This window comes from Paraburkholderia sacchari, assembly GCF_000785435.2.
GTDB classification, from domain to species: domain Bacteria; phylum Pseudomonadota; class Gammaproteobacteria; order Burkholderiales; family Burkholderiaceae; genus Paraburkholderia; species Paraburkholderia sacchari.
The window spans coordinates 169,753-227,267 of record NZ_JTDB02000009.1 but is presented as its reverse complement, the minus strand read 5'-3'; the positions used below and the strand labels follow the sequence as shown (position 1 = coordinate 227,267).

At 62.5% G+C, this 57,515-nt stretch carries 52 protein-coding genes, 1 tRNA gene and 6 pseudogenes (1 of these 59 running past the window's edge); 27 read left to right on the top strand and 32 right to left on the bottom strand.

Annotated features, from left to right (window positions below; translation table 11 throughout):
- Window positions 1–272: 272 nt before the first annotated feature.
- Window positions 273–512: pseudogene (locus tag NH14_RS34155) on the top strand (carboxymuconolactone decarboxylase family protein); the annotation flags it as partial.
- Here the strand turns inward: NH14_RS34155 and NH14_RS27010 are convergent.
- The 4 genes from NH14_RS27010 to NH14_RS26995 form a co-directional block, all read right to left on the bottom strand.
- The gene (locus NH14_RS27010) at window positions 451–3,123 is read right to left on the bottom strand and encodes a cation-translocating P-type ATPase (protein ID WP_237179771.1); all 2,673 of its coding nucleotides are present in this window, start codon (window positions 3,121–3,123) and stop codon (window positions 451–453) included. The pseudogene NH14_RS34155 and the gene NH14_RS27010 sit on opposite strands and share 62 nt — an antisense overlap.
- A gap of 705 nt (window positions 3,124–3,828) precedes the next feature.
- Window positions 3,829–4,293 carry a CBS domain-containing protein gene (locus NH14_RS27005; RefSeq protein WP_035534476.1) on the bottom strand — a complete coding sequence of 155 codons (465 nt, stop codon included), beginning with the start codon at window positions 4,291–4,293 and terminating at the stop codon, window positions 3,829–3,831.
- A 111-nt stretch (window positions 4,294–4,404) separates the two neighbouring features.
- Window positions 4,405–4,632: a hypothetical protein gene (locus NH14_RS27000; protein WP_035534474.1), complete on the bottom strand. Its 228-nt coding sequence runs from the start codon at window positions 4,630–4,632 to the stop codon at window positions 4,405–4,407.
- 309 nt (window positions 4,633–4,941) lie between these two features.
- Window positions 4,942–5,241: a GYD domain-containing protein gene (locus NH14_RS26995; RefSeq protein WP_035534473.1), complete on the bottom strand. Its 300-nt coding sequence runs from the start codon at window positions 5,239–5,241 to the stop codon at window positions 4,942–4,944.
- A 600-nt stretch (window positions 5,242–5,841) separates the two neighbouring features.
- Here NH14_RS26995 and NH14_RS26990 point away from each other — a divergent pair.
- The 6 genes from NH14_RS26990 (at window position 5,842) to NH14_RS26965 (ending at window position 11,492) form a co-directional block, all read left to right on the top strand.
- Window positions 5,842–6,198: a hypothetical protein gene (locus NH14_RS26990; RefSeq protein ID WP_152617357.1), complete on the top strand. Its 357-nt coding sequence runs from the start codon at window positions 5,842–5,844 to the stop codon at window positions 6,196–6,198.
- Between the two features lie 70 nt (window positions 6,199–6,268).
- On the top strand, window positions 6,269–8,035 hold the full coding sequence (gene acsA, locus NH14_RS26985) for an acetate--CoA ligase (protein WP_035534468.1): 1,767 nt from the start codon (window positions 6,269–6,271) through the stop codon (window positions 8,033–8,035).
- Entirely contained in the window at window positions 8,032–9,054 is a 1,023-nt protein-coding gene (gene pdhA / locus NH14_RS26980; RefSeq protein WP_035534466.1) for a pyruvate dehydrogenase (acetyl-transferring) E1 component subunit alpha, read from the top strand. The genes acsA and pdhA overlap by 4 nt, the downstream gene beginning before the upstream one ends.
- On the top strand, window positions 9,051–10,025 hold the full coding sequence (locus tag NH14_RS26975) for an alpha-ketoacid dehydrogenase subunit beta (RefSeq protein WP_035534465.1): 975 nt from the start codon (window positions 9,051–9,053) through the stop codon (window positions 10,023–10,025). Before pdhA ends, NH14_RS26975 begins: the two co-directional genes overlap by 4 nt.
- A 28-nt stretch (window positions 10,026–10,053) precedes the next feature.
- Window positions 10,054–11,244 (top strand): dihydrolipoamide acetyltransferase family protein, encoded by a 1,191-nt coding sequence (locus NH14_RS26970; protein WP_035534463.1) that lies wholly within the window; start codon window positions 10,054–10,056, stop codon window positions 11,242–11,244.
- Complete coding sequence (locus NH14_RS26965; protein ID WP_035534461.1) at window positions 11,241–11,492, top strand: acyl carrier protein; 252 nt, start codon at window positions 11,241–11,243, stop codon at window positions 11,490–11,492. The genes NH14_RS26970 and NH14_RS26965 overlap by 4 nt, the downstream gene beginning before the upstream one ends.
- 34 nt (window positions 11,493–11,526) lie before the next feature.
- On the opposite strand, the gene NH14_RS34150 is transcribed toward NH14_RS26965, so the two are convergent.
- The 14 genes from NH14_RS34150 to istA form a co-directional block, all read right to left on the bottom strand.
- Window positions 11,527–11,748: a DUF2964 family protein gene (locus NH14_RS34150; protein ID WP_161790902.1), complete on the bottom strand. Its 222-nt coding sequence runs from the start codon at window positions 11,746–11,748 to the stop codon at window positions 11,527–11,529.
- A 479-nt stretch (window positions 11,749–12,227) separates the two neighbouring features.
- On the bottom strand, window positions 12,228–13,283 hold the full coding sequence (gene hypE / locus NH14_RS26955; protein ID WP_035534460.1) for a hydrogenase expression/formation protein HypE: 1,056 nt from the start codon (window positions 13,281–13,283) through the stop codon (window positions 12,228–12,230).
- A 22-nt stretch (window positions 13,284–13,305) separates the two neighbouring features.
- Window positions 13,306–14,430: a hydrogenase formation protein HypD gene (gene hypD, locus NH14_RS26950; protein ID WP_035534459.1), complete on the bottom strand. Its 1,125-nt coding sequence runs from the start codon at window positions 14,428–14,430 to the stop codon at window positions 13,306–13,308.
- Window positions 14,427–14,675: a HypC/HybG/HupF family hydrogenase formation chaperone gene (locus NH14_RS26945; RefSeq protein ID WP_237179770.1), complete on the bottom strand. Its 249-nt coding sequence runs from the start codon at window positions 14,673–14,675 to the stop codon at window positions 14,427–14,429. Before NH14_RS26945 ends, hypD begins: the two co-directional genes overlap by 4 nt.
- Window positions 14,672–17,005 carry a carbamoyltransferase HypF gene (gene hypF, locus NH14_RS26940; protein WP_202031785.1) on the bottom strand — a complete coding sequence of 778 codons (2,334 nt, stop codon included), beginning with the start codon at window positions 17,003–17,005 and terminating at the stop codon, window positions 14,672–14,674. The genes NH14_RS26945 and hypF overlap by 4 nt, the downstream gene beginning before the upstream one ends.
- Entirely contained in the window at window positions 17,002–17,286 is a 285-nt protein-coding gene (locus NH14_RS26935; protein WP_035534457.1) for a hydrogenase/urease maturation nickel metallochaperone HypA, read from the bottom strand. The genes hypF and NH14_RS26935 overlap by 4 nt, the downstream gene beginning before the upstream one ends.
- Window positions 17,279–17,806, bottom strand: coding sequence for a hydrogenase maturation protease (locus NH14_RS26930; protein WP_052148598.1), 528 nt, complete (start codon window positions 17,804–17,806; stop codon window positions 17,279–17,281). The genes NH14_RS26935 and NH14_RS26930 overlap by 8 nt, the downstream gene beginning before the upstream one ends.
- Window positions 17,803–19,098, bottom strand: a complete 1,296-nt coding sequence (locus NH14_RS26925; RefSeq protein ID WP_035534456.1) for a Ni/Fe hydrogenase subunit alpha — start codon at window positions 19,096–19,098, stop codon at window positions 17,803–17,805. The genes NH14_RS26930 and NH14_RS26925 overlap by 4 nt, the downstream gene beginning before the upstream one ends.
- Window positions 19,088–19,864, bottom strand: coding sequence for an NADH-quinone oxidoreductase subunit B family protein (locus tag NH14_RS26920; RefSeq protein ID WP_035534454.1), 777 nt, complete (start codon window positions 19,862–19,864; stop codon window positions 19,088–19,090). The genes NH14_RS26925 and NH14_RS26920 overlap by 11 nt, the downstream gene beginning before the upstream one ends.
- Before the next feature lies 1 nt (window position 19,865).
- Entirely contained in the window at window positions 19,866–20,726 is an 861-nt protein-coding gene (locus tag NH14_RS26915; protein WP_084226004.1) for an FAD/NAD(P)-binding protein, read from the bottom strand.
- Window positions 20,707–21,165 (bottom strand): cyclic nucleotide-binding domain-containing protein, encoded by a 459-nt coding sequence (locus NH14_RS26910; RefSeq protein WP_035534452.1) that lies wholly within the window; start codon window positions 21,163–21,165, stop codon window positions 20,707–20,709. The genes NH14_RS26915 and NH14_RS26910 overlap by 20 nt, the downstream gene beginning before the upstream one ends.
- Window positions 21,152–22,372, bottom strand: a complete 1,221-nt coding sequence (locus tag NH14_RS26905; RefSeq protein ID WP_244143447.1) for a 4Fe-4S dicluster domain-containing protein — start codon at window positions 22,370–22,372, stop codon at window positions 21,152–21,154. The genes NH14_RS26910 and NH14_RS26905 overlap by 14 nt, the downstream gene beginning before the upstream one ends.
- Window positions 22,373–22,916: 544 nt before the next feature.
- Complete coding sequence (gene istB, locus NH14_RS26900) at window positions 22,917–23,750, bottom strand: IS21-like element helper ATPase IstB (protein WP_035535478.1); 834 nt, start codon at window positions 23,748–23,750, stop codon at window positions 22,917–22,919.
- Window positions 23,747–25,240 carry an IS21 family transposase gene (gene istA / locus NH14_RS26895; RefSeq protein ID WP_035535481.1) on the bottom strand — a complete coding sequence of 498 codons (1,494 nt, stop codon included), beginning with the start codon at window positions 25,238–25,240 and terminating at the stop codon, window positions 23,747–23,749. The genes istB and istA overlap by 4 nt, the downstream gene beginning before the upstream one ends.
- Window positions 25,241–25,834: 594 nt before the next feature.
- Here istA and NH14_RS26885 point away from each other — a divergent pair.
- Window positions 25,835–26,677 carry a CHAD domain-containing protein gene (locus NH14_RS26885; RefSeq protein ID WP_035529660.1) on the top strand — a complete coding sequence of 281 codons (843 nt, stop codon included), beginning with the start codon at window positions 25,835–25,837 and terminating at the stop codon, window positions 26,675–26,677.
- A gap of 114 nt (window positions 26,678–26,791) precedes the next feature.
- Here NH14_RS26885 and NH14_RS26880 read toward each other — a convergent pair whose 3' ends face one another.
- The 5 genes from NH14_RS26880 to NH14_RS26860 form a co-directional block, all read right to left on the bottom strand.
- Window positions 26,792–27,673 (bottom strand): ADP-polyphosphate phosphotransferase, encoded by an 882-nt coding sequence (locus NH14_RS26880; RefSeq protein WP_035529662.1) that lies wholly within the window; start codon window positions 27,671–27,673, stop codon window positions 26,792–26,794.
- A gap of 255 nt (window positions 27,674–27,928) precedes the next feature.
- Window positions 27,929–28,273 (bottom strand): hypothetical protein, encoded by a 345-nt coding sequence (locus tag NH14_RS26875; protein WP_035529664.1) that lies wholly within the window; start codon window positions 28,271–28,273, stop codon window positions 27,929–27,931.
- Complete coding sequence (locus NH14_RS26870) at window positions 28,270–29,076, bottom strand: alpha/beta hydrolase (RefSeq protein WP_052148223.1); 807 nt, start codon at window positions 29,074–29,076, stop codon at window positions 28,270–28,272. The genes NH14_RS26875 and NH14_RS26870 overlap by 4 nt, the downstream gene beginning before the upstream one ends.
- 356 nt (window positions 29,077–29,432) lie before the next feature.
- The gene (locus NH14_RS26865) at window positions 29,433–29,717 is read right to left on the bottom strand and encodes a DUF1488 family protein (protein ID WP_035529668.1); all 285 of its coding nucleotides are present in this window, start codon (window positions 29,715–29,717) and stop codon (window positions 29,433–29,435) included.
- Window positions 29,718–29,960: 243 nt separating this feature from the next.
- Window positions 29,961–31,310: a polyhydroxyalkanoate depolymerase gene (locus tag NH14_RS26860; protein ID WP_052148224.1), complete on the bottom strand. Its 1,350-nt coding sequence runs from the start codon at window positions 31,308–31,310 to the stop codon at window positions 29,961–29,963.
- A 393-nt stretch (window positions 31,311–31,703) separates the two neighbouring features.
- Between NH14_RS26860 and NH14_RS26855 the strand changes: the two genes are divergently transcribed.
- From NH14_RS26855 to NH14_RS26835, 5 genes and pseudogenes are all read left to right on the top strand, one after another.
- Complete coding sequence (locus NH14_RS26855; RefSeq protein ID WP_084225672.1) at window positions 31,704–33,236, top strand: sensor histidine kinase; 1,533 nt, start codon at window positions 31,704–31,706, stop codon at window positions 33,234–33,236.
- A 3-nt stretch (window positions 33,237–33,239) separates the two neighbouring features.
- Window positions 33,240–33,687 (top strand): annotated as a pseudogene (locus NH14_RS26850) (response regulator).
- Window positions 33,680–34,306: pseudogene (locus NH14_RS26845) on the top strand (sensor histidine kinase); the annotation flags it as partial. The pseudogenes NH14_RS26850 and NH14_RS26845, both read left to right, overlap by 8 nt.
- A gap of 111 nt (window positions 34,307–34,417) precedes the next feature.
- Window positions 34,418–35,353, top strand: a complete 936-nt coding sequence (locus NH14_RS26840) for a DnaJ C-terminal domain-containing protein (RefSeq protein ID WP_035529670.1) — start codon at window positions 34,418–34,420, stop codon at window positions 35,351–35,353.
- A 5-nt stretch (window positions 35,354–35,358) separates the two neighbouring features.
- Entirely contained in the window at window positions 35,359–35,676 is a 318-nt protein-coding gene (locus NH14_RS26835) for a chaperone modulator CbpM (protein ID WP_035529672.1), read from the top strand.
- Window positions 35,677–35,902: 226 nt separating this feature from the next.
- Here NH14_RS26835 and NH14_RS26830 read toward each other — a convergent pair whose 3' ends face one another.
- A complete protein-coding gene (locus tag NH14_RS26830; RefSeq protein ID WP_161790858.1) occupies window positions 35,903–36,064 on the bottom strand; it encodes a hypothetical protein in 162 nt (53 codons plus the stop codon).
- Between the two features lie 933 nt (window positions 36,065–36,997).
- On the opposite strand from NH14_RS26830, the gene NH14_RS26825 reads away from it, so the two are divergent.
- Entirely contained in the window at window positions 36,998–37,351 is a 354-nt protein-coding gene (locus NH14_RS26825; protein WP_052148226.1) for a Bax inhibitor-1 family protein, read from the top strand.
- Window positions 37,276–38,034 (top strand): P-loop nucleotide/nucleoside kinase family protein, encoded by a 759-nt coding sequence (locus tag NH14_RS26820; protein ID WP_244143492.1) that lies wholly within the window; start codon window positions 37,276–37,278, stop codon window positions 38,032–38,034. Before NH14_RS26825 ends, NH14_RS26820 begins: the two co-directional genes overlap by 76 nt.
- Before the next feature lie 45 nt (window positions 38,035–38,079).
- Here NH14_RS26820 and NH14_RS26815 read toward each other — a convergent pair whose 3' ends face one another.
- The gene (locus tag NH14_RS26815; RefSeq protein ID WP_176329292.1) at window positions 38,080–38,499 is read right to left on the bottom strand and encodes a hypothetical protein; all 420 of its coding nucleotides are present in this window, start codon (window positions 38,497–38,499) and stop codon (window positions 38,080–38,082) included.
- Between the two features lie 527 nt (window positions 38,500–39,026).
- Here NH14_RS26815 and polX point away from each other — a divergent pair.
- From polX to ald, 5 genes and pseudogenes are all read left to right on the top strand, one after another.
- Window positions 39,027–40,784: a DNA polymerase/3'-5' exonuclease PolX gene (polX, locus tag NH14_RS26810; protein WP_035529676.1), complete on the top strand. Its 1,758-nt coding sequence runs from the start codon at window positions 39,027–39,029 to the stop codon at window positions 40,782–40,784.
- A 289-nt stretch (window positions 40,785–41,073) separates the two neighbouring features.
- Window positions 41,074–41,202: pseudogene (locus NH14_RS33680) on the top strand (ATP-binding cassette domain-containing protein); the annotation flags it as partial.
- Between the two features lie 233 nt (window positions 41,203–41,435).
- Window positions 41,436–41,666, top strand: coding sequence for a ChaB family protein (locus NH14_RS26800; RefSeq protein ID WP_244143491.1), 231 nt, complete (start codon window positions 41,436–41,438; stop codon window positions 41,664–41,666).
- A gap of 37 nt (window positions 41,667–41,703) precedes the next feature.
- Window positions 41,704–42,189, top strand: a complete 486-nt coding sequence (locus NH14_RS26795; RefSeq protein ID WP_035529680.1) for an acyl carrier protein — start codon at window positions 41,704–41,706, stop codon at window positions 42,187–42,189.
- Window positions 42,190–42,741: 552 nt separating this feature from the next.
- The gene (ald, locus tag NH14_RS26785; protein ID WP_035529682.1) at window positions 42,742–43,857 is read left to right on the top strand and encodes an alanine dehydrogenase; all 1,116 of its coding nucleotides are present in this window, start codon (window positions 42,742–42,744) and stop codon (window positions 43,855–43,857) included.
- 75 nt (window positions 43,858–43,932) lie between these two features.
- On the opposite strand, the gene NH14_RS26780 is transcribed toward ald, so the two are convergent.
- Window positions 43,933–45,045, bottom strand: coding sequence for a Glu/Leu/Phe/Val family dehydrogenase (locus NH14_RS26780; protein ID WP_176329291.1), 1,113 nt, complete (start codon window positions 45,043–45,045; stop codon window positions 43,933–43,935).
- 889 nt (window positions 45,046–45,934) lie between these two features.
- On the opposite strand from NH14_RS26780, the pseudogene NH14_RS26775 reads away from it, so the two are divergent.
- The 7 genes and pseudogenes from NH14_RS26775 to NH14_RS26750 form a co-directional block, all read left to right on the top strand.
- Window positions 45,935–46,237 (top strand): annotated as a pseudogene (locus NH14_RS26775) (DUF932 domain-containing protein); the annotation flags it as partial.
- Window positions 46,238–47,062: 825 nt separating this feature from the next.
- On the top strand, window positions 47,063–47,194 hold the full coding sequence (locus NH14_RS33920; RefSeq protein ID WP_269151858.1) for a c-type cytochrome: 132 nt from the start codon (window positions 47,063–47,065) through the stop codon (window positions 47,192–47,194).
- A gap of 49 nt (window positions 47,195–47,243) precedes the next feature.
- The gene (locus NH14_RS26770) at window positions 47,244–47,822 is read left to right on the top strand and encodes a DJ-1/PfpI family protein (RefSeq protein ID WP_035529686.1); all 579 of its coding nucleotides are present in this window, start codon (window positions 47,244–47,246) and stop codon (window positions 47,820–47,822) included.
- A gap of 11 nt (window positions 47,823–47,833) precedes the next feature.
- Window positions 47,834–48,232 (top strand): VOC family protein, encoded by a 399-nt coding sequence (locus tag NH14_RS26765; protein WP_035529688.1) that lies wholly within the window; start codon window positions 47,834–47,836, stop codon window positions 48,230–48,232.
- Window positions 48,233–48,270: 38 nt separating this feature from the next.
- A complete protein-coding gene (locus tag NH14_RS26760) occupies window positions 48,271–48,609 on the top strand; it encodes a ribbon-helix-helix domain-containing protein (protein WP_035529690.1) in 339 nt (112 codons plus the stop codon).
- Between the two features lie 311 nt (window positions 48,610–48,920).
- Window positions 48,921–49,796 carry a tyrosine-type recombinase/integrase gene (locus NH14_RS26755; RefSeq protein WP_035529692.1) on the top strand — a complete coding sequence of 292 codons (876 nt, stop codon included), beginning with the start codon at window positions 48,921–48,923 and terminating at the stop codon, window positions 49,794–49,796.
- Between the two features lie 21 nt (window positions 49,797–49,817).
- Window positions 49,818–50,987 (top strand): IS91 family transposase, encoded by a 1,170-nt coding sequence (locus tag NH14_RS26750; protein WP_035529694.1) that lies wholly within the window; start codon window positions 49,818–49,820, stop codon window positions 50,985–50,987.
- 701 nt (window positions 50,988–51,688) lie between these two features.
- On the opposite strand, the pseudogene NH14_RS26745 reads toward NH14_RS26750, so the two are convergent.
- The 6 genes and pseudogenes from NH14_RS26745 to NH14_RS26720 form a co-directional block, all read right to left on the bottom strand.
- Window positions 51,689–52,645: pseudogene (locus NH14_RS26745) on the bottom strand (tyrosine-type recombinase/integrase); the annotation flags it as partial.
- 37 nt (window positions 52,646–52,682) lie between these two features.
- Window positions 52,683–52,778: transfer RNA gene (locus NH14_RS26740), tRNA-Sec, on the bottom strand.
- A 40-nt stretch (window positions 52,779–52,818) separates the two neighbouring features.
- Window positions 52,819–54,741, bottom strand: coding sequence for a selenocysteine-specific translation elongation factor (selB, locus tag NH14_RS26735; RefSeq protein WP_035529696.1), 1,923 nt, complete (start codon window positions 54,739–54,741; stop codon window positions 52,819–52,821).
- Entirely contained in the window at window positions 54,738–56,195 is a 1,458-nt protein-coding gene (selA, locus tag NH14_RS26730) for an L-seryl-tRNA(Sec) selenium transferase (RefSeq protein WP_152617197.1), read from the bottom strand. The genes selB and selA overlap by 4 nt, the downstream gene beginning before the upstream one ends.
- Window positions 56,192–57,133 (bottom strand): formate dehydrogenase accessory protein FdhE, encoded by a 942-nt coding sequence (fdhE, locus tag NH14_RS26725; protein WP_035529701.1) that lies wholly within the window; start codon window positions 57,131–57,133, stop codon window positions 56,192–56,194. Before fdhE ends, selA begins: the two co-directional genes overlap by 4 nt.
- A 73-nt stretch (window positions 57,134–57,206) precedes the next feature.
- Window positions 57,207–57,515 carry the 3' portion of a formate dehydrogenase subunit gamma gene (locus NH14_RS26720; RefSeq protein WP_035529703.1) on the bottom strand. It continues 318 nt past the right edge of the window, so only the last 309 of its 627 coding nucleotides appear in the window; its start codon lies beyond the right edge, outside the window — the gene reads right to left on this strand; it ends in the stop codon at window positions 57,207–57,209.

Sequence of the window (57,515 nt, the reverse complement as noted above, 5' to 3'; positions counted from 1 at the left end):
TGCCCAAACATGAATCACATCGAGATGATCGGTCGCGACGACATCGTCATCAATACCGTCAGGCGCTTTCTAATGTCGCCCTGACAAGACCGGCCCGTGTCGAGGACACAATCGGAGAAGCTGATCCGGGTCGGACTCTCATTGTGGGGCAATGTACGGTTACCCCCAAAACCACCCCGGCGAAATGGCGGAACACAACGGAACTGATGCGCAAAAAGCGCCAGGCCATCCATGAGCACTTCCGTAGAGTTACGTAAGCAGACGTCGCCCGAGCTTATGTCGGTGTTCGGCAAGCTCGCAATAGCGGGTGCCCACAATGTAGCCCCAGGAAAACACGCGAGCTGATTGCCTCGAGGATCGTGATCGCCAACTGCTGCGCCGTTTGCATCGGATTTCACGTCAATAAGTGCGTCGATCGAAAGACGAAGAGCCATCGCGCCGCTGGACGGTTTAAGCCTTCGCTCTTGCTCTGCGAACGATCACCTTGCGCGTCTCCTCCAGAACCAGCATGAAAGCGCCACACGGTGCGAGAAAGAGCCAAGTTTGCGTGTCGATTCCCCTCGTTCCAAGCAGTTCATTGACCCAAGGCGTGTAGTTGATCAACAGAAGCAGACCGATCTCAGTCACGACGCCCCATCCAAGCAGACGATTGCCGAACAATCCCGTCGTGAGCACGGACTTGGTCTCGCTCCTGCACAGGAAGACGTTGACGACCTGCATCGCGACGATTGCGCTCAGGCATGCGGTCGTGGCACGCAGATAAAGGGGAGAGGAGATTGGAAAGACGGCTCCGTGTGCCCAGCCCCCACGATGCAATACGAAAAAGAATGCAGCCATTGCGATGGCAGCTTCAATCAGGCCGAGAAACAGGTACGAGCGCAGCGCAAGCGCCCGGTTCATGAGCCGCTCGGTTTGAAGGCGAGGCGGCTGACGCATCACGCCAGGGTCTGGCCTCTCGACGCCAAGGCCAAGCGCCGTGAGCGCATCAGTGCTCATGTCGATTGACAGCGCCTGTATCGGCGTCAGCGCCAGCGGGACGCGCAGGAGTACGAACGCAATGTAAGGCACGAGTTCGGCGACATTGTGAACCAGCACGTAGGTCAAAAATTTGCGGATATTGGCGTATACCGCCCGTCCCTCCTCGACCGCGTCTACGATGGCCGCGAAGTTGTCGTCGAGCAGTACCATGTCCGCTGCACCTTTTGCGACGTCTGTGCCCGCTACGCCCATCGCGATACCGATGTGTGCGCACCTCAACGCCGGTCCATCGTTGACACCGTCGCCGGTGACCGCAACGATTTGCTTTTTGCGTTTGAGTGTTTCCACGATTTGCATCTTCTGGTCCGCCGCAGCGCGCGCAAAGATGATGTCTTCGGCATCCAGGGCAAGTTGCAACTGGCTCGGCGTGAGCGCCCTGAGCTCATCTCCGGTAATGAGCTTCGGACTATCCGATCGCGTCAGGCCAATTTCGCGGGCAATGGCCGCAGCCGTCAAGGGATGATCGCCCGTAATCATGATGACCCGAATACCGGCCTCGCGGCAGCGGCGTATCGCTGCCGGGACCTCGGGCCGGGGCGGATCTTCAAGGCCAACAAGGCCGGCAAATACCAGATGTTCCTCGATGTGCTCGCGCTCGCACGCTGCCGCTTCCTGCCGATACGCGAACGCGAGCACCCGCAGGCCCCTGTGCGCCATCCTCTCCTGCACCTCGGCGATCTGTTTCATGTTTCCAGCGTCGAGAGGCTCGACCTTGCCGTCCACCAACCTGCGATCGCAGCGCGTAACGACGGCTTCCGGCGCGCCCTTGACATAGATTGCAATGCCGCCGGAAGTCCGATGGACGGTTGACATGCGCATCCGGTCCGTATCGAACGGGACCTTGTCGAGCAAGGGGTCGAAAGCTGTGTCCGGCGCAACCGCCTGTGCCATTTCTACCAGCGCGATCTCCATCGGATCGCCCAGCCATTGTTGCACGCCTGCGATCTGTGTCTCTTTCAGATCGTGGCACATGAGGCCTATGCAAAAGAATGGTCGATAGAGATCTACGAGGCCCGGCGTCCTTGAGAGTTGTGCAACGTCAGCGAGTAGCCGCGCGCCAAGGAGCACTTCCCTTACCGCCATGCGATTCTGTGTGAGCGTGCCCGTCTTATCCGTGCAGATCACCGTGGTGGAGCCGAGTGCTTCGACCGCGGGCAGGTAGCGGATGAGCACATTGCGCTTTGCCATGCGCTGGGTCGCGAGTACGAGCGCCAGCGTGAGCGTGGGCAGCAGCCCTTCGGGCACCATCGCTACAATGATCCCGATGCCGAACATGACCGCCTGCCAGAACGCGATGCCTGTCACCCAGCCCAATGCACAGAAAATGGAGCCGATCAACACGGCGAGTATTGCCGTAAGGCGGCTTAGGTGAGCGATTTCCTTGCGTAGGGGTGAAACTTCACCGCCGGCCGTCTGGACCAGATGCGTGATCCTGCCGAACTCGGTACGCACGCCGGTAGCGAAAACGACGGCCCTCCCGTCGCCGGCCACTATGGATGTACCGGCGAACACGATGTTCGTGCTCTGGATAGGCTCGAGGGCCGTGCTCGGCCCGGCGTCGAGCGGCTTTGGCCGCGATTCGCCCGTGATGGCGGCGTTCTGTACACACAAGCCGAATGCCTCGACAAGCCTGCAGTCCGCGGGTACGTTGTCGCCCTGCCCGAGCAGGATGACGTCGCCCGGCACCAGTTGCTCTGCCGGCAGCCGGGCCACCCGGTTTTCCCGCAGCACGTTGGCTTGCTGCGGTAGCAGGGCTTGCAGTGCAGCGAGCGCTCGTTCGACACGATATTCTTGCCAGAATGAAAACAGGCCGCTCACCACAATCACAACGATGATAGCGACTGCGATCTTCAGCATGCCTTGCCCGGGCGCGCGCCATTGCGCGAAAAGCGCGAGAGCAGCGGCGAACCAGAGAATGAGAGAGAAGTTGCTGGTGAATTCCTTTGCGAAGCGCAAAGCCATGGGCTCCCCGGCAACGCTTCCCACCTTGTTTGGGCCATACTCCAGCAGCCTGAGTGCCGCATCCGCGGACGTGAGTCCCGATGGGTGGCTCCTGAGACTGGCAATGGCATCGGACACAGACATTTGATGGACACGCATCGAGCACCCCGGAACGACGGGCAAGGCAAACACCTCGCATGTCGATCCTCCGTTATGGCCACCACTCAACGCTTGAGTTATATCAAGACACAATAAATGGCCCGGCACCGTTGGTCAGTCAAGCGGCGCATGGCTCATGCATGACGTCGACGAAACAAGGCCGAAGGACGACGCTCGATGGCCAAGGATCTTCCCAACCCGTACGAGGCATGCTGCTTCATCGCACGGCGGGACCAGGTGCATCGCGAACCGTCCCACGGTGAGTCGAGTTACTGCTTCGAAGGTGCCGTGCGCTTCGGATAGGCGATATGCGCGATGAAATCGCTCTGAGACCGCTCTGTATTCATGCTGAGCGTGGCACCAACTCGCCCGCGCCCGACGTTCGCCATCCCGGTATTCGATCGAAAGCTCACCCTGATGCGCCCGCAGCATTGCTCCAGCCAACCTGCGCAGCATGTGCGGACCGGAAGGTCGGCGCCGCATTCCCGGCAGCCCGTACCACTCATTACACACAATGGCATTCAGCGATTCTCCTCAGTGTGCGATTGCAGGCTTCCATCGCGGTTCATGCCCGCTGCCACCCAGCCATTGCAAGTTGGTTTCAAGTCAGATGAATGCTGTGAGAGTGGACTCTCGATCAGTAAAGTCGCGGATGGAGCAGATACCTCGCATTCCTCTTCTATAGAAATGCTATGCGTGAAGCGGCGTCTGCACGCTGCCCGTGCGCTCGCGGTTTTGCTCGCTGCGCAAAATGGCGGTCAACATGCTCCAGTCGCGGCCCAGTGCGTCGATCACGTCGTCGAGCGATAGAACCCCGACGATTTCGCTGCCACCACGAAGCACGGCGAGCCGCCGTACCCCTTGCGACATCATGGTTTGCATTGCAGTGCTGACATCCGCTGCCTCGTCGACCGTCACAACGCCCTGAGTCATCAATTCGCCAACCATCGTCTCGCCCGGTGATCTTCCGGTCGCCACCGCGCCAAGCACGATGTCCCGATCTGTCACGATCCCGACGATGTGATTCTGCCGCCCCAAATCGGTCACGATTAGAGCGCCCACGTGTTGCGCGGCCATTTGCCTGGCGACCTCCTGCAGATTGCATGACATCGGAATGTGCACCGTGCCGTGGCTATGGCATTCCTCGACTTTCATGATCTCTCCCCCTTCGGTGGGCAAGCATGGGCAGGCTGCCGCCGGGCGTGGCCGGACGGCAAACCTTTGTCAAATGATCATGCGCTAGCGCAGGTGGGCCATTAACTTCGATCAAACACGTAACGACGGGCCACCCGTGGCGAGAAAGTGGGAGACGAGGTCGCGACCTGCCTCGCTGTGGTCGAAGTCGAGCAACACGATGGACGCAAGCCAGTAGCGGTCGGCATTACGACAGGGTTCGACGATGACAGCTATGCGGAAGTCGCGGGCGATGCGCTTCACGAGGGCGCTCTCGTGATCGTTGGAGAGCGGCGCGCGGGCGGCGACCGCGGGAGTCATGGGTCGCCGGTCACGCCGCAACTCCACCGATGAGCGCAGCCGCCATGGGCGACGCCGTTGTCGAGTTGAGGGAGGTAAGCAAGATCTATTCGTGAAACGTGGCGCCCCTTCTTTCCGCCCTATGCAGCGTGCGTGCCCAATCGCCGCTGCACGCATAAGTGCGGTGCGCCTAACGCACCGCTCGCTGGCGGGCGGAAACGACCATCCGATACCAAACCACAGTGGTTCAGTTCGTAAGCGTGACAATGCCCGAGTCGCGCCTGCATTCAGTCCAGCCATCAGACCGACGCAATCCCGCGTTCAGCAAGGTCAGGCAATTGACTCGATGATCGCGCGAAACTCTTTTCGGGGGATCGCCGGCCACACCTCGGAGTGGGACCGCCCCAATGTTCGCATCAATGCCGACACCCGCATGGCTGTCTCCATGTCCGGTGCAGAGAATATATCCAGGAAATCGTACTGTCCGAGCATCGCATAGCTATGCTTCCACTCTATCCCAGGGCACGCGCTCGCAATCCGCTCGAGCGCGCGTTCCTCATGCGCTTCCGCGTTCCGACCAGAGCGGAGCGCTTCCGCCGAAAGCCGTGTCATCAGAATAAATTCAGGCATGATCGTTCCTCGATTTGAAATGGACCACGAGTCCGTTTTTCGCCATCGTCGTACTTCGCATTGCCAACTTCGATGACCTGCTTCACGAGCGACACGTTTGGCACCGCAATCACGCATTCTCCCCTTGAACGCAGCGCTGAGAAACTATAATCCGCATGGCTCACGACGCAGGTGATTCGCGGTGGCTCGAACTCGACCATCGTGTGCCACTACATTGTCAGGACGTTGCAACGTCTCTCGTCCGACGTCGTCAGGAACACCACAGGGCCGGGCTCCAGCAACTGATAGACCTCAGACATCGGGACCGGCACGAAACCAGCAGCGTCCCGGTGAGCACGTGCCGATTGCGGCCCACGCTTTACATTTCCCCTCGGCGTGACTGTGTCTCCCGCGACTGTAAGCGGTATGTGACTCTCCTACGCGCGGTGCCACCGCGATTTCATACACATCAATAATCGGAAGGTAACGCGTGGAGGCCTATGCGCCTTGTATTTGACCTGTCTCAAACGTCGTGATCGATTGGGGACTAGCGTGATGAAATGATGCTGCGCAACGCGCAGCTTCCGCTACCACGGGGAACCGTTCACGCCGGAGACGCTCATGCCCAGCCCCACCTCGCCCTCGCGGACACTTTCCAGCTTCCCGAGACCACATGCCCTCGCGGGCACCTGGATGGCCCTCGCGAATGTTCAGACCCAAGCGTGCGCCGACTGGCTGGCGCTTTGTATGGAAACCTCGGCACGCTGCGCGCTCACGCGCAGCGTGCCCGAGTACATGACAATTGGCAGTTTGATGCTGCCCTCCTGCCTCTCGCATGCCATGCATTACTACAGAAAGTTGTCTGAGGTTGCGCAAGCGGGCTTGCCCCCAAGCTCAGTCAATTCGGGTTCGCGAGGTGGCGTCGTCAGTCCGAACGGCAAGGCGCAAAACGCGATCGCTAACGTGGGCCAGGTGTAGGGACGTCCCGCAGCCCCCCAAAGATTCGAAGGACATCGAGAGTTGCCGCTTCCGGATGGGAATCGCAGAGATGGACACACAATCGATCATCCACAAGAGCGCGGCCGACCTGCGCGTTGCCCCGAATTTTGTCGACTACGAGGGAGAGCGCTGCCGATTTTCGTGGGAGGCGGCAGTCCGTGAACTGTCGGTCGAGCCCGGAGGCGGCATCAATATCGCCTGGCAGGCAGTGGATCGTCATTGCACGGGGCCGCACGGCACGAAAATCGCATTGCGCTTTCTCGCCCGCAACGCATCCGCCACGAACATCAGCTATGCCGAACTCGCGGCGCTTACGAACCGCTTTTGCAACGTTCTGCGCCAGCTCGGCGTGGGCAAGGGTGACCGCCTTTTCATCCTGAGTGGTCGCATTCCCGAACTCTATATCGCGCTGCTTGGCGCGCTCAAGAACGGCACCGTCGTCTCGCCGCTATTCTCCGCCTTTGGGCCCGAGCCCATTGCGACTCGCGTGAACCTCGGCGCGGGTACGGTGCTCGTGACGACCGACCTGCTCTTCGAGCGCAAGCTCGCCCACTGTCTCGACCAGATGCCGAGCTTGAAACATGTGCTGCTGGTGGCCGAAGACGGAGGCCAAACCGCCGTTCCTGGCACGCGCGACCTTGCCATGCTGATGGCGCAGGCGTCCGATGCCTGCGCTTGCGAGCAGACCTCGGCCAACGACCTCGCGCTGATGCATTTCACGAGCGGCACCACCGGCATACCGAAAGGCGCGCTGCACGTGCATGGCGCCGCGATCACGCACTGGGTGACCGGCCGCTACGCACTCGACCTGCACCCCGACGACGTCTACTGGTGCACTGCGGACCCCGGCTGGGTGACGGGTACGTCGTATGGCGTTATCGCGCCATTGCTGCACGGCGTCGCCTCGGTGGTCGACCGCGAGGAGTTCGACGCCGAACGCTGGTACGGCATCCTGCAGGACGAACGCGTTTCGGTCTGGTACACCGCCCCTACCGCGATCCGCATGCTGATGCGGGCCGGCGCGCCGATCGCGAGGAAGTACGCGTTACCGCAGTTGCGCTTCGTGGCGAGCGTCGGTGAACCGCTGAACCCCGAGGCCGTCTGCTGGGGCAAGGACGTGCTGGGTCTACCGATCCACGACAACTGGTGGCAGACCGAAACCGGCGGCATCATGATTGCGAACACGCCGGCGTTCGACATCAAGCCAGGCTCAATGGGCCGGCCGCTACCGGGCGTCGATGCCGCGATCGTCGAGCACCTCGAAGACGGAAGCGTCCGGGTTCTCGAGACGCCGGACACCCAGGGCGAGCTGGCTCTCAGGCGTGGCTGGCCAGCCATGTTTCGCGGCTACCTGAACAACGAAGCACGTTACCTAAAGAGTTTCGCGGGGGATTGGTATTTGACCGGCGACCTTGCGCGGCGCGACGCAGACGGCTACTACTGGTTTGTCGGCCGCGCCGACGACGTGATCAAGTCCGCCGGCCACCTGATCGGGCCATTCGAGGTGGAAAGCGCGCTGATGGAGCATCCGGCGGTGGCGGAAGCCGGAGTCATCGGCAAGCCAGACCCGGTAGTGGGTGAGACGGTCAAGGCATTCGTCGCACTGAATCAGGGCTACAAGGCTGGCGAAGCGCTGCGTATGGAGTTGCTCGGCCATGCGCGCAAGCGTCTTGGCGCGGCTGTCGCGCCGAAGGAGCTGGAGTTCGTCGCGCAACTGCCCCATACACGTAGCGGCAAGATCATGCGCCGGCTGCTGAAAGCGCGTGAGCTCGGCCTCGCCGAAGGCGATACCTCAACCCTGGAGTCCGGATCTTGACGGCTATCGATCACCCCGCACCGGCGCCACCCTCCGGACCGGTTCCCTACGACAAGGCGCGCGCACTCGCGCTGCTGCGCGACATGCTGCGCGTGCGCCGGCTCGAGGAGAAGTGCGCGGAGCTTTACGGCGCGGGCAAGATCCGCGGCTTTCTGCATCTATATATTGGTGAAGAGGCGACGGGTGTCGGCGCGATTCACGCACTCGACGCCGACGACAATATCGTCGCCACGTATCGCGAGCATGCGCATGCGTTGCTGCGTGGCATGGACATGGGCGTGCTGATGGCGGAGATGTACGGCAAATTCGAAGGCTGCGCACATGGCCGCGGCGGATCGATGCACCTGTTCGACCGCAAGACGCGCCTCTTCGGCGGTAACGCCATTGTGGGCGGGGGCCTGCCGCTCGCGGTGGGCCTGGCGCTCGCCGACACGATGCAACATGCCAAACGTATCACCGCGTGCTTTTTCGGCGACGGCGCGGTGGCGGAAGGCGTGTTCCACGAATCGATGAACCTCGCGGCGCTTTGGCAACTCCCGGTGCTCTTCTGCTGCGAGAACAACCTGTATGCGATGGGCACGGCGCTTGAGCGCTACCAGTCTCAAACCGATCTCTGCGCAAAAGCCGCGGCATACCGGATTGAAGCGCGGCGCGCGGACGGGATGGACATCGTGGCGGTGTCCGAAGCGACGGCGCAGGCGGCGGCGTACGTGCGCAGCAAGCGGCAACCGCTGTTCCTCGAATTGCAGACCTACCGCTTTCGCGCACACTCGATGTACGACGCCGAGTTGTACCGCGACAAGGCGGAAGTCGAGCAATGGAAAGCGCGCGGGCCAATCCACACCTTCACCGAGCGGCTAAAGGGCGAAGGCAAGCTCAGCGAAGAGGAATTCCTGGCGCTCGACGCTGAGGTCGAAGCCGAAGTCACGCGAGCCGTCGCGTTTGCCGAGGCTGGCGCCTGGGAGCCGGTCGAGGATTTGACGAAGTACGTTTATACGCATACGGGAGACGCATCGTGACGCGCTGGCTCAGTTACCGCGAGGCACTACGCGAGGCATTGCGCGAAGCGCTAACCCAGGATGCGCGGGTCTTTCTCATGGGCGAAGACGTTGGCCGTTATGGCGGCAGCTATGCGGTTTCCGCCGGGCTGCTCGAGGCGTTTGGTCCCGACCGTATTCGCGACACGCCGCTCTCCGAACTGGCATTCACGGGCGCTGGCATTGGCGCCGCGCTCGGCGGCATGCGGCCCATCGTGGAAGTCATGACCGTGAATTTCAGCCTGCTGGCGCTCGATCAGATCGTCAATACCGCCGCGCTCTATCACCATATGTCCGGCGGTCAGTTCTCGGTACCGCTTGTCGTGCGGATGGCCACCGGGGCCGGCCGCCAAGTCGCAGCGCAGCATTCTCATAGCTTCGAGGGCTGGTATGCAGGCATTCCTGGCATCAAGGCGCTCGCGCCCGCCACTATCGAAGATGCGCGCTACATGCTCGCGGCGGCGCTTGCCGATCCCGATCCGGTGCTGATCTTCGAGCACGCGGGGCTCTACAACATGGAAGACGAGCTGCCCGACGTGACGGGCGTCGACATCCGCTCTGCGAAAGTACGGCGGGTGGGCAGCGACGTGGCGATCTTTGCCTATGGCGGCTGCCTACGCAAGGCGCTGGAAGCTGCGGACCTGCTCGCCCAAAGCGGGGTGAGCGCCGAGGTGGTGGACCTGCGCGTGCTGCGGCCGCTCGACGATGCAACCATCATGGCCTCGGTGACAAAATGCCGGCGTGCGGTGATCGTCGACGAATGCTGGCGCAGCGCCAGCCTGGCTTCAGAGATTGCAACGCGCATCGTCGAGCAGGTGTTTTACGAGCTTGACGCGCCCGTTGCACGCGTTTGCGCCGCGGACGTGCCGATCCCGTATGCGCGCCATATGGAAGAAGCCGCCCTGCCCCACGCCGCGACTATCGCAGACGCCGCCCGCAGGCTCCTGTCGTGATGTCCCTTGTGCACCCGGAGCGCGACACATGATCGAGTTCAAGCTGCCTTCCATGGGTGCCGACATGGACGAGGGAACGCTCCTTGAATGGAAGGTCAAGCCGGGCGACGCCGTGAAGAAAGGTCAGATCGTGGCGATCGTCGACACGAGCAAGGCGGCCGTCGATATCGAGAGCTGGCAGGAAGGCACCATCGACGAGCTGATGCTCGAAGCGGGCGAGAAGGTGCCGGTGGGCACGACCATTGCCACGCTGCTGGAGCCCGGCGAACCGCCCCCAGCCACGCGCCCTGCACGCAAGCACCTGCACGAGCCGGGTTCACCGGGTGCGCAGGCCGTGGCGCCTCCCGGCCCTCCCGCTGGTGCGACCGTCGGTGCTCCCATCGCGCGCCGCAAAGTGTCGCCCGCCGCACGCAAGCGCGCGCAGCAATTGCACATAGCGCTCGATACCGTGACGGCCACTGGCCCCGATGGTGCGGTATCGCTCGAAGACATCGAGCGAACCGCCGCCACGGCCGGCGCCGCCGCGTCGAAAGCCGCCGCAGGGGAACGGCTCGCCGCGATGCGCCACACCATCGCCGCAGCAATGGAACGCTCAAAGCGGGAAATACCGCACTATTACGTATCGGAGACGATCCCGCTCGGCTGCATGCTGGCGTGGCTCACCGCGCGAAACGCAAGGCACTCGATCGAGGACCGGCTCTTGCCCGCCGTGCCGCTGATCAAGGCCGTCGCGCTCACGTTGCGGCGTTTTCCCGATCTCAACGGTACCTGGCGCGACGGTGAATTCCACGCCGCGCCATGCATCCACGTTGGCGTGGCGATCTCGCTGCGTCATGGCGGCCTCGTCGCCCCCGCCCTGCTCGACACCGACTCGAAACCGCTCGCCCAGTTGATGCGCGAGTTGATCGACCTCACGGGCCGGTGCCGTGCGGGATCACTACGAAGCTCCGAACTGTCCGAGCCCACCATCACGGTCACGAGCCTCGGCGACCAGGGCAGCAGCGAGGTGCTTGGCATCATCTATCCGCCGCAGGTCGCCCTCGTCGGGTTCGGGCGCATCGCTGAACGGCCCTGGGCCGAACTTGGCGGTCTGAAGGTCATGCCCACCGTTACGGCTAGCCTCGCGGCCGATCATCGTGTTACCGACGGCCATCGCGGCGCACGCTTTCTGGTCGAACTGGGCGAGACATTGCAGCACCCCGAGGAACTGGATCCATGAGCGAAACTGAAATTCGCGCGGTCGTGCTGGCCACGCTCAAGTCCATTGCGCCCGAGATCGAAGAGGCGACGCTGCGCACCGATCGCCCGCTTCGTCATCAGGTCGATCTCGATTCCATCGACTGGTTGCACTTTCTTACGCAGTTGCACGAGAAGCTGAAGGTGGAGATTCCCGAGTCCGACTACGCGCGGCTCGTGACGCTCGATGACGTCGTTGCGTATCTCGCACAGGCATGCAAGTCTTCGTAGGTGCATTCGACCGCTTCCACGAGACCGCTTGAATTTAATCGGGGGAACGAAGCAGCGCCTCGTGCCCTCCTATTGTTACGCGGATTTTCAGCAGGGTTACTTGCGGAGCGTCCCGACCAGTTCTGCATGCGCTATCACATGATCTTTCATCGCCCGTTCCAGTGCGCCCCTGGCGCACCCCCAACGCATAAAGCCCAATCAGCGCGACAAAGACGGCAATCGTGGCGAGCACGATCCGGCATTCCGAGCGGATCACGATTTGTCCCTACGGCGCGGGAATAGCTGGAGAATAATGCCGTGCATGGCACTTCCAGTTAGACAAGCACCGATATACGCAACTGATTTTGAGCGCGGGTCCGGCACTGGCAAACCGATTTTCATGCAAGCAGCATCCAAGCGCTCGACGTATGTCAAGCCAAAACCTTCGGACAACGACAGGATTCACGACGTTCATTACCGTCGGATCGTGTGTGCGGGTGCCGCATATCGGCACGTTCGACTGGTCACAGTCGGCCCTGGCAGGACTTATGCTCGTTGCTCCAGTGTCTCAGCAAGCAACTGCGCCGCCCACCCGAATCGTCATGGGCACACACGGTCGCCGCGGCGTGCGCCAGCTGAGGTTCGGCTGAGCTTTCCTCGGTTTTTCGCCTTCCAGAGGCCCCGATTTATGCAGCCCTATTCTTGGTTCGCTGAGGCGCAAGCACGAATAGACGCTAGTGACGAGACCCGACCTCCTCAGCAAATGCGCGGCAACTGTTCGCCGCTAAGCATGTCGAGCTCGCGTGCTCCACCTATCGTTCGGATGCACACCGTGCGCGGTCGTGCACGGCCATCGACACGGCCAATCACGGCCGCGCCTTCATCGAAGCGACGCAAGCAGGCCAGCGCCAGTTGGGCCTGCGCGGCCGGCACGAATGCAACGAAGCGTCCCTCGTTCGCAACATAGAGGGGATCCAGCCCGAGAATCTCGCAGGCGCCGCGTACTGTTTCGGAGACGGGAACCGCCGCTTCGTCGAGTTCGATCCCCGCGTCAGCCGTTTCGGCAATTTCGATCAGCGCGGTCGCGAGTCCGCCACGCGTCAGATCGCGCAGGCAGTGCACATCGATTCCCGCTTCGATGAGCGATAGCACGGGCTGCGCAAGCGGAGCGCAATCGCTTGCTATTTCGGTCTCGAAGCCGAGACCCTCCCGCACGGCCATCACTGCCACGCCGTGGCGCCCCACATCCCCGCTCACGATCACCACGTCACTCGCCGTGACACGTTGTGGCCCGACCGCAAAGCGTGAGCGCAGCAGGCCGACGCCCGACGTGTTGACGTAGAGACCGTCGCCGTGCCCCCGTTCGACGACTTTCGTGTCTCCGGTCACGATTCGAACCCGTGCCCTTGCTGCCGCGCCTTGCATCGACTCGACGATCCGCCGCAAGTCGTCGATGGGCAGGCCTTCCTCCATAACGAACGCGACACTCAGGCATAAAGGCTCGGCGCCGCACATGGCCAGATCGTTGACCGTGCCGTTGATGGCCAGCGATCCAATATCGCCGCCCGGAAAGAACAGCGGACGCACCACATAGGAATCGGTAGTGAAGGCAAGGCGCGCACCGTTGCCGCCAGGCTCGAGCATTGCTCCGTCGTGCGTGAAATCGCCGGGACTGGTTGCGAATGCTGGACGAAAAATCTCGTCGATCAGGCGATGCGTAAGCCGGCCGCCGCCGCCATGCCCCAGTTCGATGACGTCGTTGCTCGCGGAGGATGCCGGGCAGGCAAGCGAAAAATCGAAGGGCTCGTTCATCCGGGTCTCCCGTTCTCCATTTTTACGCCGCGGCGCCGGCCGTATCGCCGGCGAGCCGCTGCTCCGTGCGCCGGTAGCGGTAGTAGGCGGCGCACACGCCCTCCGACGACACCATGGTCGCGCCCAGCGGATGATCCGGCGTACAACGCGTGCCGAAAGCTGGGCATTGCGCCGGGCGCTTGCGGCCCCGCAGCAACTCGGCCGAAATGCACACGCCTGCGTGTCCAGGCGGTACCGCCCCGTCGCCAAAACGCACAAGCGCGTCGTACTGCGCGTAAGCAGGCGCGAGCCCAAGTCCGCTCGCCGCGATTTCCCCCATTCCGCGCCAGTGCTGTGACTGCACGATGAATACCTTCGCCACGGCCTCCAGCGCCGCGTGGTTGCCTTCACGCGGAACGATGCGGCTGTACTGGTTCTCAACCGCGGCGCTGCCCGATTCGAGCTGTCGAATACACAAATAGACACCCTGCAGGAGATCGACGGGCTCGAACCCCGTCACGACGATCGGCACATGATGACGCCAGGCGATGGCCTCGTAGCCGGCATAGCCTGTGATGGTGCAGACATGTCCGGCCGCCAGAAAGCCCTGTACACTGCTTTCCGGGTCGCTCAGGATCGCCTCGATCGCCGGTGGCACGAGCACATGCGAGACGAGCAGAAAGAAGTTCGCAATCCCCTCGCGTTCGGCCTGAAGCACCGCCATCGCCGTGGCGGGCGCTGTTGTCTCGAAGCCGATCGCGAGGAACACCACGTTGCGGCCCGGTTCCTTTCGCGCAATGGCAAGCGCATCGAGCGGCGAATACACGATCCTGAGATCGGCACCGTGCGCGCTGGCGCCCAGCAGACTGCCACCGTTCCCGGGCACGCGCACCATGTCGCCGAACGAGCAGAACGTAATGTCAGGGCGGCTGGCCATGGCGATGGCGGTATCGATGACACTCGCCGGCGTCACGCAAACCGGGCAACCCGGGCCATGAAGCAGCGTGACACCATCGGGCAGCATGCGGTCAATGCCGTAGCGCACGATTGAATGCGTCTGCCCCCCGCAGATTTCCATGATGGACCACGGTCGCGTCGTGATCCGCGCAATCGCATCCGCATAACGGCGCGCAAGCGATTCGCTGCGCCATTCGTCGACGTGCTTCATGAGCCGGCCCCCTCGCCGCCGCCAGCGGCAGCCAGAAAATCGAGCGTCCGCGCGGCCTCGCGCTCGTCGATCACGGCAATCGCGAAGCCCGCGTGCACCAGCACATAATCGCCAGGGCGCGCTTCAGGAACGTAAGCCAGATTCGCTTGCTTGACGATACCGCCGAAGGCGACACGCCCCTGACGCGCAAGCGCATCTTCGCCGTTGACATCGAGCAGCCTTCCAGGCACCGCGAGACACATCATGCCTTCTCCTCGATCAACGGACGCAACGCGAACGCGGCCTGCCCAACGGCCAGTCCACCGTCGTTGGGTGGCACGCGGTGGTGGGTCCGCACGTCGAACCCCGCCGTCCGTAGCCGGTCGATCGCACCGAGCGCCAGCATGGCGTTCTGGAAGCATCCCCCAGTGAGCAACACCCGATGCATGCCGACGCGTCGCGCCACGGCAACGATGAGGTCGGCGAGCGCCTCGTGGAAGCCGCGCGCGAGCGGGCCTGCTGGAACCTGTTCTGCGATCGCCCGGGTAAGCGATGCCACCGCCGGCCGCCAGTCCGCAATGAGCGTGCGCCCTTCTTCGCGCAGCACTGGCGCCTCCAGCGGATAAGCCCACGCTGCCCCCGTAGCGGCGCTTTCCAGTGCGATTGCCGCCTCGCCTTCAAAGCTCGAATGCGAACAAAGCCCAAGTATTGCGGCGGCGGCATCGAACAGCCTTCCGGCGCTCGATGTCCACGGGGAACAGATGCCCCGGCCCAGCATGGCGACGAAAAGCCCGCGCTGGTGCGCCGTGAAGGCGGTGACGGGCGCAAGTGACGTCATGCTCAATGCGGCCTCGCCGTGCATCGCGTGCAGGACGCCGAGCGCAGCGCGGGTCGGTTGCCGTGCCGCCGCCTCGCCGCCAGGAAGGCGGAACGGCAGCAAATGCGCCACGCGGCGGCAGCGGCCGGCGTCGATCGCGAGGAACTCGCCGCCCCAGACACTCCCGTCGTCGCCATATCCGGTACCATCCCAGGCGACGCCCAGCAGCGGCCCCTCCAGCCCGTGCTCGACCATCCCCGAAAGAACATGGGCAAGGTGATGAGGTACGCGCCGAGGTTCAGACGCCTGGCGCTGTGCGTACTGCGTGCTGTAGTAGTCCGGATGGGCGTCGCAGGCAACCACGCCTGGCGTCACGCCGTATAACGCCTTCATCGTAGCGATCGAGCGGGCAAACGCCGCGCGCGCCTCGCTGCCGTCGAGATCGCCGATATACGGGCCCAGCACCACGCTGCCCTTTGACGCGAGCGCGACGGCACTCTTGCCGTGAGCGCCCAGCGCAACGCAGGCGGTATCCGGCGTTTCCCGGCCGTTCAGGGCGAGATCGAGTGGCGCGTAGCCCCGCGCGTGGCGCAGCACGACGGGCTCGCCCGCAATCACCCTGACGACCGGGTCGTCCACGGGATGCAGGATCGGTCGGTCATGTACGAGAAAACACTCCGCCAGCCCACCGAGCCGTTCGAGCGCTTCGTGCTCGCTGGCGACGACGGGTTCGCCGCTCCGGTTGCCGCTCGTCGCGACGACTGGAAAACCCAGCTCACGCATGAGCAGATGATGCAAAGGTGTATAGGGCAGCATGACGCCAAGCCATGCGTTGTGCCCCGGCGCTACGGCTCGCGCAAGCTTTGCTCCGTCGGAGCGCGAACGCAACAGCACGATCGGCGCCGCGGCAGAGCACAGCAGGGCACGCTCGACTGCGTCGATTTCGGCCAGCGCCGCGGCATCATCGCAGGTCGGGACCATGATGGCGAACGGCTTCGACGGGCGGCCTTTACGTGCCCGCAGACGCTGCACCGTCAGCTCGTTTCGCGCGTCGGCCAGCAACTGGAAACCGCCGAGGCCCTTCATGGCGACAATGGCACCCTGGCGCAGGGCGTCGACTGCCTCGCTCAGCGCCTGCCCGCCCGCCGCACGCTCGTTCCCGGCCACGTCCCATAGCGCGAGCGTCGGTCCGCACATCGGGCATGCGTTGGTTTCGGCGTGAAAGCGCCGTGATGCCGGATCGTCGTACTCCGCCTGGCAGGCGGTGCACATCTTGAACTGCCGCATGGAGGTGCGCACACGATCATAAGGAACGCCATTGATGATGGAAAACCGCGGACCGCAATGCATGCAGGTCGTGAATGGATAGCGATAGCGCCGATCGCCGGGATCGGACATCTCGGCAAGGCACTCGCCGCAAACGGCCAGATCGGGCAGCACGACAGCCAGACGCTCTGCCTCGCACGTGCTGGGTGCGATCTCGAAGGTGTCAGCGCCCTGAGGGTCGATCTCCTCGACACGGCGCGCACGCACGGACATGGGCGCGGCGGCCTCCGTGTCGAACCGCTCGACAAAGCGCGTCAGCGCCTGCACCGGACCTTCCACCTCGAGCACGACGCCGTCGCCGGTATTGCGCACGAAGCCGCCTAGCCCTTCGCTTGCCGCGAGCCGATAGACAAACGGCCGGAATCCGACGCCCTGTATCGCGCCTGTCGCTTCGATCCGCAAGCGCTGGCGAGATCCCCCCACGCCGGCGGCGCGCAAGACTGGCCGCATCATGTGTGTCTCTTCTTATCGGGTAACCGCAGGCAAAACCGCTTCAACATGACGTGCTGCGCATTCTCATTCTGAATGTCGTCCGAGGATTCAACATGCAGCACCGCGCCCGCAACGGGCGTGCCGCGAGCCTCTTCCTCGAAATGCTCACGGAAATGCGCTTCCGAAATCGGGGCCAGCACCCCCATCCAGACGTGGACGTCGCTCACGCTCTCTGCTCGCGCCTCCTGCGCCGCGTGTGCAACCTTCTGCACGAGATCGCGTACCAATCCTGTTTCATGCATCGCTCGCCTCCTTGCTTGTGCCACTCCGAAGCCTGTCTACCTCTGCCACGACTCGCGCGGCCACGTCCTGCACAACCGCTGCGACTTCCGGCGTCATCGCAGCGCCGGGTTCGAATGACGCCCCTTCGATCGCGTAGATCACGATGTCCTGCGACGCCGTGCCCAGTGCCAGTGCAAGCGCGATGGTCTGGGCAAGACCGAAGCCATGGCTCGACGCGAATGTCCCACCTCCTGGCAGTAACTGCTTCTCCAGATCAATGCGGGTGATGCTTCCCGGCGAGCCAGCCGGCCTGGCGGCGTCGATGCACACGAGCGCATCAATGCCCACCATGTCGTCGCCGATATCCATCATGTCGCCGCCGCGTGTCAGCACCGCGACGTCCGCCGGCAAACGTCCTGCGAGCCGCTGCGCGACAAGACAGCCGACGCCGTCGTCGGCGCGATCCGGGTTGCCAATTCCGATCACCCTCACACTGCGGGTGGTCTGTAGCGGCGCTTGCCGCGCAATCGGCTCTGTCATGTTCGGTCCACCTTCAATGTAAGGAAATGTGCGGCACATGAGATACAGGGGTCGTGATTGCGCACACCGCACTCGCAGCGGTGGCGGATCACGTCGTCGGGTGCGTTGACGAGCGGTGCAGAGAGTGCCTCGAGATCGTCCTCGATGCTTGACTGGTTTTGCGCTGTGGGGGGCACGATCCGTGCCTCGCGTATCGTGCCGTCTGAATCGATAGCGTACCGGTGCCAGCAAATGCCGCGTGGCGCCTCTGTGCAGCCAAAGCCCACACCGGCGGTTGGCTCGAAGGGCACGACCGCGAGCTCGGGCGGCTCGTATTCCGCGATCAGACGCAGCGCTTCTTCGCAGGCAAACACGATTTCGAGCGCACGGACCACAATGCTGCGAAACGGATTTCCGCATACCGAGGCAATCCCGGCCTCCCTCGCGAGCGTACGGACGGACAGAGGCAGACGGTCGAAGTTCAGCGCGTAGCGCGCAAGCGGACCGACGAGATACGCACCGCGCCGCTTCACGCGCGCATGCAGCGCGGTCGAGTGCGGAACTTGCCGTTCCTCGAATTCGGTATCGAAGGCGCTGGCGTCGATGTCGATGCCGCGACTCGAAACGAGGCGCCCTTCGTTGAAGGGATACTCATCAGGATGGCGCAGTGCGACGAACTCATAATCGCGCTCAAAATCGGGAAACGGAAAGGACGCGACCCACCGCACCAGTTCAATGGCGTTGTCGCGCGCCTCGCGAAGCGTCGCCTCGACCGGAACGAGTTCCGTGCGCCCAGGCAACCGATAGAACCCACCCACCCTCACGTTGACCGGATGGACTTCGCGGCCGCCGAGCACCCGCAGCAGCGTATTGCCGGCCTTCTTCAGCGCAAGGCCGCGCCGCACTGCGTCGCCATGTTCGCGCGCCATGGAGATCGCGTCCGGGAAACCGAGAAAATCCGGGGCATGCAGCATCACCACGTGCAGCGCGTGACTCTCGATCCACTCGCCGCAGTAGATAAGACGCCGCAGCGCCCGCAGTTGCCCGTCAACGCGCACGCCAAACGCGTTCTCGATCGCGTGAACCGCACTCATCTGATAGGCGATTGGACAGATTCCGCAAATGCGGGCGACAATATCGGGGACTTCGGCATAACCGCGCCCCTTGAGCAGAGCTTCAAACAGGCGCGGTGGCTCGAAGATACGCAGCCTGACCGACGCCAGTCGCTCGTTGCGAATGCGCAGGTCGATCGCGCCCTCGCCTTCGACGCGGGCAAGGTAATCAACGTGGATCGTGCGCGTGCTATCGCCCATGTGATTCGCTCTCCTTGCGAAACGGCTCGACGACGGCGTAGAACGTGCGAAACGCCCGCTGAATGTCGCGCGGCGAAGCGCCGAGGGCCTGCCATTGTCTGGCGAGCGAAGCGGTGTTCGGTGTCTCCATCGGGCCGTAGCAGCCAAAGCAGCCGCGCCGGAACGAAGGACACAGCGCGCCGCAGCCCGCATGGGTCACGGGACCGAGACAAGCCGTGCCCTGCACCATCACGCACACGGTGCCGCTCGCCTTGCATTCGACGCAGACGCTATGTTCGGGAACGGCCGGCTTGCGGCCGATGAGCAACGCGGAGATCACCTCGAGCAGTTGGGCCTTGTTGACGGGACAGCCCTGAAGCTCGTAATCGACGGCAACATGGGCCGAAATCGGCGTGGACGTGGCCAGCGTCGCAACGTACTGTGGCGACGCGTAGACCGCCGCCATCCACTCCTGCACGTCGGCAAAATTGCGCAGCGACTGGATACCGCCTGCCGTCGCGCACGCGCCTATCGTGACGAGACGGCGGGATTGCCGGCGCACCTGGCAGATGCGTTTGGCGTCCTGCTCCGTCGTGATGGAGCCCTCGACAAGAGAAAGGTCATAGGGGCCGCGCGTGGCAGCGCTTGAGGCTTCGGCGAAGTGCGCGATCTCGACGGTGTCAGCCAGCGCCAACAACTCGTCTTCACAATCGAGCAGGGAGAGCTGGCAGCCGTCGCATGACGCGAATTTCCACACCGCGAGCTTCGGACGACGTCGTTCGGACACCTTATATCTCCCGAATGGCAAAGCTGCGTGCGATCGTGTCGTAACGCATCACGGGCCCATCGCGGCAGACGAATGCCGGGCCGAACTGGCAGTGACCGCAGTGTCCCACGGCGCATTTCATGTTGCGCTCCAACGACACATAGATACGCTCGTCTGCCACGCCTCGGCAACTCAATGCGCTGACCGAGAACCGCATCATCAATTCAGGCCCGCAAATCAACGCCGTGGTATGGCCAGCATCAAACGACGCACGCGCGATCAAGGCGGGCACAACACCGACATGCCCTCGCCAGTTGGCATCCGCGTGATCCACGATCACTTCGACCTCGATGTCGAAACGCTGGCGCCACCGTTCCAGCTCGCGGCCATACAGCATCTCGCGAGGATGACGGCAACCGAACAGGATCACGACGTGGCCGTACCGGCTGCGATTCGCCAGGATTTCGCGGACTGCCGGGCGAAGGGGCGCCAGCCCGAGCCCTCCGGCCACGATGACAACATCCGCGCCCACAGTGTCCCGCATCGGCCAGCCCGTACCGAACGGCCCACGCACGCCCAGGCACGCGCCGGTTTCGAGACGAACGAGCGCCCGGCTGACCGCGCCAACTTCGCGGATTGTGTGCACAAACACATCGGCGCTTGCGGTGTCACCGCTCATGCTGACGGGCACTTCGCCAACGCCGAAGGCATACAGCATGTTGAACTGCCCCGGCGCGGCGGGCGGCCGCTTGCCAGACACCGGCGCGATGTCGAGCGTGACCGTATCTGCCAGCTCGCGACGCCGACGGGTCACGCGATAGACCTGCGGGACAAGCGGATCGGCAGGCCGCTCCAGCAAAACGTCAGTGCTTTCCATAGACATCGAGGATCTGCAGACGGGTGGCATGAAGCCGTTCCGCGAGAACCGGCAGGAAGCGTTTCATCATCAGATAGCCGAGATCGTGGTCGCGCTCGCACTTCTCGCGCAGGCACGCGGCGTCTATGCCGATCGCGCCAGTCGGCTCCATCGCGCGTGCGTCAGACATCCACCGGTACGGTGGAATGAGCCATGACGCCCCGACCATTTCGCCGGCTCCAAGCGTCTCGAACACCACGGGCTGATGCCCGGGCGCACCGATTTCCAGTGCGACGCGACCATTGCGGATCACGAAAAACTCGTCCGCCGGCTCACCTTCGCGAAAGATGTAATGGCCGGATTCGAACCGGCAAAGTCGCGCACAGCCCTGGATGATGGCCAGGTGTGCGGGCTCGATACCGGCAAAGAGCGGATGCTCGCCAAGCAGGAGGTCAAGCGCCTTCATGCCGCTCCTCCCGCACTGCCATAGCCGAAGCCTGCATAGCCGCCACTTCTTCCGTGATGTCGATCCCAACCGGGCACCACGTGATGCATCGCCCGCAGCCGACACAGCCCGAAGTGCCATACTGGTCGATCCAGTTCGCCAGTTTGTGCGTCAACCATTGACGGTAGCGCGCAGCACCCGTCTGCCTCACGCTGCCGCCGTGCAAATGGGTGAAGCCCAGCGTGAAACACGAGTCCCATTTCCGCGTACGCACAGCCGTCCCTCCGGCCAGGTCGCCTGTGTCCTCCACAGTCGTGCAGAAGCACGTGGGGCACACCATCGTGCAATTGCCACAGCTCAGGCATCGCGCGGCGACATCGTTCCAACGCGGGTGGTGCGGGTTATCCTGCAGGAGGGCCTTGATCCCTGCCGTCTCCATCGAGCGGCCCATCCGGTTTGCCGTGCGAGTCACGACACCACGCGCTGCTGCGATCTGCGCCGCGGTCGCCGGGCGATGTGGAACCTGCCGCAGAAGCGCAGCGCCCGCTTCGCTGCCCACCTCGACAAGAAGGTCGGCACCCTCTACCGCGGGCAACTCCGTCAATGCCATGTCAAAACCCGCTTCGACCGCCGGCCCCGTTTGCATGGAGACGCAAAAGCACGTGCCGCCCGCCTCACTGCAATTAACGGCTACGATGAACGCGCCGCGCCGGCGCTGCGCATAGCGCGGATCGACATAACGGCCTTCGCAAAACACGCGATCCTGTATGGCAATCGCCTGCAGTTCACACGCTCTTACGCCGATGAATGCGAGCTTTTGTGGTTCGCCTTTGTCGGGGTCGATTGACAGGCCGGTACCGTCTTTGACGACGGAGAAGAGCCGCTCGACGGGAGGGTGAAGAAAGCGCTTCCAGGAATGCGGCCCAACCGCAAATCCGAAAAGCGCGTTGTCGGCGCGGCGTTCAATCCGGTACCGGCCGGCTTCCTGCCGGTCCGTCCACCCTATCGGAAAGTCTTCAAGCGACTTCACATCATCGTAGACGATCGCCTGGTCTCTCAGGGTCGGGCCTAGCACCTGATAGCCACTAGCGTGGAGCACATCGATGAGCGTCTGAAGGCCGTCACGGTCGAGCGCGCTTAAATGAAGGGGTGAGGCCGGGGACATGCTCTTTATGCGCGCAGAAGATGCGCTCTCCGGGAACGTGAGGTGTCCAGGGACGAAGGCCACGATTCAGATCCTTCGCCGATGGATGGGAACGGCGACTTACACAATGAGCCTATGGAACTGTGGCGCGGTCCTCTTGACATGGATCAACAATGCGCCGACTGCAAACCCAATAGTGAAGAAAGTCAATGCATAGACGCAGCCAGCTTTTGTGCAGGCTGCCCATCTGCTCCCGCTACCGGAGTTTCGCGTCATACGGTTCATCCCTGCCACGAAGAACCTTCAGAAAGTGACAAGTTCCGCGTTCCGGAAGCCCTTTGAATAGTCGAGCACGGATATGACTACAGGTGTTAAGCGAAAGATTCGGATGTCGTCGAACGAGGACATGGATATCGGCAGGGAAATCAGTTCCGGATACCTGAGCTGAAGCAGCTGAAGGACCCTTTCCGCTTCGGTACGATCTGTCATAGAGAGCGTCAAGCAGCGTGGCCGGTCAGCGACAACTATTTTGGCCGGTCAACGGGGTGGTTGTCGTTGGGTATCAGGTCATATTTGGCGTTCCTCCTTCGTAGTTGTCGTTGCGTGATGGCGTAGTTGACGCTCACCGCTACTGCGTAACGTTGCCGTCTTCCGGCAACTGGCTGCTAAACGGGTTGTCATCGTTTAATTGACGCCGCCGTGCATTCTGCTTGTCGCCGGCCTTGCGGCGGCGATAGCTTTCGACGTTGAGCTCGAAGATCGTCGAGTGATGCACAAGCCGGTCGATGGCGGCGACCGTCATGCCGGGGTCAGGGAACACGGCATTCCAGCCCGAGAACGGTTGATTGGCCGTTATCAGGAGACTTTTGCGCTCATACCTCTCGGCAATCAGCTCGAACAGGACGCTGGTCTCGGCCTGGTCCTTGCGCGCGTACGACAGGTCGTCCAGGATGATCAAATCGAAGCGGTCCAACCTGGCCAGTGCTGAAGGCAACTGCAGGCTCTGGCGGGCTGCCTGAAGCTTCTGGACGAGCTCGCTGGTGCGTGTGAACAGTACGCGGTATCCGGCGTCGATCAGGGCGTGCCCGATGGCTGAACCCAGATGGCTTTTCCCGACCCCGGGTGGCCCAAACAGAAGGACCGTGGCGCCTTTCTCCAGCCACGACTCGCCGGTGGCCAGTGCCGTGATATGGGCCTTCGAGACCATTGGTACGGCGCTAAAGTCGAAGCTCGCAAGCGTCTTGGTCGGGTCCATCTGCGACTCGGTCCGGTGCCGCTCTATACGTCGCTTGGCGCGCTCGGCCAGCTCGTGCTCAAGCAGTGCACCAAGCAGTCGCGTGGCCGGCCATCCCTCCTTGTCCGAACGCTCGGCGAACTCGGGCCACAACCTGCCGATCGTTGGCAGGCGCAGCTCGTTGAGCATCAGGGCCAGGCGGCCACCGTCATGTGCGGGCGCGTTCATGCTGCCATCTCCTCGAGCAGCGCGTCATAGACTGCAACGGGCGGCATCTGGACCACCACCTCGGGGCACGAGGCATCACGGGGTGCGTACTGCTCACGCAGCGCCTTGAGATCGGGCAGTTCGCCGGCGTCCAGCAACGCGTCAAGCTGTGACGCCAGTATGGCCTCGACACCGTGCAGGCCGGCCAGTTCAAGCAGGCCAACCATCGTCTTGCATGCTTCGCGTTGCGACAGGCGGGCATCGAGTTGCTCCCAGGTCCGGCGGTAGGCCTCGCGCGGGAACAGTGCGTCACGAAACGCGAGCCCCTTGAACGCCTGCGGCTTGCGCTTCAGGGAGCCAATGAAGTGGCGGTAATCAAGCGCGTAACGGTTGTCGTTCGCACGGCTGCCCCGGGCGGTGCTGTGCACCAGCACGCCGGACAGGTAACAGTCGAGCCTGTCGCCGTAGACGCGCACCTTCAGCCGGTGACCAATCAGGCGCGACGGCGCACTGTAGAGGATGCCGCGCACCGTGAATGTGCTGCAGCGGGTCACAGGCGCTTCTTCCTCGACGAAGTCGGTGGTACGGTAATCCGGCAGATCCTGAAGCTGTTGGCGCTCGATGCGGAACGCGGCGGCGTTACGCCGGTTTCGACGCATCACCTGCTCGCGGATGAATTCATCGTAGGCGGCACGATCAACGAAGTCGCGATGGCCACGCAGCATCAGCGCTTGATCGACGGCGTCCTTCAGATATCGGTGCGAGGATTCGACACTCCCGTTCTCGTGAGCCAGACCGCGATTGTTGCGCGTACCCTGCATCTCGTAGTGATCGAGCAGCGCCTTGTATCGGGCCGTGAAGTCTTCCTTCTCTCTAAGGTTCTTGAAGGCGGCCGACAGGCTGTCGGTGCGGTGCTCACGCGGACAACCTCCTGCCTGCCACAACGCGTTCTGCAAGCCGGTTGCGAGTGCCTCGAAACTCTCGCCGCCGTCGACCACGCATGCATACTCCCAACGAGAGAACGCGAGCACGAAGTGATACAGCCGGTGCTCGAACGGTGCGCCGCCGATCGTCACGCACAGCTTGCTCATGTCGGTAAAGTCCGACAGCCCGCGCACGCCGGGCTGATGCTCCTGCGGGAAGAAGATCTCCTGGCTGGGACCTTCGAGCGCCCGCCATTGAGAAATGCGTCGTTCCAGCGTACGACGCATGCTGTCGGGATAGCGATCCGGGTGATCCTCCTGCAGCTTGCGCAGGACCGTAATGCCCATCAGGTGGGGGATGTTACGCAGCAACGGCACGACTTCGCTGTCCCAGACATCGACAAATGGATCGGGACGCGTACGCCAAGAGCGCCGCGGCTTCTGGGATGGCAACGTCGCGTCACGCTCGATGCGGCGTGCGCTGCGCACGCTTATTCCTGCTTTGGCAGCCGCAACTTCCTGCGAATGATGTTTGCGCTTGTTCATGTAGAGGCGGACCTGTTGGTCGGTGATGCGGGTTCCAGACATGTGCTGACCGCTTCTTCTTTAAGAATCGATCAGCCATCCTATTGCCCCGCCGACGCAGCGCCGCCGGTGGTTCGTCGTCTCCAGCGGCTACGCCGCCTCCGACTCCTCACCACCGGCCAAAACAAACGTCAACGACCGGCCAAGCTAATTGTCGCCGCCCAAGGCGGACCTGTTGGTCGGTGATGCGGGTTCCAGACATGTGCTGACCGCTTCTTCTTTAAGAATCGATCAGCCATCCTATTGCCCCGCCGACGCAGCGCCGCCGGTGGTTCGTCGTCTCCAGCGGCTACGCCGCCTCCGACTCCTCACCACCGGCCAAAACAAACGTCAACGACCGGCCAAGCTAATTGTCGCCGCCCACTGTCACCAGTCGCGCATGCGCTGCCATGGACAAGCCTGCAATTGCCATGATGTCCGGAGTGTCGTGATCAATCGTGAGCGAGACACGGTCATCTCGGGCCAGGTTTCCTGCCTTCTGACTTCAGCTCCAAATGTTGTTCAAGTTATATTGAAAGAAAGCGATGCTTTGTTTATCGGATCGACGGTGACGTCGTGACACGCGATGCAGGTTATCTGACATAGTCTGGAGGTCGAATGAGCAACGACCAACACGAGCTACGCGAAGCATGCGCTGAAACCTCATTTCCGGCTATCGCGTCGCCACTCGTCAATCAAGCTATCGAACAGGCCAGGACAGTTGCAAGCGACCCCTCCGCCGAGGGACTCCATCAACTGCGCATTACCATGCGCCGCCTGCGATCGTTATGGTGGGCTTACCGGCCCTTGCTGGACGCAGGGGAAAACACCAGCCAGAGGGAACTTTTCAGGTCTCTCGCCGATACGGCTGGCCGGACACGTGACTACGACATCTTGATCGAACTGCTCAAGCTTCAACGGGAAGATTGGAAAGCGCTGCCCCCCGAAATATTGGAGGCTCGACAGAAAGCACTCGATGTCGGCAGAGAAGTATTTTCGAATCCGGCAACGAAGACGCAACTGCTTGGAGTCCTGTCGCAGACCTCGGATGAACTGGTCGCCAGGCAGGACAGACAACCTCTCCAGGCCTTCTCGGATGAGCGTGTCGCAATATCGGAAAGCCAGTTACGCCGACGGATGAGGCGCGCGTCCAAAGCGAAACGGTCAAACTTTGCAGCTTTCCATGATGTTCGAAAGGCCGGAAAGAAGGCTCGGTACCTGCTGGAACTGTTCGGCCCCGTACTGTCCAGAGGACATCGGAAAACATTGAATGAACTCAAGGAAGTCCAGAAACGTTTCGGCGCCTTGAATGACGTTGTCGCGAGCGAGAACCTTTTACGCGACAACGCGCCGCTGCTTGCCGCCACAGGTGAGCCAGAACGAACGCTGAAATGGTTCAAACAGGAGCGTGAGCGTCGCTTGCGCGCAGTTGCCGCCTTAATACGCAAACAATGGAAATAGGGCTGTTGCCATCCTGTGTACGTCGACAGAGGCGGCTGATTGAATACGTCAGTACCAGCAGCCCTATGGGTGCTCGTATGCGGGAAGCAAGGCGCGGCGCGGTGCGGCCCCCGCCTATCTGGCTTGCTCACCATCAAGCTGTGCGCGAATTTCGGACAATTCGTCTCTCCTGTCCGTACTCGCTGCGGGATACCGCAGATTCAACTTCGCAAGCGTGTCCAAAATAATTTGCGAAACGATGATCCGGGCGTTCTCCTTGTCATCTGCGGGCACGACGTACCACGGGGCGTACCTTGTGCTGGTCGCACTAAGACAGTGGCCGTAGGCAGCCATATATTGAGGCCAGAACTTTCGCTCTTCGACGTCCGCGGTACTGAATTTCCAGTTCTTGTCGGGGTCGTCAATACGTGCGAGAAAGCGCTTGCGCTGTTCCTCCTTCGAAAGGTGCAGAAAGAACTTAACGATGCGCGTGTCGTTGCGATGCAGGTGACTCTCAAGATCGTTGATTGACCGGTAACGGCCCTGCCAAATGGACTCGCCAGCACCGGCCTCATCGGACAAGCCCTCGCCACGAAGGATCTCCGGATGTACTCGAAGGATCAATACCTCTTCATAGTATGAGCGGTTGAAGATCCCGATTCGGCCTCGCTCCGGAAGACTGCGGGTGGTTCGCCACAGGAAATCGTGCTGGAGTTCTTCCGCGCTCGGATGCTTGAAGCTGAAAACCTGGCAACCCTGTGGATTGATGCCCGACATCACGTGCTTGATCACACCGTCCTTCCCCGCCGCGTCCATCGCCTGAAAGATGAAAAGCACCGCGTAGCGATTATCAGCATAGAGTACGCTTTGCAACGCGGATAGCTGCCCGATATGCTCGGCGAGCATAACGTGATACTGATCTTTCGATTTATAGACTGGCGTCGTGATCGTTGGCCACCTGTTGAGATCAACTGCTACGCCTTCATGGACCCGGAAGTCTCCTGAGCTTATTTTCATCTTCAATCTCCCAACCCGACCGAATGATTGCACGGTCATCCGGTGACGTCTGGTTATCCAAAACACGGCAGAGCTCTGTCGCGGCCACTTGCCCCCTCAGCGCGGGACGGCGTCGCCGAGCGGCGTGGCGCCCGGAACCTGAAAGCCCGATTCCGGAGGGTCGCCCGCGATCAGCTGCAACGCGCACACTGCGGCCAGTTCGACACTGATGCCTGAGCCAGAGCGCGCGACGTCAGCGCGTAAGCCGCGCGCCGGTCACGGCATGGCCAACATCCGCAGGATTTTCTGCACGATACGTTCGTGCCGGTCGAGCGCCTCATCGAGCGTGGCTGCCCCATAGCTCTCGTTGTCATCGCGCGATTTCATTCCGGCAATGCGCGTCACGAAGAGCGGGGGTTCCCCTGCCCTTGAATCTGCCACACCGCGAAAGCGCGTAGTGACCGTCACGCCGGCTTTCTCGAGCAGCGTGCGACGAAAGATCAGGTCGTTCCCGGCCATCCAGCGGGACCACTCGCTTCGGTCGAACACCTCGACAGGCCTGTTCCTCTCATCGAGGATGTAGATGCGTTCGCGCTGGGACGGGACGGAGCGGGCTTTCATTGGCGGGAAGGCGCGAGCAGGAAGTCGATCGCCTCCCGCCACCAGCTAGCGTCGATGTGGCCAATCCAGTCGTTATGCTCAGCCGCCTCCACGACCTTCAATCGTTTCGGACAGGACAGCGCTTTATACAGCGCCTCGCCGAAGCGTGCGGGAACGATGCTGTCGCGTTCGGCAACCACCACGAGAACCGGGCGGCCGAACTCTGCCAGGTGGGCTACGCTGTCGTATCGGTCATGCATCAGCCACCTCACGGGCACCCATGGATAGTGGAAAGCGGCGACATGCTCAAGGCTATCCCATGGCGTGATGAGCAGCAAGCCGGCGATCTTGTCGCGCTCACGCGAGCCCGCCGCTGCAACCACGCCGGCCCCGAGCGATTCCCCGATCAGCATCATAGGGGTGCCAAAGTGAGAATGCGCAAGCGCGATGGTCTCTTTCGCATCGGCGACCAGAGTTTCTTCATCGGGTGAGCCCTCACGTGGCCCATAGCCCGGGTATTCGGCGAGGATCACGCGCAGTCCCAGCGGGTTGAGTGCAGTGGCATAGCAGGAACGATGCCCTGCATGCCCCGCATTGCCATGAAAAACAATGGCCGTTCCGCGCAATGTTCCCGGCGGTTCGGCGGCGAGGCCCCGGAATGCCTCCGGCGTAGGCCAGGCCACGAGTCGATCGGAGACGATGTCCTCGACCGCAGCCTTTTCTGGAAAGTAGATAAAACGTTGCTGCAACATGGCAACCCCTGTCAAAAGGGTCAACACGCGAACGCGGGATGCAGCTCCGTTCCGCGTACATCCCACCGACATTCGTCGCCTCGAACTCGATTCATCGAGTTCTCGCCAACGCACCAGGTAAGACCATCACGGTACCAACTCCTGGCAGAACAGATCGACTCATCCCCCGTGACCTCGTATTTCTTATCGCCCACATACGGATGCGACTAGACTTTTTTGGCTGAGCCTTACATACATCCCCGACAGTTCATCATTCAGACAGCCCTGGAGCGCGAACTGAGCAGTCTCGAGAATTTCCGCGCTACGCAAGCCCGCGGTCGAAAGCGTGTGCCGACAAGCCAGTCGACAACCGGAGCACGTTGATGTCGCTCAGTTATTAGCCAACTGAACCCGGTGGCGGCGCGCTTTCGATCTGTGTCGCCACATGGTCACGTGTCATCTGAATAAAGCCGGAACACACCACTGTGCAGCAAGACCGGTGCGCCGCGCGTCGCCTCGATCATCAGGGCCGCTACTTTTTCGATGGCGCTCCGATGCGCGCCAAATGCCTTCACGAGCTCCGTCTCGCTGATCGAGGCCGCACCAAAATGATCTTCGAGTGCCTCGGCGGTAATGCTGCATTGGATTGTTTGTCCATTCACCTTCGCGGGAAAGAGCAGCGTGAAAGATTCGGCGTCGAACTCGGGTGTCGTCCGTGGGAACAAAATATTCATGAACTTCGCCTCCTCACCCGCACTGCCGACAAAAGATGTATTCGGCGATCGAATCCAGGACAGGGTTCGACAGGTCCTGTCCGTAGACGCATATCAACTCAATGACCGACGTTCGGAACCGCGGACGCTTGGCATTTTGAAGTCAGAGGTAATTCCACCAGCGTCACGCTTTCCATGATGTTCAGCGAGCCAGCTTCCACGTAGACATCCACATGGCTTTCCCATCTCCTCGCTTCAATACCTTTATTTTTTCTCCGTTGAAAGAATGAAATCCGTTACCTCAGGAACGACCTCGGTACGAAAACGCTCTCCGTTAAATACACCGTAATGCCCCACTCCGTGCTGGAGCCAATGTAAATGCCGCGGGGCCGGGATATTCGGGCAGAGCAGGTGCGCCGCTTCCGTCTGGCCTACCCCTGAAATATCGTCGTGCTCACCTTCGACGGTCATTAGCGCGACCCCGTGTATCTGGGAGGGGTCAACGGGTCGCCCGCGGTGAGTCATCTCGCCTTTCGGTAGTGCATGACGAATAAAGACGGTATCGCAGGTCTGAAGATAAAATTCGGCACTGAGATCCATTACTGCGAGATATTCGTCATAGAACTCCCGATGCTTTTGAGCCGAATCGTGGTCGCCGGCGACCAGATGCTCAAACAGCTTCCAATGCTCTTCCATATGCCGGTCGAGATTCATGACCATGAATCCGTATAGTTGAAGGAAGCCCGGATAGACATCACGCATGAACCCGGGATTGGGGAACGGAACCTTTGTGATCACGTTGCGCCGAAACCATTCGATGCCGCGCCGTTCTGCCAGCCTGTTCACGGCGGTCGGGTTGATGCGCGTGTCGATCGGACCACCCATCAGAATCATGGAGCGTGGCGCTGCAGGATCGCCGGCGGCCTCCATGAGCGCAACGGCCGCCAGAACGGGAACCGAAGGCTGACATACGGCCATCACGTGCACATCGCCATTAAAACCATGCAGCATGCCGATCAAATAATCGATGTAATCGTCGAGATCGAAACGTCCTGCGATAAGCGGCACAATGCGCGCATCCACCCACTCCGTCACAAAGACGTCATGGCTGGGCAAGAAGGCCTGGACCGTCCCCCGTAGCAATGTCGGGTAATGGCCCGACATCGGCGCGACGATCAGAAGACGGGGCTGTGTTCCCGCGGAGTTGTTAAGCGAGCGTTCAAAATGAATGAGCCGGCAGAAGGGTCGCTCCCAAATCGGGGTGATACGCACAGGCACTGTCTGACCGTCGATGACGGTCGATGTGATATTCCACTCTGGTCTCCCGTAATGGCGGGTGGCACGCTCGGCCATTTCGCACGTGGCGGCCACCAGTTTGCCCGAAAAAGTAGCGGCGGCCGGGTTGGCGGGATGCTGAAAAAAGAATCTGCAAGCGTCGACAAACGCACGCGCGGGACGCAGCGCCGCATGCGCCGTTTCATAGAACCAATACGCGGGCAGCGCCTGCGTCAGGCCGAGTTCACCGAGGTGCTTTGGCCCACTGCAATATTCGCCAATCGTCGACGCGCTTTCCGTTGGACTCGACCGTGGCACAGATCTTTTTCCCCCGATCATCGATCGTCTCCTGTATTCCTGAGTTTGAACCGACCGCCCCACTGAATCGACCGGAACTGTTTCAACATTAGGACTTCAGGAACGCTGAATATTTGATGCAGATCATCGCCCGGATGGCGCCGCGCCACGACGCCATTTTGCAATCGCGTTAAGCATTCGTGTCCCATTTGTCCTAATCGCACGTCTAGTTGCCGGGGCCAACGCCGCTGCCTCTGCTGCCCCGTGGACTCCAGCGTCGTTCGCGACTATAAAATAGTGTGCGTCCCGAATGCTGTGTCGAGGCTCCAGCCGCGGCCAGAATGGATTAAATGCGGGGAACTGAATCGGCGGACGCGAAGACACGTTTCGCTGAGGAGCGAAGTCTTGCTAGTGTTTTCGGCAGTCAATTCGAAAATGGATCCGGAGATCGAATTGGAATTGAACAAGCCACTGAGCGGCCTGGCCCATGAGCTCTTCCGGCAGGTGGTGGAGGCCGCGCCCAACGCCATGGTGATGGCCGACCGCGACGGCCACATCATCCTGGTAAATGCACAGACCGAAAAACTCTTCGGCTACTCGCGTGAAGAGCTCCTCGGGCATTGTGTCGATATGCTTGTGCCGGAACGCTTCCGTGCCGCCCATTCCGGTTATCGTCATACGTTTTACGGCGACCTGTCGAGTCGCCCGATGGGCGTCGGCCGTGACCTTTTCGCCCGGCGCAAGGACGGTTCCGAGTTTCCCGTCGAGATTGGGCTCAATCCGGTCACGACCGATGAAGGAGTTTTCGTCCTGGCGGCCGTCGTCGACATTACCGAGCGCAGGCGGCTCGATGAGCGCTTCCGTCAGGTGGTGGAGGCGGCACCCAATGCGATGGTCATGGTGGACCACGAGGGCCGGATCGTCTTGGTAAACGCACAAACCGAGAAGCTGTTCGGTTACGCGCGCGAGGATCTCTTCGGAAAGACCATCGAAACGCTCGTACCGGAGCGCTTTCGCTCCGGGCATTACGAGTATCGAGCCGCCTATTTCGGCGATCTGAAGCCGCGTTCGATGGGCACCGGGCGTGACCTCTATGGCCTGCGCCGCGACGGCTCCGAATTCCCGGTCGAGATTGGACTCAACCCGGTCCGGACTTCAGACGAAGTCTTCGTGCTCGCTGCCATCGTGGACATTACGGAGCGCAAGCGTGCGGAGCAGGAACTCGTGAGCCGAACAGAGGAACTGGCCCGTTCCAATCAGGATCTCGAACAGTTTGCTTACGTCGCGTCCCATGACCTGCAAGAGCCGTTGCGTGCCGTTGCCGGCCCGTTGCAACTGCTGCAGCGCCGGTATCAGGGCCAGCTGGATGCGCGTGCGGACGAATTCATTGGACACGCCGTTGACGGTGCGATGCGCATGCAGACGCTCATCGATGACCTGCTCGCCTATTCCCGGGTAGGCCGGTCCGGAGCCACGCCCCAGCTGACCGAGTGCGCGAGGGCACTGGACCAGGCACTAAAAAGCCTGAGCGTCGGCCTGCTGGAATCCGGCGCGACGATCAATCGTGGCGAGCTGCCGACCGTGGTCGCCAATCCAACGCAGATCGTACTGCTCTTTCAGAACCTGGTCGGAAATGCCCTCAAATTCCGCCGTCGCGACATCCCTGTTCGGATCGACATCGAAGCCGTGCGTGATGGCAAGGACTGGGTGATCTCGGTGAGAGACAACGGGATCGGCATCGACCCGCAGTATTTCGACCGGATCTTCCTGATCTTCCAGCGCCTGCATACGCGCACCGAATATCCGGGTACCGGGATAGGACTGGCGCTATGCAGGCGGATCGTCGAACAGCACGGGGGGCGCATCTGGGTCGAGTCTGTTCCAGGCAGCGGGACGGCGTTCTTTTTTACGCTGAATGCGGGAACAGACGCCGCTCTTCAATATCATGAATCCAATCCGCGGGAGTAGCCCGTGCTTTCCGATGCAACGGACGACCTGATTCACATTCTCCTTGTCGAGGACAGTCCCACGGATGTCATGATCACACGTGAGGCACTTGACTATTACAAGGTCGCGAATCCGCTGCACGTTGCCGAGGACGGCGTGGCTGCGATGGAGTTCCTGCGCCGCGAGGGCAAGCATGGCGCCGCGCCCCGGCCTGATCATCCTCGATCTCAACCTGCCCAGGAAGAGCGGACGGGAAGTGCTCCAGGAACTGAAAGAAGATCCCGACCTCAAGCACATTCCGGTTGTCGTGCTGACCACGTCCAGGTCGGAGGAGGATGTGGCCGGGACATACGGCCTTCATGCGAACTGCTACATCACCAAGCCAGTCGATTTCGCCAAGTTTGTCGAAGTCGTGCATACCATCAAGGATTTCTGGTTTGGCGTCGTGACGCTAACTCCCATCGGATCATGAAAAGACCCGTATCGCGCGCGAGCTGCACGACGATCTGGGCCAGCAGCTGGCTGCGTTGAAGCTGGAAGTCTCCCGAATCGACAACCGCGCCGAAGCCGCCATGACGGCACTGGCCGGTGCGGATCTGCATAACATCTACACGTTGATCGATCAGCTCGTTGTGTCCGTGAGGCGAATTGCTACGGATCTGCGCCCCGCCATGCTGGACGATCTCGGTCTGATCCCCGTAGTCGAATGGTTCAGCGACCAGTTCTCAGCGCGATACGGGGTGCGCGTCATCCGCCAGATCGACGCCGATGACATCGATTTTCAACCCGAAACGGCGACTGTGGTGTTCCGCGTCGTACAGCAAGCGATGACCAATGTCGCCCGCCATTCGGGCGCGACCGAGGTGATGCTCAAGATCGTGCGGGACGGGCCGAACTGTATCGTGAGCGTCGCAGATAATGGTCGAGGCTGCCCGAGCGGCAAGCGTCCTGCACGGAATTCGTTCGGCCTGCTGGGCATGCGTGAGCGCGCCGCGGCGCTCGGTGGTGAGCTGCGGATACAGACAGCACCTGGGCAGGGATTTGCGCTATCCGTTTCGTTGCCGCTTGCGGAGGGCTCGTCGGCAGGATGAGCAGCAGGTGCGTCAACTCCGCGCCATACTCATGTAGAGTCGACCCACGGAAAATGAGCGGTATCGCCCAAGCGCATTGCTGTTCCCACCCAATATTGGCATGTTCTCCAGATGAAATACAAAGACTACTACGCGATCCTGGGCGTGGAGCGCACGGCGGCTCAGGACGACATCAAGCGTGCGTATCGTAAGCTCGCGCGCAAATACCATCCAGACGTCAGCAAGCATACCGACGCGGAGGACCGTTTCAAGGAATTGGGCGAGGCCTACGAGGTGCTGAAGGATCCGGAAAAGCGCGCCGCCTACGATCGCATGGGCACTCACTGGCGCGCCGGAGAGGACTTCCAGCCCCCTCCGAACTGGGATGAAGGTTTCGAATTCAGCGGCACGGGCGAGCACCCCGCCGCGCATGCTGACCTCAGCGATTTCTTCGAAGCGATGTTTGGCGGTACACGGGCGGACCATATGCGCCCCTCGCATGCGATGGGGCAAGATCACCACGCCAGGGTGTTCATCGAGGTCGAAGATGCCTATCGAGGAGCACAGCGCTCGATTTCGCTGCAATTGCCGGCCGTCGATGCACAGGGCCATGTCACACTGCAATCACGTACATTGAACGTTTCCATTCCGAAGGGCGTGCGGGCTGGGCAGCACCTGCGGCTCGCAGGCCAGGGCGGGGCCGGAGTTGGAAGGGGACCGGCCGGGGACCTCTACCTTGAAATTGCGTTTCGCGAGCATCCACTCTTTCGCGTCGATGGATCCGACGTCTTGCTCGACTTGCCGGTGGCGCCCTGGGAAGCGGCGCTTGGCGGGCACGTAACAGTGCCGACGCCCGATGGACGGGTCGAAATGACTGTTCCAATGGGTTCGGCGGGCGGCAGACGCTTGCGGCTCAAAGGCAAAGGGATTCCAGGGAATCCGCCCGGGGACCTGTACGTGATCTTGAACATCGTATTGCCGCCGGCCGACAGCGAGGCGGCCAAAGCGGCCTACAACACGATGCGGCAAGCGTTCAGCTTTGACCCGCGTGCGCGATTTTATGGGTAGCTACTATGAAAAGCTCTGAAGTGACCTGGCTGGCAGGCCAGATCGTCGATGATGACGTCGAGTTCACGCTCGTCGACATGAGCCGGATAAGTGGCGCATCGGCAGAGGAAATAACCCTTTGGGTTGCTGAAGGCGCCTTCGATCCGAAAGGGGCAGGGCCGCAGGAATGGCGATTCAGCGGCGCTTCGCTGTGCCGCGCACGCACCGCTTTTCGGCTGGCTCGCGACCTTCAGATCAATGCACCGGGCATTGCGCTCGCGCTCGATCTGCTCGACGAAATCGAGGCGTTGAAGACAAAATGTAAACGTAGGTCTGGCAACTGAATGGGGTCACATTAATTTCACCATGCAGGCGTGGACATGCAACGGTATAAGCAAAAAAGCGATGAGGCAGCTGACACTGGTATTGGCGGTCGATCAACGCCCGGAACCCGGAGCGCTGCGCAAAACTGGGCGAACTATACGCGTCCACGGACGGTGGTCGATTCGGTCCGTCCGTGAAGCTCGCCACGCGATACGCCTGAGATCCGCATTGTGCGGCAGATCAATCTCACTGCTGAACCTTGGTGAGGTTGCCGGCCCAATGCGGGGCATCGCTGTCCAAACACACGGTATCAGACGGATGGTCATCGAATACATGGTCACGCAAACCAAGCAGCGCCATACCGTTGACGATCGCCGCGATGGCAATGCCGCCGAGCACAAACGCCATGGTACGGATGCGCGCGAGATTGATGCCTGCACGCCGCGCGGCTTCCGATTAGATAACCTGAATCAAGTTGCGTGCAGGCAATGACCCGGCGGGCCAGGTTTTCCGCGTGCTGGTGACCCCGCTTGATCCGCACTTGACTGGAAGCGCGGTGTTCGAGTCACGAGTCACCAACACCCATTACCTGCTTCAAGGCACAGGCGGGAAGCGTTACCGGAGAGGCGCAGTTGCGAAGGCGTTGATGCAGGTCAAGCGCCGCGGCCCCGCCCGGCGGTCGAATGAGGTCAGCTGCGGCTAATCGCCGACGCCTCATCAAGTCAGCCGTCACCGGAGACACGATCGTGCGAAACCTCCCCATCACGCCGAAGATCACAGCTGCCGCCGCCGGCGGCCCCCCCGCAACATTCTGCTTTCGCTACCGCAGCGGCCGACGCCACCATCGGCTCTACGACGTGCTAATGACGCTGAACGAGCCCGGAGGCGCCTGCCATATCGAGGTTTGCCACGCGCTGCCGGCGGGTGCCGACCTTCCGCCGTTCGCAGCGGGCCGTCTCAATGCCGCACGCCTGACACGCGCGGTCGACCTCATCGGACTAGTCAAGCAAGTCACGGCGCGCGACCACACGAAATTGCAGCCAGGCCGTCTCGTGTTCGACGCGCACATGCAGTTACCCTGGCGGCCCGTAGGCGGCCCGGCAAGCGCGGGGGCGCAGCAAACGGCAAACTCAACCACTGCACGCCATGCGCCTTCGGCTTTTGGCGCCCTGCGCGCCAACGCTGTACCGTCCACGACGGCGAATCTTGCGCAGTCGCTTGCGCATCCGCGGGTTCGTTACCCGTTGCACGGGCTGGGGCGAGGCGCACGGCTGAATCGGCATGCCAGGGCTAGTTGACGCAAATGCATTTATGCCTCGATCGCGAACAAAAGGATTGACCATGGGAAACGACTTCGCCGGTCACACCGCGCCAGGAGACTTGCCACGCAGGTGGGAGGGGGGCAATTTCGGCCTTAGGCGCTATATGCAGCGCGTCTATAAGTACATGGCCGGAGGCCTCATGCTGACCGGCGTCATGGCCTACGGCGGGGCAGCGAGCGGAGTCTATACTGCGATAACCGCAACGCCCCTCTTCTGGATCGTTCTGCTCGCCCCGCTGGCCTTGGTCGTACTGTTGAGCTGGCGCATCGAGCGCATGAGCGCAGCCGCGGCGAAAATGTGTTTCTGGACCTATGCCGCTCTGGTTGGTCTTTCGCTTTCCGGCATCTTTCTCGTCTATACGTGGCGTGCATGACAGCCCAGATGCACCCCGTCATCGCCGCGCTCGACGCCAGCGTGCCGCAAGAGGCCGCGCTGCGCGCATGGTGCGAGGAGGAGCTGAAGCGCACGGCGCCGCGTTTTGCCGAACGACAAGCGCGGTTTTGTTTGTGCCACGGCGTTTCCGGTTCGGGGAAATCGCTCGCGAGCCAGGCGCTCGCGGAGTGGCTGGGCGCGATCCGCCTGTCGAGCGACGCCGAACGCAAACGCCTCGCCGGCATCGCCGACGCGGCCCGGCTGCCCGCATCGGCATATACGGCTGGCCAGACCGATGCGATTTACGACACCCTTCGCGCGCACGCGCAAACGGTACTCGAAAGCGGCTATACGGCGATCGTGGATGCGACCTTCCTGCGCGAACGAAACCGGACAGCTTTCATCGCGCTCGCGAGACGCCTGGACGTAAGGGTCGTGATTCTCGATTTCACCGCAGACCGCGCCACGCTTTTTGCACGCGTGGCCGCGAGAGCAGCCTTGGGACGCGGTGCGTTCGATGCCGACACGGCGGTCCTCACCCTTCAACTCGCAAGGGCCGAGCCCCCTAAGCGCTGCCGAGCGCGCGCTGGCGATTCGATTCGACACCGGCGTCGAGCCCTCTGCTTACGAAGACGAGGCATTCTGGAGGCCGCTGCTGGCAACGATCGCAAACAGTCGTCGTGAACGCGATACCGCGACGCCCTGACGAACGTACGTGCCATCGCATGCTCAAGGGCAGCCGCGCGTCTGGTCACGCCCTTCACCCGAGGCAGGGTCGGTGTTAGCCGGGAACGTATGGCGCAGGCGTCGGACAAGCGCTTTTACGGTCGCCGCAGCGATCGCAACGATACACAGCAAGACGAACCACAATGCGAGGACGTATCCGATCAGTTGCCAGAACTCGCCCACGCGCTGTTGCATGACCCAGGTCTGGTACGACGCCGCATCGTCTGCCGCATTCGGGAACGAGGTGCGATACATAAAGAAGGCGATGCAGCGATCGCTGTCCGGCAGCGCCGCCGCAAGGCGTGAACCGGCCGGTATCGCGCGGACAGTTGCGCACTCGGGCGAGGCCATGCCCGCCACGACGTTCGCGTCGACCGGGAAGTCGTGAATCGCGCCGAGCCAGGTCGTGCCAATCGCGAGCATCAGGCAAATACACGCGCCACGAAAGCATCGCATTGGCCAACGGTGCCGATGAAGGCGGCCAGCTTTGTCCATCGGAAGTCTCCCATATGGCGTCCGCGTAGACGGCGACTCCGGGCATTCACGGCGCCGCCACCAACGTGTGCGCCCGGCGTGGCAGCTGTCGTGCGGAAAGCTTCCACTGCACGAGACGGAACACATGAAATCCTCGTCCACCGGCGATGCCATCAAATTGACGTCGGTCAATCGCATACTCCACAAGCAACGATGCCGGGTACGATAACGGTCTGCATCCTCCATGCCATGCCAGGTCGTTATACCGCGCACGAGGTGACGCCTCTTGTCTGGATCATCGTGTCTGCCCCGCTCCGCCCATTGACCTCGATCAATCACCTCCGCTCCTCCACTGGGAGGACACAGGCTGACCTGGATCAACGCTCCTGCGACGCCGCCGTGCATGCTGTGATGAAACCAGCCTGGGCACTTACGCGTTCAGCCATGCCCCGGTTTCAGCGAAACGAGTGGATCCCATGCCCATTCATAATGCCGACGTCGCGGAGGTTTTCAACGAGATTGCCGATTTGCTCGAAATTCAGGGCGGTAATCCATTCCGGGTGCGCGCGTACCGCAATGCGGCGCGATCGGTCGGCGAGCATGCACAAAACGTGCGGACGATGGTGGCCCAGGGCGCCGATCTGAAGGCTATCCCCGCGATTGGCGACGACCTCGCGCTCAAGATCCGGGAAATTGTCGCCACCGGTTCATGCTCCCTGCTTGCTAGCCTGCGTGCCCAAGTGCCGTCGGCGGTCACGGCGCTGCTGCACGTGCCGGGTCTCGGGCCAAAGCGTGTACGGCGGCTGTACGAACAACTACACGTGCAATCGCTGGAAGAGCTGGCGCAGGCCGCCGCGCAGGGCCGGATTCACACATTGCCCGGATTCGGCGCACTGACCGAGGCGCATATTCTCGCGAACGTCCAGATGCGCCTCGACAAATCGCGCCGCTTTCTCTTCGCGCAGGCCAGCGAGCGCGCACAACCGCTGCTGGCCTGGCTCGCCGCATCTCCCGACGTGGAGCGCGTCGAGGCGGCTGGCAGTCTGCGGCGCCTGCGCGACACCGTTGGCGACATCGACATCCTCGCCACGTCGCGTAACCCGGCTGCGGTCACTCGGCAGTTTGCCGGCTACGAAGACGTGACCGAGGTGCTCGCGCAAGGGCCCACCCGCGCAAGTGTCGTGCTTCGCGGCGGCCTGCAGATCGACCTGCGCGTAGTCGAACCCGAGAGCTTCGGCGCGGCGCTCACCTACTTCACCGGCTCGAAGGCGCACAATGTGGCCCTGCGCCGCCTCGGCCAGGAGCGCGGCCTGAAGATCAACGAGTACGGCGTCTTCCGCGCGCAAACACGCATTGCTGGCGAAACTGAGGAGTCCGTTTATGCGAGCGTCGGACTACCCTGGATTCCGCCAGAGCTGCGCGAGGACCGTGGCGAGATCGAAGCGGCGCGCGACGCCGCATTGCCTGCGTTGATCGCGCACGTCGATTTGCGCGGGGATTTGCATGCTCATACCGTAGCCAGCGATGGCCATGCGTCGCTGCGCGACATGGCACTCGCCGCCCGCGAACGCGGCCTGTCGTACCTCGCCATCACCGACCACTCGAAGCGCCTTGCCATGGCGCACGGCCTGGACGCGGCGAGACTCGCGGCGCAGATTGACGAGATCGACCAGCTCAACGCGCAGCTAATGGGCATCACGCTGCTCAAGGGCATAGAGGTCGACATTCTCGAGGACGGCCGGCTCGATCTTCCCGACGCCGTTCTTGCGCGGCTCGATCTCGTTGTCGGCGCAATTCACAGTCATTTCGACCTTCCGCGCGAGCGTCAAACCGAACGCATCCTGCGCGCCATGGACCATCCGTGCTTCACCCTCCTCGCGCATCCAGGCGGCCGCCTGATCGACAGCCGCGACACCTGCGATCTCGACATGCTGCGCGTGACACGCAAGGCGAGAGAGCGTGGCTGTTTCCTTGAACTCGACGCCCAGCCCGAGCGTCTCGACCTGACGGACACGGCCTGCCGCATGGCGAAAGATCACGGTGTTCTGGTATCTATCGATTCCGACGCGCACAGCGCGGCCGAACTCGACAATTTGCGCTACGGCGTCAATCAGGCACGCCGTGGATGGCTGGAAAAAGCCGACGTGCTGAACACGCGTTCACTCGCGAGACTGCGCCCGCTGCTTGCGCGTACGATGCGCTCGTCCGCTCTCGAAATCCCGGAAAGTCGGTAATCGGGATCGGATCGTCTGCCCGGCCTTACAGAGACCACGTTTGCAATCCGTTCCGTCGCGCTCGATAGGAGGCATTGCGAAGTTGACGAACGTACCGTCGCGACCCTTTCGGCCTCGATCAATACCCACGCGTGGCGCAGCACCTCCTTAAGCCAGATCAACTGACGCCCGGCCGCGGCTGCCACCATGCAAGCCCCTCCCGCGCCGCCACAGTCCGCCATGTCTGCCCCCCGTCATCGAAACGCACGCACTTTGCCGTCGCTTCGGCGACGTTACTGCAGTCGATGCATTGACACGTTCCGTCGACGCCGGGGAAACCTTCGGACTGCCGGGGCGCAACGGCGCCGGCAAATCGACCGTCATCAAGATGCTCACGACCTTGCTGCCACCAAGCGCCGGCTCGGCTCGTGCTCGTCTTACGAAATGCGTCAACGAACGCATCGAATGCCGCGCACGGCAAGCTGCCTATGCCTGCGGCCCCGCTTGCCCCGCTCTGCCGAAAAGACGGCAACAACTGTCCGCACCAAATGGCGCCGCAATCGGCGCGCCCAGCGCTCGCCTGGTAGCGTATACACTTCAGTACCCGCCGAGGTCGCCGCAGGGCGTTGTGTGCACGCGAGCTCGAGCCTTTCCCTTGCTCCGATTGACGCCGTGCGCAAGCCACACCTCACCGCCATGCCTTACCCGACGAATAGCGACTTGCCTGTTGGCGTACGCAATCATTTGCCGCCGCACGCCCAGGACATCTTCAGGGCCGCGTTCAATCGCGCCTACGCCGACCACGCCCTGGACCCGCGCCGGGAGGAAGCAGCCCGCCGGATCGCGTGGGCGGCCGTAAAGCGCCTGTATGTGCGCGACGGGATGTACTGGGTGCCGCGCTAGACGATCCTGCCCCGCATCGCTTACGCCACTGCTCTCCATGAACACGCTCCCAGAAGACACCCACACTGCGCGCCTTCTGTGTCTCGTCGATACGCTCGCAGCGCAGTTGCACGCAGACGCACCGCATCCCGCGCGCGCTTCGATGATGACTCGGCTCGAACGCGATCTCGGCTTTGACAGCCTCGCGCGCGCCGAACTGGCCGAGCGGATCGAACAAACTTTCGCCGTGCGCTTGCCGCCCGACGCGTTTGCGGCCGTCACGCCTGCAGGCCTGCTCAAGGCAATCGAACAAGGCGCCGAGGCCGTGCCGTACGAGACCATGCTGCCATCCCTGCCGCTGTCCGAAGCGCGATACGAGCCCGCGATTGCTGTCCCCGAGCAGGCCCAGACGCTTGCCGACGTGCTCGAAGATCACCGGCACGAAGCATGGGTCGACCACCTTGCCGTCGCGCACTTCGCGCGCATACCGAAGCTTCTGCAGGAGCACGCCCGCCGATGGACGTCGGACTGCGCCGTCAAGTAGATAACGAAGCCTTCCGGGCGCGACGTGAGACCGCCGATGGCCTCGCGCAGCATGTTCTCTGCGTTCGGCTGCTTACCGAACAACCAAACTTCGTCAACTGGCGTACCTACGCTCTTCTTGCCGCCCACCGTGTTTGAATCGGAGGCCACCACCTTCAACGTCGCGCCCATCGGGAGGTGCGTGATTGTCTTGACGGGTCTGCACCCGGAAGAGATCGTCGGGCTTTGTCGCAGTAAGCGTCGGGTATCAGCCCTTACCGCGACAAAACCCAAAGCGGCACACCGTCCTGTACCTCGCATACACGGAAACAGAACTCGCAGGCAACCCGCCTGGTCATGTAGACGTTATTCGATTTCCACCAGCAAACAGGCTGGAAACGCGATAGTTACCTGCGTTGCCTCACGGCCCGCCCGTCATGGCCATCCCGTAGCGACACGGGAGAGATGGGCACGCCCGGGAACGCTCCGACCGCGCGGATGTTTGATCCAGATCATCTTCAGCGATGACACAAATTCGAGAATTCGATCAAACGCTTTTCTACGGGGTGGCAACATGCAGATCGGCGTGCCTAGGGAAATCAAGAGCCAGGAATTTCGCGTGGGCCTCACACCCGCGAGCGTCCGCGAACTCGTGCGTCGCGGGCACAGCGTGCTGATCGAGACGCAGGCCGGCGCAGCGGTGGGCCTGCCCGATGCGGCGTACTCAGCCGCGGGCGCCATGATCTGCGGCGAAGCACGCGAAATCTGGTCGCGCGCCGACATGATCATCAAGGTCAAGGAGCCCCAAGCGGTAGAACGCAGCATGCTGCGGCCAGGCCAGATCCTGTATGCCTACCTGCATCTCGCGCCTGATCGTGAGCAAGCCATGTCACTGATCGCTTCCGGTGCGGTCTGCATCGCGTATGAAACCATCACCGCTGCGGGCGGCGGACTGCCACTCCTCGCGCCAATGAGCGAAGTGGCCGGCCGCATGTCAATTCAGGTCGCCGCCGCCAGTCTGGAGAAGCCGCATGGCGGCATGGGATTGCTGCTCGCCGGCGTGCCCGGCGTCGCACCCGGTCATGTCGCGATCATCGGCGCGGGTGTGGTGGGGACCAATGCATTGCAGATGGCAGTGGGCATGGGCGCACGTGTGACAATTCTCGATACCAACGTGGAACGGCTGCGCCAGCTCGATCTGATCTTCGGAAACCGTATCACCACGCTTAGTTCGAGCGCTCACGCCGTCGAGAAGACCGTGCTGAGTGCAGACGCCGTGATCGGCGCGGTTCTGATACCCGGTGCTGCCGCGCCCCGGCTCGTTACACGCGACATGATCGCTCGAATGAAAAAGGGGGCCGTTGTGGTGGATGTCGCCATTGATCAGGGTGGATGCTTCGAGACTTCGCACCCCACAACGCACGCACAACCCACCTACGTTATCGACGGCGTCATCCATTACTGCGTGGCGAACATGCCAGGCGCGGTTGCGCGAACGTCGACGTTTGGGTTGACCAATGCCACCCTTGGCCATGCAATCACGATTGCAGACAAGGGCTGGAAGCGCGCCATGGCCGACGACGCTCACCTGCGCGCCGGCCTGAACATTTGCGAAGGCCATGTCACTCACGAGGCAGTGGCGTGTGCGCTCGGTGAGCCTTATGTGCCTGCGCGCGATTTGCTTGGCTAGGGCGCCGGCCACAAACGCATTTTCGGGCAAACGCGGTTCGGCGACGTCACGAGCGACGCCGCAGGCGCGACACCGTCAGAAGGCACCCCAGCGCCGCAACGACATGGCCTTCGTGACCCGCGCAGTCGCCAGTTCAATCGCTGCCTCGCGCGGCAACTGGCCGTGCTCCGCCGCGGCCTCAAGCACTGCGCGCGTGTTCTCGCGCACCTTCGTTGCAATCGCATCGAGCGCCATCGCCTGGTTACCGCCAGCGTACTCAACGGCCGCGCAGATCACACCGCCCGCATTGGCGATGAAGTCGGGCACGCACAACACGCCCTTCTGATGGAGATATCCCTCGGCTGCGCGCGTGAAGGGAATGTTCGCGCCCTGGATCACGAGGCGCGTCTTCAGACGAGCCACATTGTCCTCCCGCACGACGTCAGGCCGAGCGGCAGGAATCCAGATCTCGCATTCGACGTCGACGACCGCGTCGCGCCCGGCCTTCTCGCCGCGCGGGTAGTCGACCACCGACTTGCCCTTGGTCTTCAGGTCGTCGAGTAACGCGAGATCGATGCCGGCCTGGTCCACCAACGTGCCGCCAGAATCGGCGACGCCGACGACAATCGCACCCTTCTGCGCGAGAAAATGCGCGGCATGGCGGCCCACTGCACCGTAGCCCTGGATCACCATGCGCGCACCTGCGAGTTCGAAGTTGCAGTACGGCACGGCGACTTCCGCTGCATGTGTCACTCCCCAGCCCGTAGCGCCAATCTGGTCCAGCGGGATACCGCCTAGTTCGCGTGGCAGCCCTACCGAGCGGCCAATCTCGTCCTTGATCCACGCCATGCACGTTTCGTCGGTGCCCATGTCAGGTCCGAAAATATAGTCGCGGACGTCTCCAAGTGCGCAGGCGAGGCCCCGAATCAGACGCTCTTTGCCCTCACGCGGCATTCGAGGATCGCCATAAAGCACGACCTTCCCGCCGCCGTGCGCGAGTCCCGCAGCGGCGTTCTTGAACGTCATCGCGCGTGCGAGGCGGACGCACTCCTCGGTACTGACATCGGGCGCCATGCGCAGGCCACCGATTGCCGGACCCACGGCGACGTTGTCGACAACCAGTACAGCGCGAAGACCGATTGATGCGCCGTGGACATGGATGATCCTGGTGGGCCCCAATTCGTCCGCGAAACTGAATATGTCTTTCATCGTTCATCTCCCACGCCATCGCGACGAATCGCTGCACGCACCGTCGTCTAATGGCGCGAATTATCACTACGCTATCTGTCGATGTGCACCGCTTCGCCTGCGTCGTCCCTCTTAATGAACATAAGACGTGGTAAAGCCCTTGCGCTTGATCCGAGTCAACCTCGTGATCCGGAGCAACTCGCTGGTTAGCCGGATCGTCGGTCGGCATCTGGAGCCTGAGAGTTCATCAGTTGCACAGTCCGATTCAGCAACATCCGTTCAAGTGCGCGAAGCCACCGCCGTCAGCAATCCGCCACATTGCTGACGTGGAACCCAGGCCGCCCAAATGGTGGGTTTGGCCGACAAGCTGTATTCAGCCTCGCGTCGGCAAATGGCCGCTGGTCGTGGTTGAACAGCCGCAGATCCCGCGGCGGCCCTAACGACGGCAGATGGACTACAGGGATGATTGAAGACAGCGAGCTGTCGCGGTATGAACCGGGCAGCGTGCCTCGTTCAATCCCGTCCCGGTCACCAAGCCGCGGCACAGCCATACCCCACTGTCTATTTCGGTATCGCGATCAACCACATCGCCGTTGGTCCTGCGTCAAACCCTGCCCGGTCAACCCGAGGCACGGCATGCACCCCGCTCCCAGCGCCCCGCCCTTGACCCGCGACCGTAGCCGATAGCGGCCACGCATCAAGGGGCGAGGGACCGTGTTGCCCGCACCCCTCCCTCGCCTTTTTCCTTGACGCCTGCCCGCTATCGGCTCCTCGAGTCGCACGGGCGGGAACCAGGGAGCCAGGCGGCAGCAAAGCCAACCCCGAGTTCCACCGGAAAATGTCCGGCCGCAACGGCAAACCACATTCCATCGCCCGGTTCAGGTCCTCAACCTTGACTGTGGAGACTGCCATGCAACTCGCTTCCTCTTTCCATTACGGCTCCCCGATGCTGCGCGCTGACTCGCCGCTTTCAGACGATCAGATCCGGCGCGTCGCCCCGTCCATCTTCGCTGATGGCAAGCACGAAAGCCGTTCGGAATGTTATGCCTATATTCCGACCATCGACGTCCTGCGCGGTCTTCGGAACGAAGGCTTCCAGCCGTTCATGATCTGCCAGACCCGCGTGCGCGATCAGGGCAAGCGCGAATTCACGAAGCACATGCTGCGGCTTCGCCATGCTGATCGGATCACTGGAGAGGAAGTTGATGAAATTGATCCGCGAGCAGCAAGACGGCATGCGGGCTGTGACGCTCGACCGTGATGAACAGCACACGTTCGGAGAGGCAGGGAAATAGTTCGACTACGCCCTGTCTCTTACTCCACTAAAGATTCGTGCCAGGTGGGTCTACCTGTAACGGGCGGTGGATCGGGCCGGCCAGACGGTGGACTTCGCGCTCCTCCAAACTACGACCCAAGCTCGCGTCGACTGTAATAAGTCTCACCCCATTTTTTGTCTAGCAAACCGTGAGATTAGTGCAACGCTGCCTGGCGAGGATACGGCGGGGCTACCGTTCACATGCGGCAAACGGTTGATCCCTTATCGGCCCATGAGCATTGCCCAGCCCGTCCGTGAGTGCGAAACCCGTCTGCGACGTCATTCTCGCGAATGATAGAAGTTCCGCGACACGCGCCTGATCGGCCGTCCCTGATCGACCCGGAGCTGCCGATTGACGAGACTGGGTATGAGTCTGCTGTCGGCTTGCAAGCGGACGTCGAATGATGCAGACCACGAAGCCAGTCGTAGGCACCGACATTTGCAAGCGTCACTCCTTAAACTCAACCGCCCAAGCGATGTGTCCCGAAGCAATGATCCTCCACGCGGTCAGGTGAATCTTTTTTATACATCTACACCATCAGCGAATGCCTACATGGTGCAAGCCGAATGAAGTTCGTCGAGGGCGGTCGCCTTCGGCGGTGACGTTGCGTGGACATGGAAGATCGGTGAAATTCCTGGCCGGCATTTAGCCGCGTATTACCTGTTGCACTGCGTCAGTTGCTACATTCCCTCACAACGGCCGCTAGCCAGAGCGCGGATTGCGTGGCCGGTACGCTGCACGTATACAAGAGCGGGCAGCGAAGCGGCGGCATGGCGCCGATGAACAGGCCGTTCAGCGATCAGGACATCGACAATCGCACCGCCTATATCACCGCCCTGCGCGCGCAGCAATAGCGCGTCCGTCTCGCCATTCCCCCCCATATGATTCGAGAGGAAACGAAACATGTCTAAGCGCATTCTCATCATTGCCGGCGATTTCGTCGAAGATTACGAGCTGATGGTGCCGTTCCAGGCGCTTGCGGCAGTCGGGCACACGGTGCATGTCGTCGCGCCCGACAAGCGCACGGGCGACATCATCCGCACCGCGATCCACGACTTCGAGGGCGATCAAACCTACACGGAAAAGCGCGGCCATAACTTCACGCTGAACGCTGACTTCACGTTGGTGAACCCCGCGCAATATGACGCGCTGCTCGTGCCCGGCGGTCGCGCGCCCGAATATCTGCGGCTTAACGACCAGGTGATTGCCTGCGTGCGCCATTTCACCGAAGCGAAGAAGCCTATTGCCGCCGTCTGCCACGGCGCGCAACTGCTGGCGGCGGCGAATGTCATCGAAGGCCGGCGCATTGCAGCGTATCCGGCCTGCGCGCCCGAGGTGAAGCTCGCGGGTGCACAATACGTGGCACTCGACTGGCCCGACGCCATCACCGACGATAACTTCGTCACCGCGCCCGCGTGGACGTCTCACGCGAATTGGATCGCGCAGTTCCTCGCATTGCTCGGCACACGCATCGCGCATTGAAGGAGCACCCCGTGGCCAAGCTCATTCACACGATGGTGCGGGTGCGCGATCTCGAACGCTCGCTCGCTTTCTATCACACGGTGCTCGGCATGGCGCCAATTCATCGGCTCGATTTCGATGATTTCTCGCTCGTTTATCTGCGCAACGACGAAGCCGATGGCGAAATCGAACTTACCTGGAACAAGGGTCGCGAAACGCCGTACGCGCATGGCGACGGCTACGGCCATGTTGCCGTCGTGGTTGACGATGCAAGCGCCGAGCGCGAACGCCTGCTCGGTCTCGGTTTCGCGACGAAGGATCTGTGCGAGTTCAAGAACGACACAGGCGAATTGCTCGCGCGCTACTTCTTTATCGAAGACCCTGACGGCTACAAGATCGAGGTACTGGAAAAACACGGGCACTATCGCTAGTCCGACACCCACTCGCGCGCAGGATGGAGATATACCGTATGTGCAATGTCTATGTGAACGCCGATCCGATCCTTTACGAATCACGCACGCGCGCGTTGCGCATTCATGGCGTCGTGACCACGGTGAGGCTCGAAAATCTCTTCTGGGACGTGCTCCAGGAAATCGCGAACTGCGAGAACATGACCACGACCCAATTCGTGGTGAAGCTCCACGACGAACTGCTCTCCTTGCGTGGCGAAGAGCCGTTGAATTTCGCATCGTTCCTGCGCGTGTGCTGTTTGCGCTATCTGTCGACGAGCGTTGCGCGCAGCGAAGCCGCTGGCGACACGCCGCGCAATGCTCCGTTTCAACCCAGAGTCGTGAAGGTTGCTGTATGAGGGATTTCCGCTCTCATTATCGAACTGATCGTCCCCGCGTCGCGCAGCCTTCCTCCAGCATCCAGACGGCACGAAGACGTGCCGGTACGGATTGCAAACCTGGATCGCAGGACGCCTCCGGGGAGTGACCGTAGCGGGACAGCAAATGGACGATCGAGCCGAGATCGCGACTGTCGCCTTCTGGCCGGTGGACTAAACCGCTCGCGCGGTAGGGGCTACGGTCCGACGCTGGAGGTCAGGGAGAGGCCGGTCACGCGGCTTTATGTTGGCGAATGAGGCAATCCGCCTCGTTCTTCAACAGGAGCCGAATCATGACCTCCTTACCGGCAAACGCCAGCCCACTACGCCAGCGCATGATCGACGACATGCGCATGCGCCAGCTTGCCCCGAAGACGCAGGAGAGCTATCTGCGCATCGTGCGCGAGTTCGCCCGGTTTCTCGAGCGCTCGCCCGACATGGCCACCGTCGAGGACCTGCGGCGCTACCAGCTCTATCTGGTCGATCACGGCACCTCACCCGTCTCACTGAACCGCGCGATCACCGGCCTGAAGTTCTTCTTCACCGTCACGCTCGACCGGCCCGAGCTGATGGTCAGGATGCAGCCGGTGCGCGTGCCCCGCATATTGCCCGTCGTGCTCAGTCCCGATGAAGTGCGGCGCCTCATCGAGGCGGCCGGCAACCTGAAGCACCAGACCGCGCTGTCGGTCGCGTACGGCGCGGGGCTACGCGCCAGCGAAGTGGTCGCGCTGAAGGTCACCGACGTCGACAGCGAGCGCATGACACTGCGTATCGAGCAGGGCAAGGGCCGCCGCGACCGCTACGCGATGCTCTCACCTGTGCTGCTCGAGCGTCTGCGTGTGTGGTGGCGCGTGGCCCGCGCGCAGGGCAAGATGCTCGATGGCGGGTGGCTGTTTCCCGGGCTCGATCCGCTCGATCAGCTGAGCACGCGACAGCTGAACCGCGCCATTCATGCCGCCGCCGAGGCCGCACACATCGACAAGCGTGTGTCCATGCACACGCTGCGCCATAGCTTCGCGACACACCTCCTTGAACAGAAGGTGGACATCCGCGTGATCCAGGTGCTGCTCGGCCATGCGAAGCTCGAGAACACCGCGCTTTACGTCCAGGTGGCCACCGACCTGCTGCACGAGGTCACCAGTCCGCTGGACCGTCTGCCTCCCGGGTAGGCCCGCGCGCTGTAGCGCCTCATGCTGGAGGTTGCGGACATCTTCCGCAGCCACGGGCCAGCGTGGCGGGCCACAACGCACCTGAGCCTGGGGCAGCTGAAGGTCATGTCAGCCATCGAACGGTGCCGCACGGCGGCACTGGGCGGGCATGTGCTGCGCTGCTCAGGCTGCGCAAGAACAGAGGTGTCCTTCAACTCGTGCCGGGACCGGCATTGCCCGAAGTGCCAGGCCAGCGCCGCACACCGCTGGCTGGAGGCACGCCAGGCCGATCTGCTGCCCGTCGAATACTTCCACGTCGTCTTCACGCTTCCCGCGCCCCTCAGTGCGATCGCCTGGTACAACAAACGGATCATCTACGGCCTGCTGCTCGACATTGCCGCCGACACGCTGCGCACGATCGCCGCCGACCCCAGGCATCTCGGCGCGCAGATCGGGGCCACGCTCGTACTGCACACCTGGGGCTCGGCACTCACGCATCATCCCCACGTGCACGGCATCGTACCGGGCGGCGGACTCTCGCCCGATGGCGAGCGCTGGATCGCCTGCCGGCCCGGCTTCTTCCTGCCGGTGCGCGTGCTCTCACGCCTGTTTCGCCGACGCTTCCTCGAAGCGCTCGAAGTGGCCCACCGGCATCGCCAGCTACAGTTCTTCGGCGAGTACACCGGGCTCGCGGACCCCGCCACCTTTGCCCGGTGGCTTGCGCCGCTGCGTACCTGCGAATGGGTGGTCTACGCCAAGCGCCCGTTCGCCGGACCGAAGGCGGTGCTCGAGTACCTCTCACGCTACACGCACCGCGTTGCCATCTCCAACCAGCGCCTCGTCGCCTTCGATGAGCGCGGTGTGACGTTCCGCTGGAAGGACTACCGCGCGAAGGGACCCACCCGCTACAAGACCATGACCCTCGAAACCGGCGAATTCATGCGCCGCTTCCTGCTTCATGTGCTGCCCGGCGGCTTCCATCGCATCCGTCACTACGGGCTGCTCGCCAACCCCGTGCGCCGCGCCAGGCTCGCCAGGGTGCGCGATCTGCTGCACGTCGCACCCGGGATCAGCCCGTCACCGGACGACGCCACCCTCGAAACCCGGCCCGTCTTCATCTGCCGGCACTGCGGCGCACCGATGATCGTCGTCGACATCCTCGCGCGCAGCGCCCCGATCCGCGCACCGCCAATGCGCCGGGAGCAGACATGAACTCCACGGTTCCCCGACATCCGAACCGAGCGTCGGCTTTGCGGCAACGCGGCCCACGAGTGGACGTTTGCGCGTGTCGCTTCTCGAAGCGCTTCGCCCGCCCGCCTCATCATCTTGAATGCACGACTGCACCGCTTCGCTCTGGCGTTAGCGACGGTCCGGCACACCGCCTGAACGCGCCGCATCCGGCACCGCTGAGCATCCCGGCCTATCAATCGCCATAGCCGCGAAGACTTCAAGCGCTTCGGGGCACTCCGCGGTTTCCTCCATCGAGGCTTATTCGACGCCTGCCCACACGCGCGGCGGCACCGTCACATTCCTGTGGCCGATGGCAGGCATCGAATAACCCTTAACGACACTTGCCAGTCCTCCTGCACGCGTGCGCTACAGGGCCGCGTGTCGCGCGTCAGACTGCAGACGATCAAGCCCGCTGAGGAAAACCCGCAAGTTGATCGCTCCATCTTTCACGCGGCACAAAGTTCGATCCGTCGGCGTGATGGTCTGCCGTGTAGACACAACCGCGCAAACCTCGCGCGGACCGTCAGGCCAAGCCATGTCCCCGAACATCGATTGCAGCGTGCGGGTAAAATTGCGGGTAAAAATCAACCATCTCACTCTGCAATGAGCCTTTGGGCTCCGTACCGCCATGCTTTTCACGATCCCGAGTTGATTCTAAACCACAACTATGCAGCGAACGCATGTTATGCAGCCGACGCCATCATCGCAGTGCCCTCTCTCTTTTCGCCGCAGTACCTTCCCCAGTCCTCCATCATCAGGCGCCGACGCTCGAGCTGGTCGCGACGCCGGTAGGCCGCCACTGTCTGCGATACGATGACGTGTGCCAAGGCTTCCTCTGCGAGCGAATCGGGATAGTCCGTACATTCGGCAACCCAGTCGCGGAACGTCGACCGGAAACCGTGTACGGTGATTCCGTGTCGCGACATACGTTTTAGAAGCATTAGTATCGCCATGTTCGACAACGGACGCCCTTCCTTGCAGCCCGGGAATAGATAGCCGTATTTCGCCTTGGGCAATGCGCTGCGCACGATCTCGACAGCGCGGTCACAAAGCGGTATGCGAAGCGGCCGGCCGCTCTTGGTACGGTCGCCAGGCATTGACCATGTGCGGGCGGCGAGGTCAAACTCCTCGGGCCGCGCAAAACGCACCTCGTTCGTGCGAGTCGCGGTGAGGATCAGCAGATCCAACACCCGTGCAGCACGCCGCGGACGTTGTTCAAGCTCGTGGATAAACGCAGGCAAGTCCTCCCAGGGTAGTGCCGGGTGATGGTTCACCTGCGAACGCTTCTTCGACCGCGGCAACACGAGTTGCAGATGATCGACGTATCGTGCCGGGTTGCTGCCGACGCGATGACCCAACATCGTCTCAGCGTCGAGAATCGCCTTGATGCGGCCGCGCACGCGGCGCGCAGTCTCCGCCTTCTTGGTCCAGATGGGCTGAAGAATCCGCACGATCATCGCGGTGTCAATGTCGCGCAGCCAGACGTCACCGATTACTGGATACGCGTAGGTCTTGAGCGTGTTCCCCCACTGCTGGACGTGCTTGCGATTTCACCACTGGGGTTCATGCGCACGGATAAACGCTTCAGTTGCTTCCCGAAACGTCACGTTGGCGTCCGGCGATATATCGAGCAACTGTCGGAACGGAAGAAGCCGGAATGGCCCGGAAGGCCCATGATGGCGGAAGGCAGACAGAGTCGAACTGTCCCGGGAACGGCTGACGTCCCCAACTGGGTTTGAAGCCCAGCCGCACCACCCGATACGATTGCCTTCCATTGCACAACGATGAACAAACAACGAACGCGAACTGCGCATCAAACCCAATCACGCATGCGGCTATCGGGCCTCAACACATGTAAATCGCGTTGAAACCGAGTATATCCAACGCGATCGAAGAACTCCAGAATCTGGATCGCGCGCTTGCGCCCAAGTCCCGCCGCATCGCGAAACGCCGCCGCGCTCACACCTTGCGACTGCGGCGCTTCGGCCAATTGCGCCACGAGATGCGCTAGCTCGTGAATCACGTCGCGATCGTAGAACAGATCCCGCACGACCTGATACAGCCTGCCGAGCCGCGCCAGTTTGCGCAGCAGCGCGCGCACCTTTTCTTCGGACTCCCGTACTTCGCGGGCCAGGTCGCGCACCCAGGGCGGGTCGTATCGTCCTTGCGCGAGCAGCGGCAGGAGTCGAGCGGCGAGCGCTTCTTCACCGGCATCGAGCGAGACCGCATGCGAAGGCAGATGCAGCCACGGCCCGCTGCGCGAGATACACCCCGCGTCGATAAGCGCGTCCACGGCCGCGCGCCAGATCTCGTCGCTTGCAAGCGGCGCCGCCATGCGCCGCAACCGCGCGGCGTCTGGTCCCTGCTCGTCCGGTGTGCGCGCATGGAAGTCGCCCAGCAATTCGACGATGCGCGCCGCGAGCCGCGTCCAATGCCTGCGCGCGAGCACGACGGAATCGGCGGTCCGTCCTTGCGGCGCAATCGCAACGGCGTCGTCGGGCAGCGCGAGCGTGTCCGCGTCGAAGCCGGTCAATTGCGCGAGCGTTGCACGTGCGACCCCATATGGCGCCTGTTCGATCAGCGCGTCGATCCGGCCTTCATCCAGCCAGGTGCATAGCGCATCCAACCACGCGCGCCGCTCCGGCGTGCGCCGGCGCCGCGCGGGCCCGAACGGATCGAGCACGCGCCCGCCGCCCACGGTTCGGCTCGCCTGCGCGTTGCGCACGATGAAGCGGTCGCCAGGCATCGCGTGCAGCGGCGCTTCGAAAACGAGTTGCACGCGGGCTCGCTCCCCCGCTGCGAGCGTATCGCCTTCTAGCAGGGCCACATTCGCCACGCGATGCATCGTGCCCAGATGCACGTGCAGCGGCGACCAGTGTTGAAGCGTGATGCCCGCGTCGTCGAGCAGTTGCAGTTCGACGTCCAGACGCGTCGCGGGCTGTGCGAGCCGTGCATCGACGATCCAGTCCCCACGCGAAATCTGCTCCCGCTCCACGCCATGAAGGTTGAGCGCGCAACGTTGTCCCGCCTGCCCTGCTTCCGCGGCGCGATTTTGCGCATGGATGCTGCGCACCCTTACCGGCGCCCCCGCCGGCACAAGCAGCAAATTCTCGCCAGTGCGCACACGCCCTGAGAACACCGTGCCGGTCACGACCGTGCCCTGTCCCGTCAACGTAAAGACGCGATCCACAGCGAGCCGAAACAGGCCGTCGTCGCGGCGTGCATGCCAGTGCGCGGCGCGCTCGCGCAACCAGGCATCGAGTTTTGCAACGCCCCGATCGTCCGGCTGTGTCGCCCGGGTTTCGAAACACGGCACGCCAGCCAGCGCGGTCGGCGCGAGCCACGCGGCAATGTCCGCGCGCACTTCGGCGAGGCGCGCCGGGTCCACGCGGTCCGTCTTGGTCAGCGCAATCGCGCCGTGCGTGACGCCAAGCAGTTGCAAAATCGCGAGATGCTCGCGCGTTTGCGGCATCACACCATCGTCGGCGGCGATCACGAGCAGCGCGAAGTCGATACCGCACGCGCCGGCCGCCATGGTGTGCACGAGCTTCTCGTGCCCCGGCACGTCGATGAAACCGAGCACGTCGCCGTTCGCGAGCGGCGTATAGGCATAGCCGAGCTCGATCGAAATGCCACGCGCTTTTTCTTCCTTGAGCCGGTCTGTATCCACGCCGGTGAGCGCGCGCACGAGCGTGGTCTTGCCGTGATCGATATGCCCCGCCGTGCCGACGATCACAGGCGCAGCTCCGCGAGTTGCGCGACGAAAACGGCTTCGTCGGCGTGTTCGAGGCAGCGCAGATCGAGCCGCAGCGCATCGTCGGCAATGCGGCCGATCACGGGGCGCGGCAACCCACGCAACGCACGCTCCAGCTTGAGCAATGAGCGGCCGCTGCCGCCCTTGCCGCTGTGGCGCACGACCAGACCGTAGCCCGGCAGCACATCGACCGGCAACGCGCCGCTGCCGATCTGGCTGAACATCGGCTCGACGCTCACCGCATAGCCATCGCCGAGCGCGAGCTGCAATGGGGGCAGCACGCGCTCGGCCGCTTCGTGCATCTCGCTTGCGGGACGCGTGAGCAGCCGCAGCGTCGTCAGGCGCTCGCGCAGGAATTCGGGCGCCTGGTAGAGCTTGAGCACGGGTTCGAGCGCCGCGAGCGTGAGCTTGCCCACGCGCAACGCGCGCTTGAGCGGATGCTTCTTGATCTTCGCGATCAACTCCTTGCGCCCGACGATCAGCCCGGCCTGCGGGCCGCCCAGCAGCTTGTCGCCGCTGAAGGTGACGAGATCGGCGCCCGCTTCGATGGTGGCGCGCACGGTGGGCTCGGCCGGCAGGCCCCACTGCGTGAGATCGGCTAGCGTGCCGCTGCCGAGATCCACCGCAACCGGCAAACCATGGCGCTGCGCGAGCGGCGCAAGCTCGTCCAGCTCGACAGTCTTCGTGAAGCCGCTAATCGCATAGTTGCTGCAATGGACCTTCATCAGCAGCGCGGTGCGCGCGCCAATAGCGGCTTCGTAGTCCTTCAGATGCGTGCGATTGGTCGTGCCCACCTCGCGCAGTCTCGCACCTGCGCGGCTCATGATGTCAGGAATGCGAAACGCCCCGCCAATTTCCACGAGTTCGCCGCGCGACACGATCACCTCCTTGCGTGCGCCCAGTGCGGAGAGCGCGAGCAACACCGCCGCCGCATTGTTGTTCACGACGGTCGCCGCTTCGGCGCCGGTCAGTTCGCAGATGAGTTCGTCGATCAGGTCATCGCGGTCGCCGCGCTTGCCGGTGGCCAGATCGAATTCGAGGTTCGCGGGCTGCGTGAGCGCCTGCACGACGGCGCGCACGGCAACGTCGGGCAGCAGCGCGCGGCCCAGATTCGTGTGCAGCACCGTGCCGGTCAAATTGAATACCGTGCGCAGATTGTTTTGCGCTCGCGCCACGAGCGCCCGATCGGCATCGGCAAGTACGCGCTCGATGGAAAACGGCGCCTGCGAGTCCGCCTCGATCACGAATGTGCCCGCCTGCGCCTCGCGCCGCCAGCCGTCGAGCGTCGCGCGGATGGCCGCGAGCACCTGCGTGCGTCCATGCTGCGCGATCAGCGCCTGTGCGTGCGGCGAGGCAATCACGCGCTCCACCGCCGGCAGTTGCGCAAGCAGTGCATTCAGCGCGCTGTTATCGACCTTCTCGTTCGCCCCCATCATTGCTCGGCCGGCGCTTCGGGATAGAGCAGCGGATTCGCACTCGCGCGCCGGTAGCCCGCTTCGCTCATCAGCAAGTCGAGCGTGAGGCTCGCGAGATCGTCGGCGAGCGGCTCGAACTCGAGGTCCTTCTCCTGATAGCCGATCTTGCGATACGTATGGCATTCGTCGCACGATTCCGCTTTCAAAGCCGGATTGCCGCCTTCGATGCCGTGATACGCAATGCCTTTCGTCGAATCGCAGTTCGTGCACTTTACGCGCACCACATGATTCTCGGTGCCGCACAAGCTGCATTGCACGTAGCGATAGCCCTGGAATGCGCCGCCCACGCGCACGATGCTCGCAACCGGTTGCACGCCGCATACGGGGCACACGCCTGGCGCATCCACGTAAGGCACGTCTTGCACGCGCAGGCGGGTCGCGAGGTCGGTCCACACCACTTGCAGCGCCGCCATGACGAAGGGCGCCGTGGCCGGTGCGACTTCCGCGTGGCGTTGCGCGAGCAAGGCATCGGCTTGCGCGTCGAGTTCGGCGTCGCTCATCGCACGCAGCGTGTCCAGCACTTTCGCGAGCGCGGGCGTGACCGCGCCCGCCGCTTCCACGCGATCAGCGAGGCGGCGCAGCACCGCGCGCCATTGCGGGTCGCGTTCGGTACCGAGCGCGGGCAGGATCGGCATCGAATGGCGCTGCGCATGGGCAATCGCCTCTTGCGGCGGCATTTGCGCTTCGAGGTGCGCGAGCGCCTGCTGCTGCGCATCGACGAGCACTGCCATCAGGCGCACATAGCCGCCGATGGGATTACGCTCCGCCAGCTTGCGCAGGCGCGCGGCGCGTTCGCTGAAATGCGTCGCGCGCTCGGGCAGGCGGATGCGCGGAATCGCGGAGGGATCCTGCGCCTGGATCTGCTCGGGATCGAGAATGCGCTGCGTGGGTTGCGTCACAACGAATCGCCTCCAATAACAAAAAGCCGCCGCGCCCTTGCGGGCGGGCGGCTTGTGCAGGACCGCGCGCCTGCTACTTTATGTTCTCGCGGAACCAGCGCGGATGATGCTTTCTCGCCCAGCCCCAGGTCACGTATCCGCGCGTCATGGCGCGAATCGAGCCCTTCACCCACAGCGCCGCGTAAATATGCACGACGATGCCCACGATCAGCGCAAACGCCGCGCCCGCATGAGCGACCGCAGCCCAGCGGATCAGCGTGACGGGAAAGTACAGTGAGAAGTAGCGCCGCCAGATCACGATGCCGCTCAGCAGCAGCAGCACGAGACAAACCACCATCACAAAGAATAGCAGCTTCTGTCCCGCATTGTAGCGGCCGACTTC

Bases quoted from the DNA above. Each gene is read 5' to 3' on its own strand.
- NH14_RS26870 (WP_052148223.1), bottom strand. From the start codon at position 29,076: ATGTCGGTGGGATGTACGCGGAACGGAGCTGCATCCCGCGTTCGCGTG.
- istB (WP_035535478.1), bottom strand. From the start codon at position 23,750: ATGAACGCGCCCGCACATGACGGTGGCCGCCTGGCCCTGATGCTCAAC.
- NH14_RS26970 (WP_035534463.1), top strand. From the start codon at position 10,054: ATGATCGAGTTCAAGCTGCCTTCCATGGGTGCCGACATGGACGAGGGA.
- NH14_RS26945 (WP_237179770.1), bottom strand. From the start codon at position 14,675: ATGATGTGTCTCGCGGTGCCTGGAAGGCTGCTCGATGTCAACGGCGAA.
- NH14_RS26815 (WP_176329292.1), bottom strand. From the start codon at position 38,499: ATGCTCGCGATTGGCACGACCTGGCTCGGCGCGATTCACGACTTCCCG.
- NH14_RS26935 (WP_035534457.1), bottom strand. From the start codon at position 17,286: ATGCATGAAACAGGATTGGTACGCGATCTCGTGCAGAAGGTTGCACAC.
- NH14_RS26925 (WP_035534456.1), bottom strand. From the start codon at position 19,098: ATGGGCGATAGCACGCGCACGATCCACGTTGATTACCTTGCCCGCGTC.
- NH14_RS26865 (WP_035529668.1), bottom strand. From the start codon at position 29,717: ATGAATATTTTGTTCCCACGGACGACACCCGAGTTCGACGCCGAATCT.
- NH14_RS26755 (WP_035529692.1), top strand. From the start codon at position 48,921: ATGACCTCCTTACCGGCAAACGCCAGCCCACTACGCCAGCGCATGATC.
- NH14_RS26770 (WP_035529686.1), top strand. From the start codon at position 47,244: ATGTCTAAGCGCATTCTCATCATTGCCGGCGATTTCGTCGAAGATTAC.
- hypE (WP_035534460.1), bottom strand. From the start codon at position 13,283: ATGAACGAGCCCTTCGATTTTTCGCTTGCCTGCCCGGCATCCTCCGCG.
- NH14_RS26825 (WP_052148226.1), top strand. From the start codon at position 36,998: ATGGGAAACGACTTCGCCGGTCACACCGCGCCAGGAGACTTGCCACGC.
- NH14_RS26875 (WP_035529664.1), bottom strand. From the start codon at position 28,273: ATGAAAGCCCGCTCCGTCCCGTCCCAGCGCGAACGCATCTACATCCTC.
- NH14_RS26855 (WP_084225672.1), top strand. From the start codon at position 31,704: ATGGATCCGGAGATCGAATTGGAATTGAACAAGCCACTGAGCGGCCTG.
- NH14_RS26990 (WP_152617357.1), top strand. From the start codon at position 5,842: ATGCCCAGCCCCACCTCGCCCTCGCGGACACTTTCCAGCTTCCCGAGA.
- NH14_RS26840 (WP_035529670.1), top strand. From the start codon at position 34,418: ATGAAATACAAAGACTACTACGCGATCCTGGGCGTGGAGCGCACGGCG.
- NH14_RS26835 (WP_035529672.1), top strand. From the start codon at position 35,359: ATGAAAAGCTCTGAAGTGACCTGGCTGGCAGGCCAGATCGTCGATGAT.
- selA (WP_152617197.1), bottom strand. From the start codon at position 56,195: ATGATGGGGGCGAACGAGAAGGTCGATAACAGCGCGCTGAATGCACTG.
- NH14_RS26830 (WP_161790858.1), bottom strand. From the start codon at position 36,064: ATGGCGTTTGTGCTCGGCGGCATTGCCATCGCGGCGATCGTCAACGGT.
- istA (WP_035535481.1), bottom strand. From the start codon at position 25,240: ATGTCTGGAACCCGCATCACCGACCAACAGGTCCGCCTCTACATGAAC.
- NH14_RS26995 (WP_035534473.1), bottom strand. From the start codon at position 5,241: ATGCCTGAATTTATTCTGATGACACGGCTTTCGGCGGAAGCGCTCCGC.
- NH14_RS26885 (WP_035529660.1), top strand. From the start codon at position 25,835: ATGAGCAACGACCAACACGAGCTACGCGAAGCATGCGCTGAAACCTCA.
- NH14_RS26880 (WP_035529662.1), bottom strand. From the start codon at position 27,673: ATGAAAATAAGCTCAGGAGACTTCCGGGTCCATGAAGGCGTAGCAGTT.
- NH14_RS26915 (WP_084226004.1), bottom strand. From the start codon at position 20,726: ATGTCTATGGAAAGCACTGACGTTTTGCTGGAGCGGCCTGCCGATCCG.
- NH14_RS27005 (WP_035534476.1), bottom strand. From the start codon at position 4,293: ATGAAAGTCGAGGAATGCCATAGCCACGGCACGGTGCACATTCCGATG.
- ald (WP_035529682.1), top strand. From the start codon at position 42,742: ATGCAGATCGGCGTGCCTAGGGAAATCAAGAGCCAGGAATTTCGCGTG.
- NH14_RS26760 (WP_035529690.1), top strand. From the start codon at position 48,271: ATGTGCAATGTCTATGTGAACGCCGATCCGATCCTTTACGAATCACGC.
- acsA (WP_035534468.1), top strand. From the start codon at position 6,269: ATGGACACACAATCGATCATCCACAAGAGCGCGGCCGACCTGCGCGTT.
- NH14_RS26910 (WP_035534452.1), bottom strand. From the start codon at position 21,165: ATGAAGGCGCTTGACCTCCTGCTTGGCGAGCATCCGCTCTTTGCCGGT.
- NH14_RS26780 (WP_176329291.1), bottom strand. From the start codon at position 45,045: ATGAAAGACATATTCAGTTTCGCGGACGAATTGGGGCCCACCAGGATC.
- hypF (WP_202031785.1), bottom strand. From the start codon at position 17,005: ATGATGCGGCCAGTCTTGCGCGCCGCCGGCGTGGGGGGATCTCGCCAG.
- polX (WP_035529676.1), top strand. From the start codon at position 39,027: ATGCCCATTCATAATGCCGACGTCGCGGAGGTTTTCAACGAGATTGCC.
- NH14_RS26965 (WP_035534461.1), top strand. From the start codon at position 11,241: ATGAGCGAAACTGAAATTCGCGCGGTCGTGCTGGCCACGCTCAAGTCC.
- hypD (WP_035534459.1), bottom strand. From the start codon at position 14,430: ATGAAGCACGTCGACGAATGGCGCAGCGAATCGCTTGCGCGCCGTTAT.
- NH14_RS26860 (WP_052148224.1), bottom strand. From the start codon at position 31,310: ATGATCGGGGGAAAAAGATCTGTGCCACGGTCGAGTCCAACGGAAAGC.
- NH14_RS27010 (WP_237179771.1), bottom strand. From the start codon at position 3,123: ATGTCTGTGTCCGATGCCATTGCCAGTCTCAGGAGCCACCCATCGGGA.
- NH14_RS26750 (WP_035529694.1), top strand. From the start codon at position 49,818: ATGCTGGAGGTTGCGGACATCTTCCGCAGCCACGGGCCAGCGTGGCGG.
- NH14_RS26930 (WP_052148598.1), bottom strand. From the start codon at position 17,806: ATGACAGAGCCGATTGCGCGGCAAGCGCCGCTACAGACCACCCGCAGT.
- NH14_RS27000 (WP_035534474.1), bottom strand. From the start codon at position 4,632: ATGACTCCCGCGGTCGCCGCCCGCGCGCCGCTCTCCAACGATCACGAG.
- NH14_RS26795 (WP_035529680.1), top strand. From the start codon at position 41,704: ATGAACACGCTCCCAGAAGACACCCACACTGCGCGCCTTCTGTGTCTC.